Origin of the sequence: Bradyrhizobium niftali (assembly GCF_004571025.1) — a bacterium.
Taxonomy (GTDB): domain Bacteria; phylum Pseudomonadota; class Alphaproteobacteria; order Rhizobiales; family Xanthobacteraceae; genus Bradyrhizobium; species Bradyrhizobium niftali.
Map to the genome: position 1 here is coordinate 54,354 of NZ_SPQT01000024.1, position 54,867 is coordinate 109,220.

The 54,867-nt window shown below is 65.4% G+C and carries 59 protein-coding genes and 1 tRNA gene (2 of these 60 running past the window's edge); 37 read left to right on the forward strand and 23 right to left on the reverse strand.

Annotation, left to right across the window (positions count from 1 at the left end; translation table 11 throughout):
• Both E4K65_RS32815 and E4K65_RS32820 read left to right on the forward strand, forming a co-directional pair.
• On the forward strand, positions 1-408 hold the 3' portion of the coding sequence (locus E4K65_RS32815; RefSeq protein WP_135177648.1) for a hypothetical protein. Its footprint begins 102 nt before the window's first position; 408 of the gene's 510 nt are visible here — the last part of the coding sequence; its start codon lies beyond the left edge, outside the window; its stop codon occupies positions 406-408.
• Between the two features lie 147 nt (positions 409-555).
• A complete protein-coding gene (locus E4K65_RS32820; RefSeq protein WP_135177649.1) occupies positions 556-1,380 on the forward strand; it encodes an alpha/beta fold hydrolase in 825 nt (274 codons plus the stop codon).
• A 39-nt stretch (positions 1,381-1,419) separates the two neighbouring features.
• On the opposite strand, the gene E4K65_RS32825 is transcribed toward E4K65_RS32820, so the two are convergent.
• On the reverse strand, positions 1,420-2,061 hold the full coding sequence (locus E4K65_RS32825) for a TetR/AcrR family transcriptional regulator (protein WP_135177650.1): 642 nt from the start codon (positions 2,059-2,061) through the stop codon (positions 1,420-1,422).
• Positions 2,062-2,150: 89 nt separating this feature from the next.
• Here E4K65_RS32825 and E4K65_RS32830 point away from each other — a divergent pair, with 89 nt between their 5' ends.
• From E4K65_RS32830 to E4K65_RS32895, 14 genes are all read left to right on the forward strand, one after another.
• Positions 2,151-3,089 carry an SDR family oxidoreductase gene (locus E4K65_RS32830; protein ID WP_135177651.1) on the forward strand — a complete coding sequence of 313 codons (939 nt, stop codon included), beginning with the start codon at positions 2,151-2,153 and terminating at the stop codon, positions 3,087-3,089.
• A gap of 26 nt (positions 3,090-3,115) precedes the next feature.
• Positions 3,116-3,775 carry an NAD-dependent epimerase/dehydratase family protein gene (locus E4K65_RS32835; protein ID WP_167771337.1) on the forward strand — a complete coding sequence of 220 codons (660 nt, stop codon included), beginning with the start codon at positions 3,116-3,118 and terminating at the stop codon, positions 3,773-3,775.
• An 80-nt stretch (positions 3,776-3,855) separates the two neighbouring features.
• Positions 3,856-4,299: a DUF2948 family protein gene (locus E4K65_RS32840; protein ID WP_167771351.1), complete on the forward strand. Its 444-nt coding sequence runs from the start codon at positions 3,856-3,858 to the stop codon at positions 4,297-4,299.
• A gap of 128 nt (positions 4,300-4,427) precedes the next feature.
• Positions 4,428-5,723: a histidinol dehydrogenase gene (gene hisD, locus E4K65_RS32845; protein WP_135177654.1), complete on the forward strand. Its 1,296-nt coding sequence runs from the start codon at positions 4,428-4,430 to the stop codon at positions 5,721-5,723.
• Positions 5,720-6,217, forward strand: a complete 498-nt coding sequence (locus E4K65_RS32850; RefSeq protein ID WP_135177655.1) for a UPF0262 family protein — start codon at positions 5,720-5,722, stop codon at positions 6,215-6,217. Before hisD ends, E4K65_RS32850 begins: the two co-directional genes overlap by 4 nt.
• 71 nt (positions 6,218-6,288) lie before the next feature.
• Positions 6,289-6,756 (forward strand): arsenate-mycothiol transferase ArsC, encoded by a 468-nt coding sequence (locus E4K65_RS32855; RefSeq protein ID WP_135177656.1) that lies wholly within the window; start codon positions 6,289-6,291, stop codon positions 6,754-6,756.
• Between the two features lie 155 nt (positions 6,757-6,911).
• On the forward strand, positions 6,912-7,541 hold the full coding sequence (locus tag E4K65_RS32860) for a Maf-like protein (protein ID WP_011084077.1): 630 nt from the start codon (positions 6,912-6,914) through the stop codon (positions 7,539-7,541).
• Positions 7,542-7,707: 166 nt separating this feature from the next.
• Positions 7,708-7,890 carry a DNA gyrase inhibitor YacG gene (gene yacG / locus E4K65_RS32865; protein WP_027542473.1) on the forward strand — a complete coding sequence of 61 codons (183 nt, stop codon included), beginning with the start codon at positions 7,708-7,710 and terminating at the stop codon, positions 7,888-7,890.
• A gap of 186 nt (positions 7,891-8,076) precedes the next feature.
• A tRNA-Phe gene (locus E4K65_RS32870) sits at positions 8,077-8,152 on the forward strand.
• A 363-nt stretch (positions 8,153-8,515) separates the two neighbouring features.
• On the forward strand, positions 8,516-8,791 hold the full coding sequence (locus E4K65_RS32875) for a hypothetical protein (RefSeq protein ID WP_167771329.1): 276 nt from the start codon (positions 8,516-8,518) through the stop codon (positions 8,789-8,791).
• Between the two features lie 132 nt (positions 8,792-8,923).
• Positions 8,924-10,243, forward strand: a complete 1,320-nt coding sequence (locus E4K65_RS32880) for an aminotransferase class V-fold PLP-dependent enzyme (protein ID WP_167771338.1) — start codon at positions 8,924-8,926, stop codon at positions 10,241-10,243.
• A 125-nt stretch (positions 10,244-10,368) separates the two neighbouring features.
• Positions 10,369-11,037 carry an FABP family protein gene (locus tag E4K65_RS32885; RefSeq protein WP_135177658.1) on the forward strand — a complete coding sequence of 223 codons (669 nt, stop codon included), beginning with the start codon at positions 10,369-10,371 and terminating at the stop codon, positions 11,035-11,037.
• A gap of 19 nt (positions 11,038-11,056) precedes the next feature.
• Entirely contained in the window at positions 11,057-11,767 is a 711-nt protein-coding gene (locus E4K65_RS32890) for a RibD family protein (protein WP_135177659.1), read from the forward strand.
• 9 nt (positions 11,768-11,776) lie between these two features.
• A complete protein-coding gene (locus E4K65_RS32895) occupies positions 11,777-13,048 on the forward strand; it encodes a flavin monoamine oxidase family protein (protein ID WP_135177660.1) in 1,272 nt (423 codons plus the stop codon).
• Positions 13,049-13,262: 214 nt separating this feature from the next.
• Here E4K65_RS32895 and E4K65_RS32900 read toward each other — a convergent pair whose 3' ends face one another.
• The 9 genes from E4K65_RS32900 to E4K65_RS32940 form a co-directional block, all read right to left on the reverse strand.
• Positions 13,263-13,583, reverse strand: a complete 321-nt coding sequence (locus E4K65_RS32900; protein WP_167771339.1) for a hypothetical protein — start codon at positions 13,581-13,583, stop codon at positions 13,263-13,265.
• A gap of 164 nt (positions 13,584-13,747) precedes the next feature.
• Positions 13,748-14,317, reverse strand: coding sequence for a cysteine hydrolase family protein (locus tag E4K65_RS32905; protein ID WP_135177662.1), 570 nt, complete (start codon positions 14,315-14,317; stop codon positions 13,748-13,750).
• A 193-nt stretch (positions 14,318-14,510) separates the two neighbouring features.
• Entirely contained in the window at positions 14,511-14,858 is a 348-nt protein-coding gene (locus tag E4K65_RS32910) for a DUF3088 domain-containing protein (protein ID WP_135177663.1), read from the reverse strand.
• A gap of 56 nt (positions 14,859-14,914) precedes the next feature.
• Complete coding sequence (locus E4K65_RS32915) at positions 14,915-15,493, reverse strand: hypothetical protein (protein WP_135177664.1); 579 nt, start codon at positions 15,491-15,493, stop codon at positions 14,915-14,917.
• 202 nt (positions 15,494-15,695) lie between these two features.
• Positions 15,696-16,439 carry a CoA transferase gene (locus E4K65_RS32920; RefSeq protein ID WP_135177665.1) on the reverse strand — a complete coding sequence of 248 codons (744 nt, stop codon included), beginning with the start codon at positions 16,437-16,439 and terminating at the stop codon, positions 15,696-15,698.
• On the reverse strand, positions 16,439-17,257 hold the full coding sequence (locus tag E4K65_RS32925; RefSeq protein WP_135177666.1) for a CoA transferase subunit A: 819 nt from the start codon (positions 17,255-17,257) through the stop codon (positions 16,439-16,441). Before E4K65_RS32925 ends, E4K65_RS32920 begins: the two co-directional genes overlap by 1 nt.
• Before the next feature lie 33 nt (positions 17,258-17,290).
• Positions 17,291-18,604, reverse strand: a complete 1,314-nt coding sequence (locus E4K65_RS32930) for a tetratricopeptide repeat protein (protein ID WP_135177667.1) — start codon at positions 18,602-18,604, stop codon at positions 17,291-17,293.
• A 15-nt stretch (positions 18,605-18,619) separates the two neighbouring features.
• Positions 18,620-19,630 (reverse strand): aldo/keto reductase, encoded by a 1,011-nt coding sequence (locus E4K65_RS32935; protein ID WP_135177668.1) that lies wholly within the window; start codon positions 19,628-19,630, stop codon positions 18,620-18,622.
• Between the two features lie 254 nt (positions 19,631-19,884).
• Positions 19,885-20,310 (reverse strand): PaaI family thioesterase, encoded by a 426-nt coding sequence (locus E4K65_RS32940; protein WP_135177669.1) that lies wholly within the window; start codon positions 20,308-20,310, stop codon positions 19,885-19,887.
• A 68-nt stretch (positions 20,311-20,378) separates the two neighbouring features.
• On the opposite strand from E4K65_RS32940, the gene E4K65_RS32945 reads away from it, so the two are divergent.
• Complete coding sequence (locus E4K65_RS32945; protein ID WP_135177670.1) at positions 20,379-21,008, forward strand: NUDIX hydrolase; 630 nt, start codon at positions 20,379-20,381, stop codon at positions 21,006-21,008.
• Positions 21,009-21,063: 55 nt separating this feature from the next.
• The gene (locus E4K65_RS32950) at positions 21,064-22,278 is read left to right on the forward strand and encodes a hypothetical protein (protein WP_135177671.1); all 1,215 of its coding nucleotides are present in this window, start codon (positions 21,064-21,066) and stop codon (positions 22,276-22,278) included.
• Between the two features lie 173 nt (positions 22,279-22,451).
• Here the strand turns inward: E4K65_RS32950 and E4K65_RS32955 are convergent, their stop codons facing one another.
• The gene (locus tag E4K65_RS32955) at positions 22,452-22,754 is read right to left on the reverse strand and encodes a hypothetical protein (RefSeq protein WP_135177672.1); all 303 of its coding nucleotides are present in this window, start codon (positions 22,752-22,754) and stop codon (positions 22,452-22,454) included.
• Between the two features lie 196 nt (positions 22,755-22,950).
• On the opposite strand from E4K65_RS32955, the gene E4K65_RS32960 reads away from it, so the two are divergent.
• The 5 genes from E4K65_RS32960 to E4K65_RS32980 all read left to right on the forward strand — a co-directional run bounded on the left by E4K65_RS32960 (position 22,951) and on the right by E4K65_RS32980 (position 28,287).
• On the forward strand, positions 22,951-23,430 hold the full coding sequence (locus tag E4K65_RS32960; RefSeq protein ID WP_135177673.1) for a hypothetical protein: 480 nt from the start codon (positions 22,951-22,953) through the stop codon (positions 23,428-23,430).
• 370 nt (positions 23,431-23,800) lie between these two features.
• Entirely contained in the window at positions 23,801-24,748 is a 948-nt protein-coding gene (locus E4K65_RS32965; RefSeq protein ID WP_135177674.1) for a TAXI family TRAP transporter solute-binding subunit, read from the forward strand.
• A 157-nt stretch (positions 24,749-24,905) separates the two neighbouring features.
• Positions 24,906-27,014, forward strand: coding sequence for a TRAP transporter permease (locus tag E4K65_RS32970; RefSeq protein ID WP_135177675.1), 2,109 nt, complete (start codon positions 24,906-24,908; stop codon positions 27,012-27,014).
• Positions 26,975-27,397 carry a DUF1850 domain-containing protein gene (locus E4K65_RS32975; protein ID WP_135177676.1) on the forward strand — a complete coding sequence of 141 codons (423 nt, stop codon included), beginning with the start codon at positions 26,975-26,977 and terminating at the stop codon, positions 27,395-27,397. The genes E4K65_RS32970 and E4K65_RS32975 overlap by 40 nt, the downstream gene beginning before the upstream one ends.
• Positions 27,398-27,480: 83 nt before the next feature.
• Complete coding sequence (locus E4K65_RS32980) at positions 27,481-28,287, forward strand: SDR family NAD(P)-dependent oxidoreductase (protein WP_135177677.1); 807 nt, start codon at positions 27,481-27,483, stop codon at positions 28,285-28,287.
• Between the two features lie 219 nt (positions 28,288-28,506).
• Here E4K65_RS32980 and E4K65_RS32985 read toward each other — a convergent pair whose 3' ends face one another.
• Both E4K65_RS32985 and E4K65_RS32990 read right to left on the reverse strand, forming a co-directional pair.
• The gene (locus E4K65_RS32985; RefSeq protein WP_135177678.1) at positions 28,507-29,277 is read right to left on the reverse strand and encodes a hypothetical protein; all 771 of its coding nucleotides are present in this window, start codon (positions 29,275-29,277) and stop codon (positions 28,507-28,509) included.
• Positions 29,278-29,483: 206 nt separating this feature from the next.
• Positions 29,484-31,061 (reverse strand): cation:proton antiporter, encoded by a 1,578-nt coding sequence (locus E4K65_RS32990; RefSeq protein WP_135177679.1) that lies wholly within the window; start codon positions 31,059-31,061, stop codon positions 29,484-29,486.
• Positions 31,062-31,131: 70 nt separating this feature from the next.
• Here E4K65_RS32990 and E4K65_RS32995 point away from each other — a divergent pair, with 70 nt between their 5' ends.
• Complete coding sequence (locus tag E4K65_RS32995) at positions 31,132-31,893, forward strand: tetratricopeptide repeat protein (RefSeq protein ID WP_167771341.1); 762 nt, start codon at positions 31,132-31,134, stop codon at positions 31,891-31,893.
• A 121-nt stretch (positions 31,894-32,014) separates the two neighbouring features.
• On the opposite strand, the gene E4K65_RS33000 is transcribed toward E4K65_RS32995, so the two are convergent.
• Together E4K65_RS33000 and E4K65_RS33005 are read right to left on the reverse strand one after the other, a co-directional pair.
• The gene (locus tag E4K65_RS33000) at positions 32,015-32,893 is read right to left on the reverse strand and encodes a right-handed parallel beta-helix repeat-containing protein (RefSeq protein ID WP_235885812.1); all 879 of its coding nucleotides are present in this window, start codon (positions 32,891-32,893) and stop codon (positions 32,015-32,017) included.
• A 185-nt stretch (positions 32,894-33,078) separates the two neighbouring features.
• Positions 33,079-33,549 carry a hypothetical protein gene (locus tag E4K65_RS33005; RefSeq protein ID WP_135177682.1) on the reverse strand — a complete coding sequence of 157 codons (471 nt, stop codon included), beginning with the start codon at positions 33,547-33,549 and terminating at the stop codon, positions 33,079-33,081.
• A gap of 315 nt (positions 33,550-33,864) precedes the next feature.
• On the opposite strand from E4K65_RS33005, the gene E4K65_RS33010 reads away from it, so the two are divergent.
• The 4 genes from E4K65_RS33010 (at position 33,865) to E4K65_RS33025 (ending at position 38,926) form a co-directional block, all read left to right on the forward strand.
• On the forward strand, positions 33,865-35,250 hold the full coding sequence (locus E4K65_RS33010) for a tetratricopeptide repeat protein (RefSeq protein ID WP_135177683.1): 1,386 nt from the start codon (positions 33,865-33,867) through the stop codon (positions 35,248-35,250).
• A 334-nt stretch (positions 35,251-35,584) separates the two neighbouring features.
• Entirely contained in the window at positions 35,585-37,495 is a 1,911-nt protein-coding gene (locus tag E4K65_RS33015; RefSeq protein ID WP_135177684.1) for a propionyl-CoA synthetase, read from the forward strand.
• Positions 37,496-37,726: 231 nt separating this feature from the next.
• Positions 37,727-37,996, forward strand: a complete 270-nt coding sequence (locus tag E4K65_RS33020; RefSeq protein WP_135177685.1) for a hypothetical protein — start codon at positions 37,727-37,729, stop codon at positions 37,994-37,996.
• 183 nt (positions 37,997-38,179) lie between these two features.
• The gene (locus E4K65_RS33025; RefSeq protein ID WP_167771342.1) at positions 38,180-38,926 is read left to right on the forward strand and encodes an OmpW/AlkL family protein; all 747 of its coding nucleotides are present in this window, start codon (positions 38,180-38,182) and stop codon (positions 38,924-38,926) included.
• Positions 38,927-38,995: 69 nt separating this feature from the next.
• On the opposite strand, the gene E4K65_RS33030 is transcribed toward E4K65_RS33025, so the two are convergent.
• A complete protein-coding gene (locus E4K65_RS33030) occupies positions 38,996-39,181 on the reverse strand; it encodes a hypothetical protein (protein ID WP_027546983.1) in 186 nt (61 codons plus the stop codon).
• Positions 39,182-39,399: 218 nt separating this feature from the next.
• A complete protein-coding gene (locus tag E4K65_RS33035) occupies positions 39,400-40,095 on the reverse strand; it encodes a DUF1013 domain-containing protein (RefSeq protein ID WP_167771343.1) in 696 nt (231 codons plus the stop codon).
• A gap of 255 nt (positions 40,096-40,350) precedes the next feature.
• On the opposite strand from E4K65_RS33035, the gene ispH reads away from it, so the two are divergent.
• Genes ispH through rnhA form a run of 3 tightly spaced genes read left to right on the forward strand, consistent with a single transcriptional unit; the run spans position 40,351 to position 42,770 of the window.
• Positions 40,351-41,319, forward strand: coding sequence for a 4-hydroxy-3-methylbut-2-enyl diphosphate reductase (gene ispH / locus E4K65_RS33040; RefSeq protein ID WP_027546981.1), 969 nt, complete (start codon positions 40,351-40,353; stop codon positions 41,317-41,319).
• Between the two features lie 6 nt (positions 41,320-41,325).
• Positions 41,326-42,309 (forward strand): homoserine kinase, encoded by a 984-nt coding sequence (locus E4K65_RS33045; RefSeq protein WP_135177688.1) that lies wholly within the window; start codon positions 41,326-41,328, stop codon positions 42,307-42,309.
• The gene (rnhA, locus tag E4K65_RS33050; protein WP_011084134.1) at positions 42,306-42,770 is read left to right on the forward strand and encodes a ribonuclease HI; all 465 of its coding nucleotides are present in this window, start codon (positions 42,306-42,308) and stop codon (positions 42,768-42,770) included. Before E4K65_RS33045 ends, rnhA begins: the two co-directional genes overlap by 4 nt.
• Positions 42,771-43,003: 233 nt before the next feature.
• Here the strand turns inward: rnhA and E4K65_RS33055 are convergent, their stop codons facing one another.
• The 6 genes from E4K65_RS33055 to E4K65_RS33080 form a co-directional block, all read right to left on the reverse strand.
• On the reverse strand, positions 43,004-43,489 hold the full coding sequence (locus E4K65_RS33055) for a peroxiredoxin (protein WP_008543132.1): 486 nt from the start codon (positions 43,487-43,489) through the stop codon (positions 43,004-43,006).
• 108 nt (positions 43,490-43,597) lie between these two features.
• Positions 43,598-44,152, reverse strand: coding sequence for a DUF924 family protein (locus tag E4K65_RS33060; RefSeq protein ID WP_135177689.1), 555 nt, complete (start codon positions 44,150-44,152; stop codon positions 43,598-43,600).
• A gap of 15 nt (positions 44,153-44,167) precedes the next feature.
• Complete coding sequence (locus E4K65_RS33065; protein WP_135177690.1) at positions 44,168-45,853, reverse strand: long-chain fatty acid--CoA ligase; 1,686 nt, start codon at positions 45,851-45,853, stop codon at positions 44,168-44,170.
• Positions 45,854-46,045: 192 nt separating this feature from the next.
• Positions 46,046-47,506 carry a D-alanyl-D-alanine carboxypeptidase family protein gene (locus E4K65_RS33070; RefSeq protein ID WP_135177691.1) on the reverse strand — a complete coding sequence of 487 codons (1,461 nt, stop codon included), beginning with the start codon at positions 47,504-47,506 and terminating at the stop codon, positions 46,046-46,048.
• 190 nt (positions 47,507-47,696) lie between these two features.
• The gene (locus E4K65_RS33075) at positions 47,697-49,505 is read right to left on the reverse strand and encodes a glucan ABC transporter ATP-binding protein/ permease (protein ID WP_135177692.1); all 1,809 of its coding nucleotides are present in this window, start codon (positions 49,503-49,505) and stop codon (positions 47,697-47,699) included.
• A gap of 85 nt (positions 49,506-49,590) precedes the next feature.
• On the reverse strand, positions 49,591-50,640 hold the full coding sequence (locus tag E4K65_RS33080; protein WP_167771344.1) for an ABC transporter substrate-binding protein: 1,050 nt from the start codon (positions 50,638-50,640) through the stop codon (positions 49,591-49,593).
• 227 nt (positions 50,641-50,867) lie between these two features.
• On the opposite strand from E4K65_RS33080, the gene E4K65_RS33085 reads away from it, so the two are divergent.
• The 6 genes from E4K65_RS33085 to E4K65_RS33110 all read left to right on the forward strand — a co-directional run.
• The gene (locus E4K65_RS33085) at positions 50,868-51,230 is read left to right on the forward strand and encodes a hypothetical protein (RefSeq protein ID WP_025575741.1); all 363 of its coding nucleotides are present in this window, start codon (positions 50,868-50,870) and stop codon (positions 51,228-51,230) included.
• Between the two features lie 125 nt (positions 51,231-51,355).
• Positions 51,356-51,760, forward strand: coding sequence for a phosphoribosyl-ATP diphosphatase (gene hisE / locus E4K65_RS33090; protein WP_025575743.1), 405 nt, complete (start codon positions 51,356-51,358; stop codon positions 51,758-51,760).
• Between the two features lie 45 nt (positions 51,761-51,805).
• Positions 51,806-52,408, forward strand: a complete 603-nt coding sequence (locus tag E4K65_RS33095) for a YqaA family protein (RefSeq protein WP_198033822.1) — start codon at positions 51,806-51,808, stop codon at positions 52,406-52,408.
• Positions 52,409-52,455: 47 nt separating this feature from the next.
• Entirely contained in the window at positions 52,456-52,986 is a 531-nt protein-coding gene (locus E4K65_RS33100; RefSeq protein WP_025575745.1) for a hypothetical protein, read from the forward strand.
• A gap of 36 nt (positions 52,987-53,022) precedes the next feature.
• Positions 53,023-54,423 (forward strand): aspartate ammonia-lyase, encoded by a 1,401-nt coding sequence (locus E4K65_RS33105; RefSeq protein WP_135177694.1) that lies wholly within the window; start codon positions 53,023-53,025, stop codon positions 54,421-54,423.
• Between the two features lie 252 nt (positions 54,424-54,675).
• On the forward strand, positions 54,676-54,867 hold the beginning of the coding sequence (locus E4K65_RS33110) for an NAD(P)H-dependent flavin oxidoreductase (RefSeq protein WP_025575747.1). Its footprint extends 777 nt past the window's final position; only the first 192 of its 969 coding nucleotides appear in the window; its start codon is at positions 54,676-54,678; its stop codon lies off the right edge, out of view.

Here is a 54,867-nt window from a genome sequence, read left to right on the forward strand (position 1 = left end):
TCGAAGCCGATGCCGGGCCTCACCGCGATCTTCCTGCTGTTCACGATCCTCACCAGCGCGACCGGCTTCCTGTTTCCGTTCAAGGAGCTGCTGCCCTCGCACATCATCGGCATCATCTCGCTGGTGCTGCTCGCGATCGCCTGCATCGCGCTCTACGGCATGAAGCTCGCGGGCGTCTGGCGTCCGGTCTACATCGTGACCGCGATGATCTCACTGTACTTCAACGTCTTCGTGCTGGTGATCCAGTCGTTCCTGAAGGTGCCGGCGCTCGCCGCGCTCGCGCCCGCCGTGCCGCCGGCGCCGCCGTCCGGCCCGGTGTTCGCCGTGGTGCAGGGCATCGTGCTGGTGTTCTTCGTGGTGCTGACCATCGGCGCCTGGCGCCGCTTCAAGCCGATGGCGTTTGCCTGATCGCCGATCCCTCGTCATTCCGGGGCATCGCGCAGCGATGAGCCATGGTGCGCAATTGCGCACCGAGAATCTCGCGCGACAATTTCCAGATTCCGGGTTCGCGCTGATGCGCGCCCCGGAATGACGTCCCACTCAAAGGAGCCCACCATGCCCACCATCACCACCAAAGACGGCGTCGAGATCTTTTTCAAGGACTGGGGCTCGGGCCAGCCGATCGTGTTCAGCCATGGCTGGCCGCTGTCGTCGGACGACTGGGACGCGCAGATGATGTATTTTGTCACGCGCGGCTACCGCGTCATCGCCCATGACCGCCGTGGCCACGGCCGCTCGGCGCAGGTCGCCGACGGCCACGACATGGATCACTATGCCGACGATCTTGCGGCGGTCACCGCGCATCTCGACCTGAAGAATGCCATCCACGTCGGCCATTCCACCGGCGGCGGCGAGGTCGTGCACTACATCGCGCGCCACGGCGAGAGCCGGGTGGCGAAGGCCGCGATCCTCTCCGCGGTGCCGCCGTTGATGGTGCAGACGGCGGCCAATCCCGGCGGCCTGCCGAAGAGCGTGTTCGACGATTTCCAGGTCCAGCTCGCCGCCGGCCGCTCGGCCTTCTACCGCGACATCGCCGCCGGGCCCTTCTACGGCTACAACCGTCCCGGCGCCAAACCGTCGGAAGCGGTGATCCAGAACTGGTGGCGCCAGGGCATGATGGGCGGCGCCAAGGCGCATTACGACGGCATCGTCGCGTTCTCGCAGACCGACTTCACCGAGGATCTGAAGAAGATCAACGTGCCCGTGCTGGTGATGCACGGCGACGACGACCAGATCGTGCCTTACGCCGATTCCGCGCCGTTGTCCGCCAAGCTGCTCAAGAAGGGCATCCTGAAGACCTACAAGGGCTTCCCCCACGGCATGCCGACCACGCACGCCGAGACCATCAACGCCGACCTGCTGGCGTTTTTCAGGGATTGAGGTCGCGCTTACCCTCCCCTCCAGGGGAGGGAAGCATACTCACTTCAATATCGCCCTGATCGCATCGAACGTGCGCTTCACGAAAGCTTCCGGCTTCTCCCGCGCACCTTCGCCGATCCAGCTCTCGCCGCCGACGCGCATCGCGCCAGTGGCGATCATGGCGACGAGCCGCGCGTTCAGCCGGTCCGATTTGCGGCCGGCGCGCTGCGCAAGCCCGTCCGCGAGGGCGCGCTCGAGCTTTTCGTATTTGAGCTGGTCGCGCGCGTGGAGCGCGGGATTGTCGCGCTTGAGCCGCGACATCGCAGCCGCTTCAGTCGGATCGATCCGTTTGACCGCCGCCGCGATCGCATTCTCCGCCGCCGTCAGCATGGATTCGTCCGCGGGCCGTGCGAGAATCCCGGCGACCAGCGCGGCCGCGGCGTCCTCCTGCCAGGCGGCGACCACGTCTTCCTTCGAGGCGAAATAATGGAAGAAGCTGCGGCGCGAGACATCGGCAGCGGCCGCGATGTCGTCGATGGTCGCGGCTTCAAAGCCGCGCTCCAGGAACAGCGCCATCGCCGCGCGCTTCAGCCGCTCGCGGGTCTGCTGCTGCTTGCGCTCGCGCAGGCCGGGCCCCGCCGGCGTTTTTTCTCCGGAGGACAAGGGCTTGGCGCGTTTCCTGGCGTGCTTCGAAGCCTTCAAATTATTTCACCTCTTGCAAATTTGCACTTAGTGCACATTTGGACCGGTCGCGGGGCTTTTTCCACCCCCCGATAGCCTGGAGCTACGGCATGACTGACTGGACCACGGCGGACATCCCCTCCCTCAGCGGCAGGACCGCCGTCGTGACCGGCGCGACGGGCGGGCTCGGCTACGAGACGGCGATGGCGCTGGCGGGCGCCGGTGCCATTGTCATACTCACCGGACGCAACGACGCAAAGGGCCTGCGGGCGATCGAGGGCATTTGCGAGCGGTTTCCCAATGCGCTGATCGCCTACGAGTATCTCGACCTCGCCAGCCTGTCCTCCGTCGCCGATTTCGCCAGGCGCTTTGCCGCCAGCAATGAGCAGCTCGACCTCCTCGTCAACAATGCCGGTGTGATGGCGCTGCCGAAACGGCAGCAGACCGAGGATGGCTTCGAGATGCAGCTCGGCACCAATTATCTCGGACATTACGCGCTGACGGCGCGCCTGTTGCCGCAGCTTCGCCGGGCGAAGGCGTCTCGTGTCGTCAATCTCTCGAGCCTTGCGCACCGCTCCGGTGCGATCAATTTCGATGATCTGCAAGGCAAGCGTTCCTATCGCCCGTGGCGGGCCTATTGCCAGTCCAAGCTGGCGATGCTGATGTTTGCTTTGGAGTTGCAGCGTCGCAGCCTCGCGGCCGGCTGGGGCGTGACGAGCCTTGCCGCCCATCCCGGCTACGCGCGGACCGATCTCATTTCGAACGGGCCGGGCGCCAACACCCTCTCGTGGCGGGTGGGACGGTGGCTCCAACCCTTGATCAGCCAGTCCGCTGCCGAGGGCGCGCTGCCGACGTTGTTCGCGGCGACATCTCCAGCGGCCGAGCCCGGCGGCTATTGCGGTCCGAACGGGTTCTACGAATTGAAGGGGCCGCCAGCGCCGGCGAAGATCATGCCGCAGGCCAAGGATTTCGCTGCGGCGGCCATGCTGTGGGATGTCTCGGCAACGCTGACCGGTGTATCCTTCGACGAGATCGTGGTCGCCGCATGAGCCGCGACACTGTTGGGGACGTCCCGATGCAAATGATCATCTTTGGCGCGACCGGCATGGTCGGGCAGGGCGTCTTGCGCGAGTGCCTGGTCGATGCCGGCATCGACCGCGTGCTCGTGGTCGGCCGCAGCCCGACCGGCGTGCGCAACGCCAAGCTCACCGAGATCATCCACGACGATTTCCTGGATTATTCGGCGATCGAGTCTCAGCTCACCGGCTTCGACGCCTGTTTCTTCTGCCTCGGCGTCTCCTCGATCGGCATGAACGAGGAGCGCTACCGTCATCTCACCTACGACCTCACGCTCGCCGCTGCGACGACGCTGGCGAGACTCAATCCGCAGATGATCTTCACCTATGTCACCGGCGCCGGCACCGACTCCACCGAGCAGGGCCCGCGGATGTGGGCGCGGATCAAGGGCAAGACCGAGAACGATCTGCTCAAGCTGCCGTTCAAGGGCGCCTACATGTTCCGGCCCGGCGCGATCCAGCCCCTGCATGGTGCCCGCTCCAAGACCGCCTGGGTGCAGGCCGTGTATACCGCAACCTGGCCACTCTGGTCGGTGCTGCGCCGGATTTCGCCGCGGCTCGTCACCTCCACCGAGCAAATGGGCCGCGCCATGATCCACGTCGCCCGGCAGGGGTATCCGCGCAAGGTGCTGGAGATGGAGGATATCAATAGTCTCTAGTCCGCCGGGTTGTTAGTTCTAGGGAAATTTCCGCGGCCGCGCGCGTTGGGCCGTATCCGCCCCGAGGAGAAATGCCGGCGATGTCGCCCCAGCTCAAACTGATCGCGCTCGATGCCGATGATCTCGCCGTGATCTCCACCCATGTGCAGGATGCCCGGGTGCAGGCCGCCGACATTATCTGGCGGCAGAGCGAGAAGCGGCTGGTGGTCGGCATGAGCCGGCTGGACTGGGAGCAGACGCTGGACGGCGAGGCCGAGCCGCGCCGACTGGTCGCCGCGCTCCGCTTCGACCGTGTGCTTGCCTGCAAATCGCGCAACATCGACATCGGAGCTCCGGACAAGGTTCTGGACCTCGTCGGGATCGAGTTTCACTCCCAGGACGGCCGCGACGAGGAGCCCGGCGGCAGCGCCCTGCTCTTGTTCGCCCAGGGCGGCGCCATCCGCCTCGATGTCGAATGCCTGGAATGCGAGCTGACCGATCTCGGGGCGGACGAACTGGGGGCGGCGATCGAAGGGGAGGGGTGAGGCGGTATACCAGCGCCAGGCCGGGACGACACCTGCCAAGGGTTGACGGCGGGAGGCCGCCGCGCCATTGAGCAGGGGACCTGGTGCGCCAATCCGCCCCGAGAAACCAGCCAGAAGCCAAGCCAGACATGCCCGTTCGCCTCGACCGCAGCAGCGCCGATTTTGACCAGCGATTCGCGGCCTTCCTCGCCGCCAAGCGCGAGGTCTCGGCCGACGTGGAGGCCGCCGCGCGCGCGATCGTCGACGACGTGGCGAAGCGCGGCGACGCGGCCCTGCTCGAGGCCACGGCAAAGTTCGACCGGCTGACGCTGGACGCATCCGGCCTTCGCATCTCGGCCGCCGAGATCGAAGCCGCGGTGAAGGCCTGCGATGCCGCGACGCTGGATGCGCTCAAGCTCGCGCGCGACCGCATCGAGACCTACCATCGCCGCCAGCTGCCGAAGGACGAGCGCTTCACCGACCCGCTCGGTGTCGAGCTCGGCTGGCGCTACACCGCGATCGAATCCGCCGGTCTCTACGTACCCGGGGGAACTGCGGCCTATCCGTCCTCGGTGCTGATGAACGCGGTGCCCGCGAAAGTCGCCGGCGTCTCGCGCCTCGTGATGGTGGTGCCCGCGCCCGACGGCAAGCTCAATCCGCTGGTGCTGGCGGCGGCAAAGCTGGGCGGCGTCACCGAGATCTATCGCGTCGGCGGCGCGCAGGCCGTGGCCGCGCTCGCGCACGGCACCGCCACCATCGCGCCGGTCGCAAAGATCGTCGGCCCCGGCAACGCCTATGTCGCCGCCGCCAAGCGGCTGGTGTTCGGCAAGGTCGGCATCGACATGATCGCCGGTCCCTCCGAGGTGCTGGTCATTGCCGACGACACCGGCAATGCCGACTGGATCGCCGCTGACCTGCTGGCCCAGGCCGAGCACGATACGAGCGCGCAATCGATCCTGATCACCGATTCCGCACGCCTTGCCGCCGACGTCGAGAAGGCGGTCGAGGCGCAGCTGAAGACGCTGCCGCGCGCCGCGATCGCGAGCGCCTCCTGGGCCGACTTCGGCGCCATCATCATGGTGAGGAATCTCAACGACGCCATCCCGCTTGCGGATGCGATTGCCGCCGAGCATCTCGAGATCATGACCGCAGACCCTGACGCGCTCGCAGCAAAGGTTCGCAATGCGGGTGCGGTGTTCCTCGGCGCGCATACGCCGGAGGCGATCGGCGATTATGTCGGCGGCTCCAACCACGTGCTGCCGACGGCGCGCTCGGCGCGGTTCTCCTCGGGCCTCTCGGTGCACGACTTCATCAAGCGCACCTCGATCCTGAAATGCGGTCCGGATCAGCTGCGTGCGCTGGGACCTGCCGCGATGACGCTTGGCAAGGCGGAAGGGCTGGACGCCCATTCGCGCTCGATTGGATTGCGCCTCAATCTGTCATGACAAAGCCGCCCGAACAGGACGACTCCAACAATCGCATCGTCGCGGTCACCCTCGACGAGGAATCGATCGGCCGTTCGGGGCCCGATATCGAGCATGAGCGCGCGATCGCGATCTACGACCTGATCGAGCAGAACCTGTTCGCGCCGGAGGCCGCCGACGGGAACGGGCCGTTCACGCTGCATATCGGCATCACCGGCAACCGCCTGATGTTCGACATCCGCCGCGAGGACGGCACGCCCGTGGTCGTGCATCTGTTGTCGTTGGGGCCGTTCCGCGGGATCGTGAAGGATTACTTCATGATCTGCGACAGCTATTACCAGGCGATCCGCACCGCGACCCCGGACAAGATCGAGGCCATCGACATGGGCCGCCGCGGCATCCATGACGAGGGATCGCGCACGCTCCAGGAGCGGCTGAAGGGCAAGGTGCGGGTCGACTTCGAGACCTCGCGCCGGCTGTTCACGCTCATTACCGTTCTGCACTGGAAGGGTTAGGGCATGGTCCGGAAAAGTGTGCAACGGTTTTCCGACAAGGCCATGCCCTCTTTCAAAAGAGGCTAGGTGCGATGGCGGGTCCGCCACGCGCACGCGATCCGCAATCGGTGCTGTTCGCCTGTGCGATGAACAGCGTGCGCTCGCCGATGGCCGAGAGCCTGCTGCGGCACATGTTTCCGCAGGGCCTCTACGTCAAGTCGGCCGGCGCGAGGCGCGGCGAGCTCGATCCTTTCGCCGTTGCCGTGATGGCCGAGCTCGGCCAGGACATCTCCGTCCACAAGCCGCAGACCTTCGAGGAGCTGGAGGACTGGGAGGGGCTGAATTTCGACCTCATCATCACGCTGTCGCCGGAGGCGCACCACAAGGCGCTGGAGCTGACCCGCACGCTCGCCGCCGACGTCGAATACTGGCCGACCCAGGACCCCACCACCATGGAAGGCAGCCGCGACCAGAAGCTCGCCGCCTACCGCGACGTCTGCGACCAGCTCCTGATGCGCATCCGCCGGCGGTTTGCGAAGGTGGGCGCGGCGAGCGGATAGCGACGCGCGCCGTAACACCCGCGTCACAGACCGCGGGCACACGCATCGGAAGCCCGTCGAATCAGCAAAGTCCGGGTTCCCGGGTTGTGAAATCAGCCCCCTTCCGATAGGTTCCGCGCGCAATTCACCCCCTGCTTCATCCCCCAAATCACCTGATGCTCGGTCGCCCCAAATTCGTTCTTGCCTCCGGTTCGCCGCGACGCCTGTCGCTGCTCAACCAGGCCGGCATCGAGCCGGACGCGCTCCGGCCGGCCGACGTCGACGAGACGCCGAAGCGGGGCGAGCTGCCGCGCGCCTGCGCCAATCGACTCGCGCGGGCCAAGGCGGATGCGGCGCTGAAATCGGTGCAGCTCGACGACGAATTGCGCGGCGCCTTCATCCTCTCCGCCGACACGGTGGTGGCGGTCGGCCGCCGCATCCTGCCCAAGGCCAACCTCGTGGACGAGGCGGCGCAGTGCCTGCGGTTGCTCTCGGGCCGCAATCACCGCGTCTACACCGCGATCTGCCTCGTCACGCCGCGCGAGGCCTTCCGCCAGCGCCTGGTCGAGACCCGCGTCCGCTTCAAGCGCCTGTCGGAGGACGACATCCAGGCCTATATCGGCTCGGGCGAATGGCGCGGCAAAGCCGGCGGCTACGCCGTGCAGGGCATCGCCGGCTCCTTCGTGGTGAAGATGGTGGGGTCCTACAGCAACGTCGTCGGCCTGCCGCTGTACGAGACCACGACGCTGCTCGGCGGCGAAGGCTTTCCGATCCGCTTCGGCTGGCTCAACGCCACCGCCGTGTGAACCGGAATGCCGGCTCGGGCGGGCCTGAACAAAAATCTCGAAAACAACCCCATGCACGGTAGAATTGGCCCGCGGGACCCGGGCCGCGACGCCTGCGCGTCCGCCCGCAGAACCCCTTGACCGACAGGCTCCTAGACTCTCTCACCCCGGGTAAGCTGCCGACATCATGGACGACCACGTCAAAAAGCCCGCTGGGCCGCTCAAAACCTGCCCGATCTGCGGCAAGCCTGCCGTGCAGGCCACCCACCCGTTCTGCTCCTCGCGCTGCCGCGACGTCGACCTGAACCGCTGGCTGAAAGGCTCCTACGTCATCCCCGGCCGCGACGACGAAGCGGACGGCGAAGAATAATAAAGTAATATCAATAATTTATAGGGGCGGCCGATGCGCCTCGCGCCAGCAGCAGCAAGGCCGCCCCACCTTGTACACAGCCAGGCCACGCCCGTCGCAGCCACTTGGCAAAGCCGGGTGGACAGGCCGCCTTCAGCCCACTATAAACCGCCCGCTCGATGGGCCTTGCGCCCTCTCGTCGGGTACGCCCAGGTAGCTCAGTTGGTAGAGCATGCGACTGAAAATCGCAGTGTCGGTGGTTCGATTCCGCCCCTGGGCACCATTCCAGCCGCCAGACGGCCCTTTCCGGAAGATCGCGCGAAAGCATCGCGCAAATCCTCGCATCCGTCGCAAAATGAGCGGCTAGCCGTTTTGAGCTGTCGGTCCTGAACGCGAGAACCGACCCATCGCCGACCGCGCGTTCGACGATGGGTCGTTCCGGGTGGATGTCGCGAAACTTGTATCGCGCCACAGACCAGTATCCCAATCCCTCAGTTGGATTGATGTTCCTCCGTGCCGGACCCTCCCAGGATACCCGAGGTCAATACGGTACGGAGAAGACCCATGGCCAGGTGGCGCAGCTAGCGCGTCGCCGAGGAACTCGGGGCGGCGGCCCGTGTTGCCGTGCGCAACCCACCAAGGTGTCATGAACCAGAAGAAATCGATCGACGAGGACCTTTCGGATATCCGAGCGAGCAATGCGTCTGATCCCGCGCTGCCTTCCCAAGGCAAGAGCTTTGAGCACCTGAGCGATCAGAGCGTGCTCCGACTGTATGAAGGCATCCGACATCAGGTCGAAGCGGATCGAGCGATGGGCAGCAGGTATCGGCTGGTCGGCAACGCGGCCAAAGAACGGGCGCAGCGATTGCAGGCGGAGCTGGCCCAAAGAGAATTGAAGTTCATGCCGATCATCTGGTCGTGACTCGAGACGCGCGCGGCCAACCAGATCGTAGTCCCTGCCAGGACAACGCCCGACATCATCAGACCGTCATCGCCCTGTCATCGGAGTTCCATCGATCGCTGCTCCTTTCGCCGCGCATCGCAGAGGACGGACATGCACCTGATCAAGACAATTTCTTCCGATCGCCGGTCGATCCTGAAGGGCCTCGCGGCCGCAGCCGTCGCGCCGCTGGCGGCGCCGGCTTTTGCGGCCGAGGGCCTGCCGGCGCAGCTGACCGGATCGGCGGCGGCAATCGCCACCGACAAGGCCTATTGGACGGCCGTGAAGGGGCTCTATGCCGTGACGCCTGATGTCGTCAATCTGGAGAACGGCTTCTGGGGCATCATGGCCGAGCCTGTCAGGCGCGAGTTCATCCGCCAGTCCGACATGGTCAACTATCAGAACACCTACTACGCGCGGCAGCGCGCAGGTGCGGATTTCGAGGCGGTGCGGGCCAAGGTGGCGGAGGCGGTCGGCGCGGCGCCCGGCGAAATCGCGCTCACCCGCGGCGCGACCGAAGCGCTGCAGCTGCTCATCAGCGGCTACAACAAGCTGAAGCCCGGCGACAGCGTGCTCTACGCCGACCTCGACTACGATTCGATGCAGTATGCGATGAACGCGCTCAGGGCGCGCCGCGGTGTCGACGTGGTCAAGTTCGATGTGCCCGAGCCGGCCAGCCGCCAGGCCGTGCTCGACGCCTATGCCCGTGCCTTCGAGGCGAATCCGAAGACCAGGCTTCTCCTCCTCACCCATGTCAGCCATCGCACCGGCCTCGTCATGCCGGTCGCCGAGATCGCCCGCATGGCCAAAGCCAAGGGCATCGACACCATCCTCGACGCCGCCCATTCCTGGGGGCAGATGGACTTCAGGCTGAGTGAGCTCGAGGTCGATTTCGTCGGCTTCAATCTGCACAAATGGATCGGCGCGCCGGTCGGCGTCGGCTTCCTCTACATCAAGAAGGATCGCCTCGCCGACATCGATCGCGACCTCGGTGACGAGGATTTTCCGGAAAGCGACATCCGCTCGCGGGTCCACACCGGCACCGTCAATTTCGCGACGGTGCTGACGGTGCCTGCGGCCGTCGAACTCCATCAGCAGATCGGCGCTGCGGCGAAACAGGCCCGCCTGCGCTACCTGCGCGACTACTGGGTCAGTCGTAGCAGGGGCTTCAAGGACATCGAGATCCTGACGCCCGATGAGGCCGGCCTGTATGGTGCGATCACGTCCTTCCGCCTCGCCGGCAAGACGAGCAAGGCCGACAACGACGCCGTCGTGGCGAAGCTCAGGGACAGCTACAAGGTCCTGACGGTTCGCCGGGCGGGCGTCGCCAAGGGCCAATGCATCCGCGTGACGCCGGCGCTCTACACCGAGGAGGCCGATCTCGACCGGCTCGTCGAGGCGCTTGCCGCCATCACGGGGACGAAAGCGGGCTGAACCCGCGCGAGGCGGCGTGTCCGCGCATCGGCGCCTGTGCCATTCGCAATTGTGAGGCTTGAGCACGAGCCACGTTCCCGCCTCCGTGCTATTGCTGCTCCCCGCAACTTCCCGCGAGGACACCCATGCTCCCTATTCCCGCCGACATTTTCACCGAGCCCGAGGACGTTTCGCCCGACGGCCTCGCCAATCTCGGCCCGCTGCGTCGTCTCGCCGGCAGCTGGCAGGCGGACAAGGGGATCGACGTCAACCCGAAGGCGGAGGGGCCGGAGCGGCGGACCTTCATCGAGCGCATTCGGATGGACCCGATCGATCCGCAGGCCAACGGGCCGCAGCTGCTCTATGGCCTGCGCTATCACATCCACATCAACACGCCCGAGGAGGACATCACCTTCCACGATCAGGTCGGCTACTGGCTGTGGGAGCCCGCGACCGGGCTGATCATGCAGACGCTGGCGATCCCGCGCGGGCAGGTGCTGCTCGCCTCGGGCAAGGCCGGACCTGATGACAGGACCATCTCCGTCACGGCGAAGCGCGGCGACACGGCTTACGGGATCTGCTCGACCGACTTCCTGGAACAGGCCTTCCGCACCGATGCTTACCGCTGCGACATCACCTTCAACGACGACGGAAGCTGGACCTATCTGATCCAGACCGAGTTGTTCGTCCGCGGCGCGCCGTTCAATCATCACGACACCAACACGCTGAAACTCGTCGCGCCGCCAAAGCTCAATCCGCTCGCGGTGATCGTCAACGATCGCGCCGGGAGCGGCGGCAGCGGAACGGCGGCCTGAGCGCAGTCCGGAGATTTGCATGAAGCCGTATGTCATCTGTTTGATGCACTCCAGCCTGGATGGCCGCACACACCCCAGCCGCTGGCGTCCGAAGGGCGCGGGCACGGACTGGTTCGAGAAGATCCATGACGAGCTCGGCGGCGATGCCTGGGTGATCGGCCGCGTCACCGGCTCGGAGTTCGCCAAGGGCAAGCCCTATCCCACCGGGACGGCCGAGACGTTTCCGCGGGAGCCGTGGTTTGCGCGGCGTGATGCAAAGACCTATGGCGTCGTGCTTGATGCGCAGGGCAAGATCGGCTGGGGCCGCGCGGATATTGGCGGCGATCCGATCGTGGTCGTGCTGACCGAGACCGTGCCGGATGCACACCTTGCAGGCCTGCGCGGCGAGGGCGTGTCCTACATCTTTGCCGGCAGGTCGGAGATCGACCTCGCGCTGGCGCTCGAGATTCTCAACCGCGAGCTCGGCGTGAAGCGCCTGCTGGTCGAGGGCGGCGGCGTCGCCAATGGCGCGTTCCTGCGCGCCGGTCTCATCGACGAATTCAATCTGATCCTGAGCCCCGCGATCGATGGCGCCAAGGGCGCACCCTTCGTCTTCGACTCGACGGACTCAGACAGCGACAAGCGCGCGCCCCTCACCGCGATGACGCTGGAGAGCACGCGCCAGCTTGGCGGCGGTGTGCTGCTGCTGCAGTACCTGATCAAGAACGATCCGCAAGGCCTCGTCAGGTAAAGCGCCGGCATGTCGGACACATCCGAGCACATCGTCATCGTCGGCGCCGGCGCGGCTGGCCTGATGGCGGGGCGCGAGCTTGCGCGCGCCGGCAAGAGGGTGACGATCCTGGAGGCACGCGAACGCTGCGGCGGGCGCATCCATCCGCTGCCGGCGGCAGAGTTCGGCTACCCCGCCGATGGCGGCGCCGAATTCGTCCATGGCGAGGCACCGGTGACGCACGCCCTGCTGGGCGAGGCGGGGCTGTCCCTTCAGGAGATCGAAGGCACGCTATGGAGATTTGACGGCGCAGATTTTTCGCGCGAGGACCCTTACGATCCGCACGAGGCGGAGCTGCATGCCGTGCTCGGGGATTTGAAGGACGACCTCACCGTCGCCGATTTCCTGCGCCGTCATTTTGCCGGACCCGAGTATGATCACCTGCGCTATTCGATCGAGCGGATGGTCGAGGGCTACGATGCCGCCGATCCCGAGCGCGCCTCCACGCTGGCGCTGCGCGAGGAATGGATGGACGGCGGGCTCCACAGGCAGGCGCGCATCAATGGCGGCTATGGCGCGCTGATCGATTTTCTCGCAGCCGAGTGCCGCCGGCATGGCGTGACGATCCGCCTTGGCTGCGTGGTGTCGGCGATCGAGGAGGAGGGCGGTGCGGTGGTCGTTCGCGGTGCCGGCGGCGACGTGCATCGCTGCGATCGCGTGATCCTCACCGTGCCGCTGCCACTGCTGCGCGAGATCGCGCTTCCGGCGAGCGTGCGCGCGAAGGCGGCGGCTGCCGACGACATCGGCTTCGGCAACGTCGTCAAGATCCTGCTGCGGTTTGCGCGGCCATGGTGGCGCGAGCGCGGGCCGGATCTTGCGGATATGACCTTCCTGCTGTCGGACCAGACCATCCCGGTGTGGTGGACGCGCTATCCGGAGCAGCATCCCGTGCTCACGGGCTGGTTCGGCGGCCCGCGGACGGCGGAGCTGCAAGGCCTCGATCCGCAAGCGTTGATCGAGGCCGGCCTCGGTTCGCTCGCCGCCATCTTCGGCCTGTCGCGCGACAAGGTCGCGCGCGACCTCGTCGCGGCTGCGGCGATTAATTGGGGGCACGATCGCTTCGCCCGCGGCGCCTATTCCTGGGCCACGCCGCGGACGCGCGCGGCGCAAACGATGCTCGCGCGCGCCGACGGAGCAGTGCTGTTCTCCGGCGAAGCGCTCTATCGCGGCCGCGACATGGGCACGGTCGAGGCGGCGCTGGCGAGCGGTCTGGAGACGGCGGGGACGATCTTGCGGGGGTAGGCGCGCGGCCTTCGCAAAGAATCTCGGCGGCCAGCGTCCCTGCGGCCATCCTTCGAGACGCCCGCTGTGGGCGGGCTCTTCAGGATGAGGTCTTGCTTCGCGGTGAAATCCTGAACCCTCATGGTGAGGAGCGCCGCCTTACGGCGCGTCTCGAACCATGGTGGCCGAGCTATCTCTGCAACAAAAAGGCCCGCATCTCTGCGGGCCTTTTGCTTTACCAGCGGCTGCCGCCGAAGCCGAAGGTCACGCCCGGACCGCCGCCGCCGTAATATCCGTACGGTCCGCCGCCGTAATAACCGTGGTGCCGCGGGTAATAGCCGTAGCTGCGATAGTGCGGGCGATAATAGCCGTGGTGGTGATGGCGCCAGTGATGATGGCGATAGCCATGATGGTGGTGCCTGTGCTGCGCGCTGATGTCGGTCGGCGGGCCTCCCCGCGCGCTCTGCGTCGCGCTTGTGGTGTTGGCCGCGTTCGCCGCCGATCCGCCGGCAAGCGCCGCAGCACCGACCGCCATCGCGACAATGAGATACTTCATGTCATCACTCCAGTTGAATGTCGTGTGACAACACATGGGCGCTGGCTGCGTTCCGGCCAGTGCGGGCGTCGAAACGACGCAGCGCGAGGCGTCCGATTCAGCGCGGATGATTGCGTGTCGTGAGATTTATTGTCGCATCACCGGCGTTCGTCGAACTGCTGCCATTACTTCGCCGCGAATGATGCGACCACCTCATTCGTGGTGACGATGCGTGCGAACTCGCCGTTGAGATTCGACAGCGTCATCGCATGGATCTCCTCGGCGGAATGCGCATCGCCATCGGGGCCGATCCGGTCGAAGGTCCAGGTCGCATCGCGCACCAGCCGCGTGTCGAAACCGAGATTGCCGGCCATCCGCGTCGTCGTCTCCACGCAATGGTTGGTGGTGGCGCCGCAGATGACGAGGGTGGTGATGCCGCTTGCGCGCAGGCGCGTCTCGAGGTCCGTGCCGATGAAGGCGCTGTTGACGCGCTTGACGATCACGGGCTCGCCGTCCTGTTCGCGTGCCTCGTCCTTGACGGCGTAGCCGGAACGCGATGGCAGAAACGACGAATTCGGTTTCATGCCCTCGTGGCGGATATGAAAGACCGGAGCACCGCTCGTCCTGAACGCCTTCAGGAGAGCGGCAATTTGCGCCACCGCATCCGGATTGTTGCGGCGCTTGCCCGCCGCCTCCCATTCGTCGAACGCGCGCTGGACGTCGACGACGATGAGCGCGGGGAGGGGGTGCAGCATGATCGGACCTTTCGGACGGCTTGTCGGGCCGAATATGCGAGCGATCAGGGAAGCGCAATGCCAATCTTCCCTCGTTTCGCGACGTCATTGCAGGTCCGTAGCCCGGATGGAGCGGAGCGTAATCCGGGGACGTGATATCCTGATTGAGACTTTCCCGCATATCGCTTCGCTCATGCGGGCTGCGAACCTCGTCCTACGGATGCGGATCGGGAAAGCCGTGGCGTTCGGACAGCGCGGCGAGGATTGCGTCCTTGTCGGCGATGAAGGCGCGGCCGCGATGGCTGCCGGTCTGGTGCCGCGATGTCGCGCCGTCTGCCAGCACGAGCAGCGGCAGCGACTGGTTCTCCGCGCCGACCAGCGCGATCACGGCCTGCCGCGGCTGCGGCCACGCGATGCGCTCGACGTCGAGCTTGTCGGCAAGCTGTGGAAACGAGGCGAGCACGCCCTCCATCAGCGCGCAATGCCAGCAATAGAAGCGCCGGCCCGGATAGGCCGGGTCCTCGAAACCCGGGCGCAGCAGAAACAGCAGGTCACGCGTCATGGATCGCTCCGAAGCATGGTTGCGATCATACACGCTGACGACGGCGGAGGATGCCGTTACTTGAACGGATCCTGAATCGACGGCGCCGACTGCCTGATGCGACGCACGCTCACCGGCGTGCCGTCGGAGACGAACAGGAGTTCGTACTTCCGGCCCTCGCTGTCGGTTGCGGAGCAGGTGACATCAGTCACCTTCCGGGCGGCGAAATTGCCGGTCTGGCGGCAGATTCCGGTGGAGGTCTGCTCCGCCGGCACCGGCAGGCCGTCGACCTTGGGCCGGTCCTTGGAATTGAGCAGCATGCGGTCGATCGGCAGCTCATAGGAATTGTCGTCGGCCCGCTTGCCGTTCTCGCCGGAGAACGACACGACGTGGTTCGCATCAGTGGGGTCGTCGACGGCGACGGCGAAATTGACCCGGCCCGTGTCGCCATGGGCGTAGGCCACCGTCTTGCAGGCAAGGGTACGTCCCGCGACCTTGAGCGTCTTGCAGTGGCCGGACATCAGCGCCAGCAGATCGATGAAGGCGCTCTGCTGCAGCGGCGGATTGTTGACGGGAATCGGCCTGGAAGAGTCGGCAAAACAAGGGCTTGCGAGGGCAACGAAGGCTGCTGCGAGGGCCGGTCGGCAGAGGCGCATCGTAGGGCTCATATGCCAGGGGACCGCGGAAAAGTTCCGTTCAATAACCATCGAACCGCAAATTGGTTGCGATCCCGTTTGTGTCGCCAAACCCGACTGGAATACCACCGCGCCACCCATCGGCGATTCGTCCAATCGCCCAACCCGTCCCGGCAGGCACTTGCCGCCAGGCCGGTGTTTTTTTCGTGGCAGAGCCGAGGGGTCACGCCGCCTGCTTCATCGTCCTTGCAAAGGCCGGGTAAGTCTCGGCGAGTTCGTCGAAAATCCGGCCGCGCAGCAATGCCAGGGTTGCGGTGTCGGGCCGCGCGGTTTCCCGCACGACCTCCGGCTCTTCGTAGGTGAAGCCGGTATTTTCCCTGATGTCGGCCGGCGTGAAGGGCGGGTGCACCGAGCGTAGGGCAAAGCCGCCTGCCTCGCGGTCGAAGTCGAACAGCGCCATGTTGGTCAGGAGCGCGTATGGCCCGCCGCGGCGAGCGACCCCCGGTGTGATCGCCCGGGCGCTGACGAAATCGACCTTCGGCACGAACACGCGCGGGGTGTGCTCCTCGCGAAACAGGATCACGCGCGGAATGAGATGATAGAGATAGGCCGAGCCGAACGAACCGGGCCAGCGCACGCTGTTGGTGGGATAATCGCCGGTGCCGACCAGATTGATGTTGCCCGCGCCGTCGATCTGGCCACCGCCGAGGAAGAAGGCGTCGACCCTTCCTTGCGCGGCGCAGTCGAACAACTCGATGCCGCCATTGGTGAAGAAATTATGCGCCTGCGATCCCAGGATCGAGATGCGCACCTGCGGCTTGCCACAGAGTTCGTTGCGTGCGCGCAGCAGCATCGCACCGGCCGCGGGGATCGGCGACGATGCGCCGACCGCGACGTGACGGATGCCGTCGAGCAGGTCGGCGATGGTGGCGATCAGGATTTCGCGCCGTTCGCGTTCCGATGACATCAGGCCACCTGCTTGCGATGCGTCAGGAAGCCGGAGAGATAGGCGCGAAAGCCGTCTTCGCTGCGCGCCATCGCCGCGTAGCGCGCGATCTCGGCTTCGTCCGCCGGATATTCGTCCCACAGGGCCAGCGGCCAGGCGCCGCGCGTGGCGACCGCGATGGTGTCGACATAGAGCGAGGGCAGCACGCCGGCGGCGGAGTCTTCCGTCTCCAGCAGATTGCGATCGACGATGCGCTCGACGGTGACCAGCGTGCGTTTTGCGGCATAGGCGAGGCCGGCGAGCTCGCGGTGGCGGCCGATCCGGACATTGCCGGCGCGGTCGGCCTCGGGCGCGTGAAACAGCGCGACATCGGGTGAGATCGCAGGCACCACGACCACCTTGCGCGCTTCGCCGACGGGACTGTCGATCACCTGCCAGTCCGGCCGCACCTCGAGCAGGTCGCTGCCGATGATGCCGGCGATCGGCATGAACGGCACGCCCTTTTGCGCCGCGAGGAGGCCGGCGTAGATCGCGGGGCAGGTGGAGTCGCGTAACGCAAACGCGCCGCTCTTGACGCCTGCGGTGAAGCGCGGCGCGGCGCCGGCTTCACCGAGCGACACCGCGCTGGTCTCGAGCGAGGCGACGGCGCCGGCCCCGATCAGGAGATCGGCCTGGAGGCCCGAGATCGGCACGCAGATCAGCTTGAGATCGCGGACGCCGGATTCGAGCAGCGCCGCGGTCGCGGCCATCGCGACGCCGGCGCCGTCGACGGGAACTGCCAGCGATTGCCCCGACGTGACGCGGGCGACTAGCGCCTCCAGCGCAACGATCTCGGTCATGGGCGCCCTCCGCTTTGTTTTTCTTATCCTGCCTCAAGCCAACGCCGCCTGCCAGCGCGTATCGCGCAGGGAGGGGCGGCGATGCAGGCGGGCGTCGAGCATGCTGCGGGCGCGCGGCAGCTCGCCGCCGCGCATGAGGGCGACGATGAACGTGTCCTCGATCAGCTCGCGCTGCGCGTGGCTGCCGCCGATGCGGACGACGTCGGCGAGCACGGGCGCGAGCGTCCGCACGCAGGCCGCATAGTCCTCGTCCGCAAATGCCGCCAGCGCGCGGCAGATCGCCGGCACCACGGGGCCGGCCGGCAGCTTGTCCTCGGCGACGCGCTGCTCGATCACGGCAAGGCGCGTGGCGAGCGCGTCGCGGTTTTGCGTTGCAGCGGCGAACAGCGCCATGTGGACGTCGGCGAACGGCAGGCTCGATTTCGGAAACAGCTTTTGCGCGGCGGCGTCGCCATCAAGCCAGAGTGCCTTCGGCACGGCGTGACCGTAAGAGGACAGGCGCCAGAGCAGCGAGGCGCCGTCGGTGATGACGTTGAGCGGCGGCGCCTGCGTGGCGGAGGGCTGGAGCACGTCGGCATAGATCGCGAGTGCGCGCGGCGCATCGCCATGCTCCAGCGCGCCGAGCGCCTGATGCCAGCGGATGTGGCCGTGCAGGAGTCCGGCGCGGTCGTAGGTCGGAATCCATTCGTCGACGAGACGGTCGGCCGCCTCGATCGAGCCGTCCTCGAACATCGCATGCAGCACGGCATGCGCGGCATGGGCATTCTGCCGGCGCAGGGCGAAGCCGCGCTCGGTGATGCCGCGGCCGCGGGCGACGTCGCCGTTCTCGGTCATCGCCCAGCCGGACATGGTGAGGAACCACCAGTCCTCGCCATAATGGCGCGCGACGCGTTCGCACAGCTCATGCCGCGCGCGGTCGTGATCGGCCATGCCGGAGAAGGCGAACAGGCCGAACGCGCCGAGCGGCAGCGACAGCACCACGGCATCGCGCGGCCATGCCTCGACATGTTTCAGCGTCGCCGCAATCGCCTCGGGCAGGCGTCCCTCGATCGCGAGCGCCAGGGTCTCGACATGCGAGCGCTCACGCTCCGTGCCGCGCTTTGCAACGAGCTCACGCGCGCGTGCCGCCTTCTGCCGCGCGAGGTCGCCCTGCTGGTAGAAGGCATGCACGCGGGCGCGGGCGATATGGGGAAGCGCAAAGTCCGGATCGGCGGCGATGGCGCGCTCCAGCGTCTCCGCCGTGCCGGTCCAGCCCGCCAGCATGAGGTCGACGCCTTCGCGATAGGCGGATGCCGCGGCATCGGATGCAGTGGAAAGCGGAAGGCCGTAGCGGTCCTCATGCGCCATCGTCGTCTCCGGAGTTCAAGCCGTTCGCGCGCGGCGGCCTTCGATCGGATAGGCCGGGTCGTTGTAGCCCGGCGTCGAGGGATGGCCCGGCGTCACCAGGCGGTCGATCAGGGCTTCGTCCTCGCTGGTGAAGTGATAGTCGAGTGCGCTGATGTAGCCGTCCCACTGCTCCTCGGTGCGCGGGCCCGCGACAATCGAGGAGACGAAAGCGGAGTTCAGCACCCAGGCGACCGCGAACTGGCCGGCGGTGATGCCTTTCTTTTCGGCGTGGCTCTTGATCTCCTGCGCGAGCTGGAGCGACTCCGGCCGCCATTCCGTCTGCATCATGCGGGTGTCGTTGCGGCCCGCACGCGTCTCCTTGTCCGGGGCAGCATCGGGCCTGTACTTGCCGGTCAGCACGCCGCGCGCCAAGGGGCTGTAGGGCACGATGCCGAGGCCGTAATAGGAGCAGGCCGGAAAGTGTTCGACCTCGGGCATGCGGTTCATCGCGTTGTAATAGGGCTGGCTCACTGCGGGCCGGTCGATGCCGAGCCGGTCGCAGATGTTGCAGATCTCGGCGACGCGCCAGGCGCGGTAGTTCGAGACGCCGAAATAGCGCACCTTGCCTGATCGGATCAGATCGCCCATCGCGCGCACTGTCTCCTCCAGCGGTGTCGCGTGATCCTCCTTGTGCAGATAGTAGATGTCGATGTGGTCGGTGCCGAGCCGTGCCAGGCTTTCGTCCGCGGCCTGCAGCACCCAGCGCCGCGACAGCCCGCCGCGATTGGGATCGCTGCCCATGGGGTTGGCGAGCTTGGTCGCCAGCACCCAGGCATGGCGGTTGTTGCCGATCGCGCGGCCCACCACCTCTTCGGATCCGCCCTTCGAATAGGCGTCCGCGGTGTCGATGAAATTGATCCCGGCCTCGTGGGCTTTCGCGATGATCCGCTTTGATGCGGCCTCATCGGTCGGTCCGCCGAACATCATGGTGCCCAGACAGATCGGCGAGACTTTCAGGCCAGTGCGGCCGAGCTGGCGGTATTGCATGGGCTGCTTCCTCAACGCTGTCGAAGCCGGCAGCATAGCCATCCCGCGCCGTCATTGCGAGCGCAGCGAAGCAATCCAGAAATGCGTCCGCGGAACGCGTCGGGATTGCTTCCGCCTTCGCTAAAGCTTCGGCGGACAAGTCGCTGCGCTCGCAATGACGAGGTTTCTTGAGCCGCCACTGCCTCCACATCGTCGTCCCGGCGAAGGCCGGGACGCCACGGGAGTTTTGTGGCGGCCGCAGTGGCAACCTAACGCTACGCCGGCCCCTTCAAGATCTTGAACACGCCGTTCGCCATTACGATGCAGCGGCCCTCGACGGTGACTTCGGTGCTCATGAAGATGAGGCTGCGCGTCGAGCGCACCACGCGCGGCCGGGAGATCAGGATGTCGCCGATCTGGCCGGCCTCGACGAAATGGGTGTCGAGCTGCACCGTCGCCATGAACTCCCTGCTGGAGACATAGCGGGCGGTCATGCCGCAGGTGCGGTCGGCAAACGTCATCATCACGCCGCCCTGGACCATGCCGCGGCGGTTGTGGTGCTTGTCCTCGGTGGCGAGTGCGAATTCGTAGTGGCCGTCGACCTTGCGCTCCCACAAGGGGCCGATCAGATGCATGAAGCCCGTGGTCTCGAGGATGGTCCAGCCCTCCGATTTCAGCCTCGCGGCGGCCTTGTTGGTCATCTCGTCGTCCGTTCCTCTGCGGGCCTTGCGATCTCATTTCATCGGGGGCGGACGTGGTGTAGTCAAGCATGATGAGATCGTTCGACGATGCCACACGGCGGAATATCGCGGCCGCCTGCGCGGCCTTCACGCGGCTGCCGGAAGACGGCGCGGCGCCGGCGCTGAAGCGCGCCGCGGTGGCGGTCGCGCTGACCGCTGCGGGCGAGGGGGATGACACCGCGTTCCTGCTCACGCTGCGCGCATCGCACCTGCGCGCCCATCGCGGCCAATGGGCCCTGCCGGGTGGACGCTGCGATGCCGGCGAGACGCCGGTCGAGGCGGCGCTGCGCGAGCTCGACGAAGAGCTCGGCCTTCGCCTCACCAGCGCGGAGGTGCTCGGCACGCTCGACGACTATCCGACCCGCTCCGGCTATCTGATCACGCCAGTCGTGGTCTGGGCCACGGACGACGCCGCGATCCGTCCGAACCCGGACGAGGTCGCCTCCGTGCATCGCATCGCGCTCGCCACGATCGAGCGCGACGACGCCTTCGACTTCGTCGCGATCCCCGAGAGCGCGCGCCGCGTCATCCGCTTCCATCATCAGGCGAGCCTGATCCACGCGCCGACGGCGGCGCTGATCTACCAGTTCCGCGAGGTGCTGGCGCGGCGGCAGACCCGCGTGACCGAGCTGGAACAGCCGGTGTTCGCCTGGAAGTGACGATGGTAAACGGCGCGTTAACGTGACGGTTACCGGATGCCTGTTAAGAGGCGGCATGCATCATTCGATTCGAAACAGCCTTGCGCTGGTTCCATTCGCGCTCGTCCTGCTCGCGCCTGCCGCGCGTGGCGGCGCGTCCGACGCGCTGCCGCCCGCCGTCCGCGATGCCAAAGCCCAGCTCCTGTCGCAGTTTTTTGCGCAAGGCGGGGCATCGCCCGCCGTACTCGAATATCGCCGCAAGCTGCAGGAGTATCAGGCCGCGCGCGCGGCCTTCGACGAGGAAGCCGGCGCCTATTGGAGCCAGATCTCCGAGAAGCGGAAGACACGTAATGCCAAGCGGCGCAGCGGGCAGCAGATCACACTCGACGATTACGTGCTGGAGCACCCGCCGCTCTATAACGGGCCGAAGCGGCCGGTGAATCCGGAGCCGGAGGAAACGCCGGAGCGCCCGACCAAAAAGCCGATACCGGTCGTCGCCGATTTGCTGCGCGCGGCGCAGGAGCTCTACCAGTTCACGCCGCAGCGTCCGTCCAGCGAGGTCGAGTTCAAGCGCGCCTATGCGCGCTATGCGCTCGCCTCGGGCCTGACGCGCGAGCAGGCCGTCCGGGTCTATTCGTTCGAGACCGGCGGCACTGGCAGTTATGACGTGCAGGCCGGCATCGAGCATGGCGGCAAGCGCGCGATCTCGACCGCGATGGGCTACAACCAGCTCCTCACCACCAACAGCGTCGAGCTGCTGGCCGAGCAGGGCCATGAATTCATTCGCGTGCTCTCCGACAAGGTGGCGCGGACCTCGGGGCCGGCGCGCCAGTCGCTCGAGCACAAGCTCGTCGTGCTGAAGAAAATGGTGGCGCATGCCAAGGCGGTGCCGGACACCTGGTCGGAGCACGAGAAGATCGGCAACACCGCGCAGGGCTGGGCGATGCATGCCATGGTGCTCGACATCGACGTCGGGCCGATGCTCCAGACCCACAAGCTGCTGACCTCGGTACTGTTCGCGCGCGCCAAGGGCTACGCCCGTCCGCTCAGCGCGGCCGAGCTCGAGATGATGAACCTCACCGGCGACGGCACCGGGCTCGACATGGTGACGATGCCGCAGACGATGCGCGAGCAGGTGCCGACCTCGAATTTCTTCCAGCGCGGCGGCTACGAGCGCAACCCGGTCGCGATCCGCCACAACACGGTGGCGAAGCTGCTCGCGGTGACGGATACGCGGATGGACAGCAACAGCAACAATGCCGGCGCGCGGGAATTGGCGGGGGCGTTTTAGATATTCGGTGTCGTCCCGGACAAGCGCGCCGAAAGCGCGCGCAGATCCGGGACCCATAACCACAGCGCCAGATTTGGCGAAGACTCGTGGTTACCGGCTGCGCGCCGCAACTGCTCCCTGGGGTTATGGGTCCCGGGTTCGCGCTTCACGCGCCCCGGGACGACAAAAAGGGATTATTGATCCGGCCCGAACTTGAACTTGCCGTCGCCTTCCAGATACGGGCCGCTGCGCATGTAGAGCTGGCCGTTGTGGCCGATGAAGAACAGCGTGCCCTTCGGCACCTTCTTGGCGCCCTTCAGCAGCTCGCCGGCATTGCTGGTGCCCATCTTGTAGGAATAGGTCTTGCCGTCCTTGTCATAGGCGTAGCCCATGTCGGGATTGAGCTCCCAGGGCGTCGCCGGGGCTTGCGCCAATGCGGGTGCTGCGAATGCCGCGAGCGCGGCTGCGATTGCAAATGCCTTCGTTGAAAATGCCATGATCCCATCCTCCCCATCGTCGGGGCACCCGGCTTGAACAAATCACGAACGGTATTTTCGGGTCAATTCGCAAAACGCCGCAGCGCATCACGTCTTGTCCAGCAGTTTGTGATTTTCCCTTCGTCCCCTCGCGACTATGTTCCGCTTTCCGTCTAGAACGCAATCCGACAAAAATATTGGTAGGGGGATGATTCGGATGAACCATGTCATGAAAGCCTGCTCGGCGGCTGCGCTGTTGGTGACCGCGCTGGCGCCGGCCGCCCGGGCCGATGATTACCAGCTCAGCCACAACCAGCGGATTTCTTGCAGCCGCGGCCTTGCCCCGGGCAAGCTGAACACGGCGACCTGCAAATCCTACACCTATCTCTTCAACACCAGGACCTCGGAATATTTCCGCTGCCAGGTCTCGCTGGCGCTGACCCGGGACAACAAGGAAGTCATCAACGTCCAGACCGACGGCGGTTGCACCAAGAAGCCGCGCATCTTCGAGACCGACGGCCATTACGACTTCGACGCCACCGAGACCGAGCCGCCGAACACCAATTCGTTCTTCGGTCCCGGCGGCTACTCGATCTGGGCGGCCGACGTCACCGCGCAGAAGGTGCGCGGCTGCATCACCATCTCCTCCGGCCTCGGCTCCGACATCTCCAAGTGCCTGGACATGACGTTCCAGTGACGGCTGGCCAGTGACGGTGCGCTCCCTCTTCCGCTTGCGGGGGAGCTATCGCAATGAGCTTGGCGGAGCCTGAGCGAGCGCCTCGTCCTTCGAGACGACCGCTCCGCGGTCTCCTCAGGATGAGGCTGAGCGGCAGCTTTGCCTGCCGAAATTGTCGCCACGCACCCCGTCCTCATCCTGAGGGCTCGCCGCAGGCGGGCGTCTCGAAGGATGTGCTGCGGGCGGCTGCGCCACCTCGCCGCACCCGCCGGGTTCCCCAAAAGCTGAGCCGGAACGGCCATTTGCCGCAGTCCTGTTTTGCCTATTGGATGGGTTGACCCGCTCCCCTCATCCGGCCAATTTCCCCGCCGGTTTGGGGAGTACAGAAATCATGAAACGGACGATTTTCGGCGTGGCCGCGGCTCTTGCTCTGGCGGCGTCGGCGCCTTGCGCGCATGCGCAATCCTTCATCAACGTGCTGACCGGAGGCACCTCCGGCGTCTACTATCCACTCGGGGTCGCGATCGGGAAGATCTACGGCGACAAGATTCCGAACGTGAAGACGCAGGTACAGGCCACCAAGGCGTCGGTCGAGAATCTGATCCTGCTCCAGCAGGGCCGCGGCGAGCTGGCGTTCACGCTGGGCGACTCGCTCAAGGCCGCCTGGGACGGCGACGAGGAAGCAGGCTTCAAGTCCAAGCTCGACAAGCTCAGGACCATCGGCGCGATCTATCCGAACTACATCCAGATCGTCGCGACCACCGAGAGCGGCATCAAGACGCTGGCCGACCTCAAGGGCAAGAGCCTGTCGGTCGGCGCGCCCAAGTCAGGCACCGAGCTGAACTCGCGCGCGATCCTCAGCGCCGCCGGCATGAGCTACAAGGACCTCGGCAAGGTGGAGTATCTGCCGTTCGCCGAATCCGTCGATCTCATGAAGAACCGCCAGCTGGGTGCGACGCTGCAATCGGCCGGGCTCGGTGTTGCCTCGCTGAAGGATCTCTCGACCTCGAGCCCGATCACGGTGGTGTCGGTGCCGAAGGAGACCGTCGACAAGATCGGCCCGCCCTTCATCGCGGCGACCATCCCGGCCAACACCTATACCGGCCAGGACAAGGACGTGCCGACCGCGGCCGTGGTCAACTATCTCGTGACGAGCTCGGCAGTGTCGGACGATCTCGCCTACCAGATGACCAAGCTTGTCTACGAGTCGCTGCCGGAATTGCAGAATGCCCACGCGGCCGGCAAGGAGATCAAGCTCGAGACGGCCGCCACCGGCAGCCCGGTTCCGCTGCACCCCGGCGCGATCCGCTATTACAAGGAAAAGGGGCTGATCAAGTAATCAGCTTTCGTTATCGGACGTCATGGCCGGGCTTGTCCCGGCCATCCACGTTCTAAGGCTAGGCGAGAAAGTCCGTGGATGCCCGGGACAAGCCCGGGCATGACGGTCTGGAGACGCTGTGCAATGTTATAAGCGTTGGACGGTTGGGGACATATCGATGTTGCAGGCAGAGGGCTCCGAGGCGCCCATCAAGGTCGAGTTCGACAATTTCGAGCATGGTTTCCCGGAGGGCTTCGGCCCGGGCTGGTGGGGCCGTCTCGCCTACTGGATCGGCATCGCCTTTGCGACTTTCCAGCTCTATGTCGCCGCCTTCAACTATCTGCCGAGCCAGGTGGTGCGTGGCGTCCATGTCGGCTTCCTCGTTCTCCTCACCTTCGGCCTGATCGCGAACTTCACCGCGAAGAGCGACTTCGGCCGCGCGCTCGGCTGGGTGATCGGCGGCGCCGGCTTCTTCTGCGGGCTCTATCAATGGATCTTCTATGCCGATCTGATCGCGCGCGATGGCGATCCGACCAGGCTCGATCTCGCGGTCGGTACGCTGCTCGCAGTGCTGATCTTCGAGGGCACGCGGCGGCTGATGGGCGCGGCGCTGCCGCTGATGTGCGGCGCGTGCCTGCTCTACTGGTTCTTCGGCCAATATCTGCCGTCGCCGCTCAATCATCGCGGCTATGATTTCGACCAGATCGTCACGCATCTGTCGTTCGGCACCGAAGGCTTTTATGGCGTGCCGATCTACGTCTCGGCGACCTACATTTTCCTGTTCATCCTGTTCGGCTCGTTCCTGGAGCGCGCCGGCATGATCCAGCTCTTCACCGACGTTTCTCTTGGGTTATTCGGCAGGACCCGCGGCGGACCTGCCAAGGTCGCGGTGTTCGCCTCGGGCATGATGGGCACGATCTCGGGCTCGGGCGTTGCCAACGTCGTCACCGTCGGCCAGTTCACGATTCCCTTGATGATCAAGTTCGGCTATCGCCGCGCCTTTGCGGCCGGTGTCGAGGCCACGGCGTCGATGGGCGGCCAGATCATGCCGCCGGTGATGGGCGCGGTCGCCTTCATCATGGCGGAGACGCTCGGCGTCCAGTACTCGGAAATCGTGAAGGCGGCGGCGATCCCCGCCATCCTCTACTTCGCATCCGCCTTCTGGATGGTGCATCTGGAAGCCGGCAAGCACGGCCTTGTCGGCATGAAGCGCTCGGAGATCCCGAGTGCCTGGAGGGCGCTGGTGACGCGCTGGTACCTCGTGCTGCCGCTCGCCGCCCTGGTCTACATGCTGTTCGAAGGCTTTACGCCGCTCTATGCCGGCAGCATGGGCCTCGCGCTGACGGTGACGTTGATCCTGGGCGCCAGTATCACGGCCGGTGCGTCCTCGATGGTGATCCGCACCATCTTCTGGGTCGGGCTCGCGCTCGTCGTTGCCGCATTGTCGCGTGACGGCCTTCAGATCGTGCCGGTCGCGAGCGTCGTCGCCGGGCTGATTGTGATCACCGCTTTCATCCGTGGCGGCTTCAAGGCCTTGCGCGAATGCCGCGACGCGCTGGCCGAGAGCGCCAAGTCCGCCATCACCGTCGGCATGGCGTGCGCCATCGTCGGCGTCATCATCGGCATGATGTCGCAGACCGGTGTTGGCACCATCTTCGGCGGCTGGGTGATCGGGCTCGGCGAGAAGAGCCTGTTCCTGGCGCTGATCATGACCATGCTGCTGTCGATCCTGCTCGGCACCGGCATTCCGACCATCCCGACCTACATCATCACCGCCGCGCTCGCAGCGCCCGCGCTGGCGAAACTCGGCGTGCCCCTGATCGCGAGCCACATGTTCGCGTTCTACTACGGCATCATGGCCGACCTCTCGCCGCCGGTGGCGCTCGCAGCGCTCGCGGCCGCGCCGATCGCGAAGGAGAATCCGGACAAGATCGGCTGGGAGGCGATGCGCATCGCGCTCGCCGGCTATGTCATCCCCTTCATCTTCGTCTATTCGCCGGCCTTGATGCTGCAAGCCGGCGATCCCATGGCGGCCAAGCTCGGCTTCTACGGTGCGGTGGCGCTGGCGACCTTCAAGGCACTGGTGGCGATCGGCCTGTTCGGCATGGTGGCGATCGGCTTCCTGTTCGCGCGGCTGACGCTGCTCGAGCGCGTGGTCGCGCTCGGCGCTGCGCTCTGCCTGCTCGGCGACTTCCCGTTCAGCGACACCACGGGCTTCGTGCTCTCTGCCGCGCTGGTGCTGTGGCAGTGGCGGCAGCGCCCGCCGGCCGCGGTCGAGGCAGTGTGAGCCTCTGCTTCGCAACAGCGTCGGGCGTGAAGGCGCTGGCGCTGTCCGCCTTCACGCTGGTGTGGACGCATTCGATCGAAAAGGTCGACTGGCAGGAAGACTGGCGCGTCACGCCTGGTGGTCTCGAACTGGTGCAGGCGAGGGTCAAGGGCACCGGCGCCGGCATGGAGCCGCCGCCCGAGGCGCGGCTCGTCGATGGCTGGTTTCAATGGCAGCCGAAGCGTGCGCCGATGCGGGAGGTCGTGCTCGGCAATTCCGGCGCGGCCGGGGAATGGCGACTCTGCCATGAGGGCGTGTGCCGGACGTTGTCGGAGATTGTCGGGCATCCCATAGGTGCTAACGTTACAAAAATGAGCGTCTGCAACGATCCGTACCCCGGATGAGCGCAGCGATATCCGGGAACGCCGGTCCCGGATTGCGCTTCGCTCCATCCGGGTTACAAGAACAACAACACGGGAGACACGCGATGGATCGGCTCAAGGGCAAGGTTGCGATGGTGGTGGGGGCCGGCTCGATCGGGCCCGGCTGGGGCAACGGCAAGGCCACCGCGGTGACCTTTGCGCGCGAGGGTGCACAGGTGTTCTGCGTCGACCGCAACGGCACTGCTGCCGAGGAGACCGCGAAGATCATCAAGGACGAAGGCGGCCAGGCGACCGCGTTCACCGCCGATGTCTCGCGGTCAGCCGAGATCGAGGCGATGGTCGCGGCGTGCCTCAAGGCCTATGGCCGCATCGACGTGCTCGACAACAATGTCGGCATCGCCGAGATGGGCAGCGTGGTCGAGGTGACCGAGGAGAGCTGGGACCGCGTCTTCAGCGTCAACCTCAAGAGCGCCTATTTCGCCATGAAGCACGTCATCCCCGTGATGGTGAAACAGGGCGGCGGCTCGATCATCAACATCTCCTCGATCGCCTCGATCCGCCACATGGGCATCTCCTACGTCACCTACGGCACCTCGAAGGCGGCGATGAACCAGATGACGCGCACCACCGCGATCGAGTTCGCGCGGCATCATGTGCGTGTGAATGCGATCCTGCCCGGCCTGATGAAGACGCCGATGGTCGAACATTCCGCCGGCCTTGCCGCCAGCTACGCCAAGGGCGACGTCGAGGCGATGTGGCGCGCGCGCGATGCGCAAGTGCCGATGGGTCACATGGGCGATGCCTGGGACGTGGCGAATGCCGCGCTGTTCCTGGCGTCGGACGAGTCGAAATATGTGACGGGGATCGAGCTGGTCGTGGACGGCGGGATCACGTGCAAGGCGGGGGCGTAGCTCCAATCTCCGCCGTCGTCCGGACAAGCGCGCCTCAAGCGCGCGCAGATCCGGGACCCATAACCACAGGATGGAGTTGTTTTGCTAATCCGTAATTCCGAGTCGTCGTAACCACATCTGCCTGTGGTTATGGGTCCCGGATCGGCGCACCGCTCCAGTCAACGCTGCGCGTTGTCTGGAGCTTCGCTTGTCCGGGACGACAGCGGAGTATTGGGTTGCTCACTGCGCCAGCGCCAGAATCCCGCCGGCGAAAGAATGCCATGCCGCAGTCTCGCTGATCGGCCAGTTCAGCACCTTCACCGCCAGCATCGCGAGCGTGCCGGTGATGTAGACCGGATGCACGCGGCCCTCGGTGCGCCAGTCGCGTACCATGGCGACGACGAGCAACAGCGCGGCCACCACCGCCGGCGCGATGGTCACCGGCACCGGCGGCGGGCCGGGCGGTCCTGGAGGAGCGAGGAAGGTCAGAAACCAGCGCGCGATCGCGGCGTCGAGGATCGAGACCGCGGCGAGCAGCATCAGGCGCTTGTGAACTTCCGGCCTGCGCGTGTTCACGATGCCGAGCACGAACACCACCGCAAAGAACGCGATGCCGCTCATCGGCACGATCGAGAAGGCGATGCCGGCCTCTTTCTGCCCGAGCGCGGCGGCGTGCTGCATCACGTGCACGGAGGCGAGGAAGCCGAAGATCGTCATCGCGGTCGCGAGCGAAACGCCGACGATGCCGATCGCGCGGTGATTGACCACGCGGCCTGAGGCCGCGAGCCAGGTCTGGATCACGAAATAGAGAGACCAGGTGAAGAACAGGAGGCCGTGAAAATGAATCACCGGGCTTGCGGAAAACGCACCGCGGGCGAGCGGCGCCCAATAGGTCGGCGCGAAGCCGAGAAAAGCGGTCGCCGCGCAGGCCAGGGCCATGTGGAGATAAAAATATCGTGCGGGCGACGCATCACGCGCGCGGACACGACGGTCGTCGGTCAGGGTCGTCATCTGGAATGAGTCTGGGGAGGCGGTGTTTGGTTCAAAGCCAGCCGTTCACCCTCCAGTGTCGTCCCGGCGGAGGCCGGGACCCATAGCCACCAAACCGTGTTTGGCGAAGACTCGAGGTTACCAACCTCGCGCCACAACTGCTCCCTGGGGTTATGGGTCCCGGCCTTCGCCGGGACGACACCGAGTTTGTGGATGCATCGAGAATATCATCCTCCCGCGCTCAATTCTGCGCGATCGAGCTCCTCCTCGAGGCGGTGAAAGGCGTCGTCGCCGATCACTTCGGTGGCGCGCAGCTCGAAGATGGATTTGCGCGCGGCTTCGATGGCGCGGCGGCGCAGCGGATCGGCGGGCAATTCGCCATTGGCGATGCCGCCGTTCGGATCGTGATCCGCCTGCATCAGAATGGCGCGATATTCGAGCCTCAGGATCTCCGCCTCCTCCGACGGGTCGCTTTCGATCGCATCGAGAGCCGCGCGATAGGCCACGGTGCGGCCGCGCGCGACCTCGGTGCCGACGGGATCGTCGTCCGTGAGGCCGAAGGCCAGGATCAGCGGCCGCAGCGTCAGGCCCTGGATCACCAGCGAACCGAGCACGACGGCAAAGGCGATGAAGACGATGAAGTCGCGATAGGGAAAGTTTTCCGGCAGGGCGAAGGCGGTCGCGAGCGTGACGAGGCCGCGCATGCCGCACCAGGAGATGATGAGGCCGCCCTTCGGCGAGGCCACCTGCTTCGGATCCTTGGGATGATAGAGTCCGTGGGCAATCAGCGCGCGCAATGTCGTGCGGTAGAACGTCACCCAGAGCAGCCGCACCAGGACCACCGTGAGCAGGATCCAGGCTGCCGCCACGCAATATTCCCAGCGCACGTCCGCGTCGAGCCGCGTCCAGATCGGCCGCATCTGCATGCCGATCAGCATGAAGGCGAGCACGTTGAGCACGAACACCATCGTCTCCCACACCGCATAGGACGGCACCCGCAGCCGTGCCGGCATGTGCGCCCCCGCCGTGCGCGCCATGGTGATGGCGTAGACGACGATGGTGAGGATGCCGGAGAGGCCGAGATGCTCGGCGGCGATCCAGACCATGAAGGTGGTGGCGAACTGCAGAATGATCGCGCTGGGCGCTTCCTTCACGCGTTGGAGGAACAGCGGTATGATGCGCCCCGCCAACAGACCGGCGAGGACGCTGCCGACCAGCGCCAGCGCGATCGTCGGCGCGACCTCGCTCCATTTCAGATGCTGCATGACGACCGCGCCGACGGCGATGCGATAGATCAGCAGCGAGGTCGCGTCGTTGAGCAGGCTCTCACCCTCCAGCACCTTCACCATGCGGTGCGGCAGCTTGACCTGGCTCAGGATCGCGACCGCCGCCGCGGCATCCGGCGGTGCCACGATGGCGCCGAGCGCGATCGCGGCGGCCCAGGGCATGTCAGGCATCAGCCGGTGCGCGACGTAGGCAACGCCTACCGTAGTCAGGCCGACCGCGGCCACCACCAGGGTCGAGACTGGAACCCAGTTGTTGCGCAGGTCCCGCAGCGAGGTGTCGAAGGCCGCATCCAGCAGCACCGGTGCGACAAAAAGCGCCAATGCCAGGTCCGGCTCCAGCGTCCAGGTCGGGCTCGACGGCACGAAGGCGATCAGCGCGCCGCCGATGGCGAGAAAGGTCGGGTAGGGGACCTTGATCCGCCGCGCCAGCGCCGATAAGCCAACAGCGCCGAGCAGCAGCGCGATGATCCATTCGAATGTCGACACGACGATCCCCGAAACCGATTTGAGCGGCGCCACAAGCTAGCACCAATCCGGCCGTATGCTGGATAGGTGGGCCTCAAGGCAAGCCTTTCCGACTGCAAGGACCATGCGTTCTCTTCTCATTCAATTGTCCGGTGCCGTATTGCTCTGCGCGCTCCCGCTCGGCGTGGCTCTGGCGGCGACCGGCGGCGAGCCGGCTGCCGTCACGCAGGTCGACATCGCGCGATGCCTCACGGCTGCCGCCGGCGACGACCTGGACAAGGCCAATTCCGCCTGCGCTGAGGTGATCGACAATGAGAAGACGGCGAAGGGGGACCTGATCAAGGCGCTCGTGGCGCGCGGCGCGCTTTACGCGCGGCATGATCAGGTCGACCGCGCGATTGCCGACGACAGCCGTGCTCTCTTGCTCGATCCCACGCTCGCGGATGTCTTCAACGCGCGGGGCGAGCTGTGGCTGAAGAAAGGCGACAAACCCAAGGCAGTGCAGGATTTCGGCGCCGCGCTGAAGATCGATCCGAACCACGAGAAGGCCAAGGCCAATCACAAGGCGATGGCGCGCGAGCTCGAGCGGATCGGCGCGCAGATGGCGGTCGCGGGCAAGCCCAGCTTCAATTGCGCCCGCGCGGCCCGCGCCGTGGAGAAGGCGATCTGCGGCAATCGCGAGCTCGCCGATCTCGACCGGGAGATTTTTGGGTCGCATGCCCGCGTGATCCGGGAGGCGCGCAATCCTGCGGATGCCAAGGCGCTTCAGCGCGAGCAGGACGAGTTCATTGCCCGCCGCAATGCTGGGTATGGCCGGCCCGGCTATGATCTGAAAAAGGCGATGCAGGAGCGGTTGCGGCGGCTGAACGGGGTGGACGGCTACTAGAGCGTTTTCGAGCGAAGTGGATGCCGGTTCGCATGAGGAAAACGCGTCAAACAGGGATCAAGAGCATGATCGGACGGATCATGCTCTTGCCGTTCCGCAAAACCATCCGTCCTGTCGGCGTCTACTGCAGACCGGTGGGGTTGGAGGTCGAGCCGATCGGCGTCGGAGCCGGACCAAGCGCACTGTTACCTTGAATCCGGTTGTTGACATGCGACTGGGTGACGCCGCTGAACGCGGTGGCGTTGAAGCAAATATCGTTGTTCGAGAGGCGGACGGTGACCGTTCCGTTGAGGTTGCCCACGCCGAGACCGTTGTTGCTGACTACGCTGTTGCTGAGGTTTATTTCAGACGCCGCCGCGCTGCCCGATGCGCCGACACCGATCTGGGCGTTGCCCGTAACCACCGCCCGGTTGATCATGGCACGGCCGTTGTTGCCGATGAGAATGCCGATATTGGCCGAATTCTGAACGCGCACATTGTCGAGCGCGATGTCGAGGCGCTGCCCGGCGGCTCCGGGATTGTAGGCGATGCCGAAGGTGCCGGTATTTCGGACGGTGGTATTGGAAACATACAATTCGCCGCCGCCGGTGCGATCATCCAGGATGCCGGACGCCGAACCGGCGAAAACGCCGTCGATGAGGGTGTCTTCGATGATGACCACGCCGCCGGTGATGGTGGAGCCGCCGCTGATCCGGATCCCGACGAGGCCGGTGTCGATGCCGTTCAGATTGAGGTTGCGCAGCCGGACGGTCTTTCTCGTATCTGTCGCTGCGAAGCTGTTGAACGGAATGTTGATGCCGTTGGTGCCGCTGAAGAGGACCGAGCCGAAAATCTCATGGCAGTCGATGGTGATCGACTTGACAATGGTCACCGAGCCGAAGCCGCCGGGATCGAGGCAGTTGATCTCGCCGTTGAGGGCGGTCTTGGAAATCGCGCCGGCGAAGGTCTTGCATGGCGCGGTGCGGCTGCAGGGATTGACATCGTCGCCGACCCCCGACACCCAGGTCCGCGAGGCCTGGGCGTGAGCGGACGTGGCCGGCAGCGCGAGCAGCAGAAATGTTGCGGCAATGGTGTGCGACAGTGCAATCCTGTTCATGGTGCTCTCCGAAATGATGTGGCGATTGGCAATGGCTCTGCCACGCGGGAATGCGGAATGGTTGCAGGCTCGCCCTTGCGAGGGGCCGGCTATTTGAATGAAATCTGCGCGCTCTGGTAGCGGCTTCCCGCCGAGGCGACATCCGGCGCCAGTTCGAACGAGTACTCCGCGCCGACCAGATCGGTCGGAAACACGAGCGACAAGTTGCCGACGCCCTCGTCATCGGTCTTGATGTCGCCGATCTGGCGAACGCATTTGAGCGAGACGTGATAGACCGTGTTGGGCTTGGCGGTCATTGCCACCTTCACGCTGGTGTTGCCGTCGAACAGCCGCGTTGCCCAGATCGTGCCCCTGACCGACGGTGAATCGGTATTGGGGACATCGCGGCCGGAACAATCGGACGTGTCCTGATGAACGAGAACCACCTGCCGCTGGTTCGGATCGGTCGGGCGATTGGGAACGTATTGCGCCGTTGTGGCAAGGGTCGTTCCCGCGAGCATGGCGGCGCCGAGCCAGATGGAATTGTAACGCGGTCGGAAGATTGGCATCGCATATCGCATCGTTTCCTCCGCATGCAATTGGGGAAATCAACTATTTTAAGTAGTATTTCGGAATATGCCGATACTGGTTTCAGCACGACGTCTCGAGGCTGGTCGGAAATGGTCGCTGCACAATACACCTCATTCATGATACAGGTCTGTGAATTCGCTCACAGGTAGAGACCGGAGATTTCGCTGCGCTCCGATACGCTGCGATGGATCCCGTGACTCGGCCTGCGCCGACCGGCCTTGGAACCGCGGGCGACCTCATCGCTTGAACCGGTTGCTGCATGGCCGCGACAACGGTGAGAACCCGACGTCACGGAGCCCTATGCCATGTGCGGCATGCATTCTTCCGCGCAGATGCCCTCGTTTGCCAAAATCTCGCCTCGCGCCTTCCTCCTCGGCGCGGCCATTAGCCTTGCCCTCATCGCTCCAGCCTCGGCCGGCACCGATTGCGTGATGGGCAGCAAGACCGCTCCCGCCGAACTGATCGCGGCGTGCAGCGCCATCATCGACCAGACCTCGAATTCATCGTCCGACCGCGCCGCCGCGCTGCTGGTGCGCGCCGACGCCAACGCGCGGACCTCGGGCGGCCTCACGCAGGCGCTGCGGGACATCGACCGCGCCATCGCGCTGGACGGCAAGAATGCAAAGGCATGGCGCCTGCGCGGCGACCTGCTGCGCGAGGCCGGCGGCGACCTCAATCGCGCCGCGGCCGATCTGACCAGGGCGATCGAGCTCGATCCGCAGGATGCGGAGTCTTACGAGCGGCGCGGCGTCGTCTACACCAATCAGCGCCGGCTCGACCGCGCGCTCGCCGATTACGACCAGGCGATCAAGCTGAAGCCGGATGACGCGCAGGCCTGGTCCGACCGCGGCGTGACCTATTATCTCGGCGGCGACAACGAGAAGGCGATCCGCGATCTCAGCGAGGCGCTGCGGCTCGATCCGAACCGGCCGCGCACCTACACCAATCGCGGCGCGGCCTACAAGAAGCTCGGCCAGCTCGACAAGTCGGTCGCCGACAACGGCGAGGCGATCAGGCTCGACCCGAAGGTACCGGAATATTACGACAATCGCGGCCTGTCGCTGGCCGCGATGGGCGAATACGACAAGGCAATCGCCGACTACGACCAGGCGCTGCGGCTGGCGCCGAAGCCGAACTTCTTCACCAACCGAGGCGATTCCTATCAGTTCAAGGGCGAGCTCGGAGCGGCGCTGAGCGACTACGAGGCTGCGCTGAAGCTCGAGCCGAATTTCGCGCAGACCTACAACAACCGCGCCGTGCTCTACAAGAAGATGGGCGAGCGCAGGAAGGCGCTGGCCGATTACGAGACCGCGCTGAAGCTCGACCCCGGCAACGACAACGCGGCCAGCGGCCGCCGCACCATGATCGCGGAGATCGCGAAGTTCGGCGATGAGCCGCGGCGTCCGCTCGCGGCGAATTCCGGCAACGGTCCCTCGTTCGATTGCGCGACCGCAAAGCGCGAGGTCGAGAAGGTGATCTGCGCCGATCCGCAGCTCGGCGTGCTCGACCGCCAGATCGCCGAGACCTATGAGCGCGTGCTGAAATCCGCGAGCAAGCGTTCGGCCGGCGATCTGCGCCGTACCCAGCGCGATTTCCTCGCCACCCGTAACGCCAGCTTTGGCCGGCCCGGCTATGATCTGAGGAAGATCATGCAGGAACGGTTGCAGCGGCTGAATGCGATGGAGAGCTGAGAAGCCTCTGCGCGCACACCGCGTTCCCTCCCCCCCTGCGGGGGAGGGTTAGGGAGAGGGGGGCTACAAACTCTAGACTGAGTTCGTGGCCACCCCTCTCTCCCGCTCTCCCCCGCAAGGGGGGGAGAGGGCTCACCTTTGTTGTGGCTCCAGCTTGCCTCGATGGCCTTTCTTCCCTCCGTCCCGAAAGGCCCATCCTTTTCAGCTTGAACCGCGGCCCGTTCCCGGGAAAATACCTCTCAAACAAGGCCGGCGATTGATCCTGGTCATGGCGGGACGGCTGTCCTGTCGTCAGGTCAGGGCCAGGCGAATAAAGGGAACGGGAGCGCGGCAAATGAACATCCAGGGCAAGAGCAGCTATCACGAAGTCCATGCACGCTCGCTGGCTGATCCCCAGGGCTTCTGGGCCGAGGCGGCCAAGGAGATCGACTGGATCGAGCCGCCGAAGACGATCTTCGATGCTTCGCAAGGAACCTACGGCCGCTGGTTCACAGGCGGCGTGGTCAACACCTGCTACAACGCGCTCGACCGCCATGTCGAACGCGGCCGCGCCGACCAGGTCGCGCTGATCCATGATTCGCCGCTGACGGGCTCGATCACCAGGCTCACCTATGCCGAGCTGCTGGGTGAGGTGCAGGCGCTCGGCGCCATCATGCAGGATTTCGGCGTCGCCCAGGGTGACCGCGTCATCCTTTACATGCCGATGGTGCCGGAGGCGGTGGTCGCGATGCTCGCCTGCGCGCGCATCGGCGCGGTGCACTCGGTGGTGTTCGGCGGCTTTGCCGCGAAGGAGCTCGCCACCCGCATCGACGATGCGCAGCCGAAGCTGATCCTGTCGGCGAGCTGCGGCGTCGAGCCCGGCCGCATCGTGCAGTACAAGCCGCTGCTCGACGAGGCGATCAGGCTCGCTGGCAGCAAGCCGAAGGCCTGCATCGTGCTGCAACGTCCGCAGCTCACCTGTGACCTGGCGCCGGGCCGCGACTACGATTGGGCGAGCCTGCGCCGCAAGGCGATCAACGACGGCAGGAAGGCGCCTTGCGTGCCGGTCGCCGCGACCGATCCGCTCTACATTCTCTACACCTCGGGCACCACGGGCATTCCCAAGGGCGTGGTGCGCGACAATGGCGGCCATCTGGTCGCGGTGAAATGGTCGATGTTCAACCTCTATGGCGTCAAGCCGGGCGAGGTCTGGTGGTGCGGCTCCGACATCGGCTGGGTGGTCGGCCACAGCTACATTGTCTACGGCCCGCTGCTGCATGGCGCGACCTCGATCATGTATGAGGGCAAGCCGGTCGGCACGCCCGATGCCGGCGCATTCTGGCGCGTCATCTCCGAGCACAAGGCGGTGGCGCTGTTCACCGCGCCGACCGCGTTCCGCGCCATCCGCAAGGAGGATCCGGACGGCAAGTTCATCCGGCAATACGACCTCTCGACATTCCGCACCCTGTTCCTCGCCGGCGAGCGCGCCGATCCGCCCACGGTTGAATGGGCGGAGCAGCAGCTGAAGGTGCCGGTCATCGACCATTGGTGGCAGACAGAGACCGGCTGGTGCATCGCCGGCAATCCGGTCGGCCTCGGCATGCTGCCGGTGAAGCACGGCTCGCCGACGGTGCCGATGCCGGGCTACCAGGTCGACGTGGTCGATGAAGCGGCCAAGCCCATCGGTCCCAATAAGATGGGCTCGATCGTCATCAAGCTGCCGATGCCGCCGGGCTGCCTGCCGACGCTGTGGAATCAGGATTCGCGCTTCAAGGAAGCTTACCTCAGCGAGTTCCCCGGCTATTACAAAACCTCCGACGCCGGCTACAAGGACGAGGACGGCTATGTCTGGGTGATGGGGCGCACCGACGACATCATCAATGTCGCCGGCCATCGTCTGTCCACCGGCGGCATGGAGGAGATCCTGGCTTCGCATCCCGACGTGGCCGAATGCGCCGTGCTCGGCGTCAAGGACGCGATCAAGGGCGAGGTGCCCTGCGGCTTCCTGGTGCTCAAGGCCGGCGTGAAGCGCGCACCTAGCGAGATCGAGAAGGAGATCATCGCGCTGGTGCGTGACAAGCTCGGCCCCGTCGCCGCCTTCAAGCTCGCCATCACAGTCGGACGCCTGCCCAAGACGCGCTCCGGCAAGATTTTGCGCGGCACCATCAAGAAGATTGCCGACGGCGAGTCCTGGACCATGCCCGCGACGATCGAGGACCCCAAGGTGCTGGACGAGATCGGGGAGGCGCTGAAGGGGAGGGTGTGAGGGCTAACGCCCTCCGCCCGCGAGGCGTGACGCCGCCTCACCAATTCCTACCGTCATCGCCCGCGAAGGCGGGCGGTCCAGTATTCCAGAGACGGTGAGGCTAGAGCCGAGAGGCCGCGGCGTACTGGATTCCCCGCTTTCGCGGGGAATGACAGCGGGCGGGAACGGAGGCCAGGGACTTACATTCTCCTCATTCCGCGCTAAACAGGGCCGGCCAACAGAGGATCCTTGATGTCCCTCGCCACCGCGCCGCGCCTGCTTGCAGCCTTAGCTCTCGCCATCGCTCTCTCCGCCTGCTCGGCGCGCTACCAGACGCCGGTGGCGATGGGGGGCGACGATGACGACGCAGTGTGCCAGAGCCGCGGTTATGCGGCGGGCTCGCCGGAATATGTGGCCTGCCGCAAGGACCGTGACGTCCAGCGCAGCGCTGCTACCGCCCGCGCCGACCGCCGCCAGCGTGATCTCGGCGAGTACATGCTGAACCATCCCGAGCGGCCGTGAGATCGGGCGTGGCACTATCCTGCGTCGTTCACTCGCATTGCTCGTGACACATCTGCAACGCCGCGACACAATTCGTGCCGCGTTTCGCCTGATTTGATCGGCGTCAAATCCTTCACCATCCCCTTTCTGCTCTGACGCTGACGTCGCGCAACGATGCGCGAGAGACGGCTGAAGGGGATTGAAATGCAGAGAACGACAAGAAACTTGGCGCGGATCGCGACGGTCGGCGCGATGCTCGCGGGGACTTTTGCATCGGTGCAGGCCGCGGACCTGCCGGTCTACAAGAAGGCGCCGCCGCAGGTAGAAGGCTTCAATCCCTGGATGGTGCGTCTGCGCGTGCTCGGCGTGTTGCCCGATGCCGGCGGCTCGACCGTCAACGTCGCGGGCGTGCCGTCGCTGTCGTCGCCGAATTCCGGCCTCTCGATCAGCGACCAGGTCGTGCCCGAGCTCGACATCAGCTATTTCTTCACCAAGAACATCGCGGCCGAGCTGATCCTCGGTGTGACCAGGCATTCGATCAGCGGCACCGGCTCGCTGTCGAATTTGCCGATCGGCAAGACCACGCTGCTGCCGCCGACGCTGACGCTGCAATATCACTTCGACAATTTCGGTGCGTTCAAGCCGTATATCGGCGCCGGCGTGAACTACACTGTGTTCTTCAACAATTCCGCCGCCAATGCGCCGGCCGCCATCGTCGGCCCGCCCGCGATCGTCGCCACCACCACCGGCCTGCACGTCAGCAACGCCTTCGGCGGCGCCGTACAGTTCGGCTTCGACTACATGCTCGACCGGCACTGGGGTCTCAACGTCGACGTCAAGAAGCTCTGGCTGCGACCGGATTACAGCGCGACCGTCAGCGGCCTGCCCGTCACCGGCACCGCGCATATCGACCCGTGGCTGGTCGGCGCCGGCGTCACCTACAAGTTCTGATGCCGCCGTCGCGGCGCCGGGCGGGGGCCCCGGCGCCGCGTTGATCCGCTCGACCAATCCTGCATTCCGTCAGTCCGAATGCACGGTGCGGGGATGCCGATCGTGCAGGAGCTTCGCGAGCGGGTCGCGATCCTCGGGGTGTCCTTGTACGGCGATCTCGAACAGCGATTCCTGAATGTCCCGGGGCATCTCCCCCCAGACCGACAGCGCCGCGTGACCAAGCATCAAGGCAAAGCGTTCTTCGTTGACTTGCATCTTTGATCCTCCGCGCGGGAACAATGCGACATCAGACGCATCGTTCCCGGCGGCAGCCACGCCTCGCCGGCCGGCTGTTGAGATCATGCAGCCTCCGCCTCGGCCTCCGCGAATCTGCCAGGCAGGCCTCGACACGCGCCGGCACGCCCAAACAAAAACGCGGCGGGGTGGCCCGCCGCGTTCAAATCCGGTTCGATGGTTAATCGGAGGACGGAGAATTACTCCTCCTCGTTGTCCTGCTTCTTGCCGCCGAGGGTCTTCAGCTTGGCGAAGACGGCGTCGACGTTGAGGTCGTCGCTCGATCGCTCGGCCGGCTCGAACTCGTCCTTCTTGGTGGTCTCCGAGGCCGGCAGCAGGGTCGCGCCGCCATAGGCCGCGTCGATCGGCTTTTCCTTGGCCGCGCGGGCCACCTCGAAATCGAGCTCGATCTGCGAGCAGAGGCCGAGGGTGACCGGATCGATCGGGGTCAGCGAGGAGGTGTTCCAGTGGGTGCGGTCGCGCACGCTCGCGATCGTGCTCTTGGTGGTGCCGACCAGGCGCATGATCTGGGCGTCCTTGAGCTCCGCGTGGTTGCGCAGCAGCCAGAGGATGGCGCTCGGGCGCTCGTGGCGGCGCGAGACCGGGGTGTAGCGCGGGCCCTTGCGCTTGGGCTGCGGCGGCAGCACGACCTTGCTCTCCTGGAGGCGGAGGCGGTAATCCGGGTTCTTCTCGCCCTTCTCGATCTCCTCGCGGGTGAGCTGGCCGTTGGAGAGGGGATCCATGCCCTTGATGCCCTGGGCCGCGTCGCCGTCGGCGATCGCGCGCACCTCGAGGGGATGCATCTTGGTGAAATCGGCGACCTGGTCGAAGGTCAGCGCGGTGTTGTCGAGCAGCCAGACGGCGGTCGCCTTGGGCATCAGAGGTGCGTTGCTCATGGCAAATCTCCTTTGTGCTTCGCCCACCCCTTTGGAGGCGAAGCCGGTGGTCATCAGCGATGACTGGGAATTCGCGCTATATAAGCCCGGAGGGGGTAGCCACGCAATGGTTCTGCTATAGATAGTGCCTTGACAGCGCCCGAAAGGGGGCCCAATTCCCTCTGAAGTCGCCGTAAGCCCGTACCCAAGCCCTATTCATCCATCGACCGCTTCCCGCCCCCATTTGGCGAGGTGATTCGGTCCCGAGATCGCTCAATGTCAGCAAAACCAGACCTCAAGATCGTGCTTTGTTCTCCCCGCGGCTTCTGCGCCGGGGTGGTCCGGGCGATCGACACCGTGGAACGGGCGCTCGATAAATACGGTGCCCCCGTCTATGTTCGCCATGAGATTGTGCACAATAAATACGTCGTCGACGGGTTGAAGAAGAAGGGCGCCATCTTCGTCGAGGAGCTGGCCGAAATCCCGGAAAACACCTCCGCGCCGGTGGTGTTCTCGGCCCATGGCGTGCCGAAATCGGTTCCCGCCGACGCCCAGTCCCGCAATTTGTTCTCGCTGGACGCGACCTGCCCGCTGGTGACCAAGGTCCACCGCGAGGCCGCGATCCACTTCAAGCGCGGCCGCGAGATCTTCCTGATCGGCCATTCCCATCACCCCGAGGTGGTCGGCACGCTCGGTCAGCTCCCCGTCGGCGCCGTCACCCTGATCGAGACCGCCGAGGACGCCAAGACCATCACCCCGAAGGACCCCAACAACCTCGCCTTCGTGACCCAGACCACACTGTCGATCGACGACACCGCGGAGATCGTCGCGCTGCTCAAGGAGCGTTTCCCGAACATCAACGGGCCGCACAAGGAAGACATCTGCTACGCCACCACCAACCGCCAGCTTGCGGTGAAGAAGGTGGCGCCGGTGGTGGACGCCCTGATCGTGGTCGGCGCGCCGAACTCGTCGAACTCGCAGCGCCTGCGCGAGGTCGCCGAGCGCGAGGGCTGCCCGATCGCGGTGCTGGCGCAGCGCGCCGCCGACCTCGACTGGAAGCGGTTCGAAAACATCACCAGCCTCGGCATCACCGCGGGCGCCTCGGCGCCGGAAGTGATCGTCGAGGAGATCATGGACGCGTTCGCCGAGCGCTTCACGCTGCATGTGGAGACGGTCTCGGCCGCGGAAGAGAACGAGTTCTTCCCGTTGCCGCGCCAGGTGCGCCCCGAAGCCGCCGCCGAGTAGACCTCTATGGCGGTCTACACCGACGTCGCCGCCGACGAGCTTGCGGATTTCCTGAGCCAATACGATCTCGGCGAATTGCTCTCCTACAAGGGCATCGCCGAGGGCGTCGAGAATTCCAACTTTCTGCTGCACACCACCGAGGGATCGTTCATCCTCACGCTCTACGAGAAGCGTGTGGCGAAGAACGATCTGCCGTTCTTCCTCGCGCTGATGACGCATCTCGCCGAGCACGGCGTCAATTGTCCGCTGCCGGTGAAGGGACGAGACGGCGAAGCGCTGCGCGAGCTGTCGGGCCGTCCCGCCGCGATCATCACCTTTCTCGAAGGCGTCTGGCCGCGCAAACCGAACGCGGCCCATTGCGCCGGCGTCGGCGAGGGACTGGCCAGGATGCATCTGGCCGGCGCCAATTTCGCGATCAAGCGCGCGAACGCGCTCTCGGTCGCGGGCTGGCGGCCGTTGTTCGACGCGGCCGCAAGCCGCGCCGACGAGGTGCAGCCGGACTTGCGCGCGTTTCTCGCGACCGAGCTCGACTATCTCGCGAGCGGGGTCTGGCCGACCAATCTGCCCGAGGGCGTGATCCACGCCGACCTCTTCAACGACAACGTCTTCTTCCTCGGCGACAAGCTCTCGGGGATCATCGACTTCACCTTCGCCTGCAACGACATGCTGGCCTATGACGTCGCGATCTGCCTCAACGCCTGGTGCTTCGAGCCGGATCACTCCTTCAACGTCACCAAGGCGCGCGCCTTCCTCAATGCCTATGGCCGCGTGCGCAAGCTCTCGGAGGCGGAAGAGGCCGCGCTGCCGCTGCTGGCGCGCGGCGCCGCGATCCGTTTCCTGCTGACGCGGCTGGTCGACTGGCTCAACGTGCCGCCCGGTGCGCTGGTGAGGCCGAAGGATCCGCTGGAATATCTCCGCAAGCTGCGCTTCCACCAGAGCGTCGCCAGCGTGCGCGACTACGGGCTGATGCCGTCAGGACTGGTCGCGTGAGCGAGCTTCCCGTCGTCACGATCTATACCGACGGCGCCTGCTCGGGAAATCCCGGGCCCGGCGGCTGGGGCGCGATCCTGAAGTTCGGCGACAAGGAGAAGGAGCTGAACGGCGGCGAGCGTCACACCACCAACAACCAGATGGAGCTGATGGCGGCGATCTCCGCGCTCGAAGCGCTGAAGAAGCCGTGCACCGTCGATCTCTACACCGACAGCCAGTATGTCCGGCAGGGCATCACCGGCTGGATCCACGGCTGGAAGCGCAACGGCTGGCGCACCGCCGACAAGAAGCCGGTCAAGAATGTCGAGCTATGGCAGCGTCTCGATGCCGCGCTCAAGGCGCATCAGGTCCGCTGGCACTGGGTCAAGGGCCACGCCGGTCATCCCGAGAACGAACGCGCGGATCAGCTGGCGCGCGACGGGATCGTGAAGGCGCGGTTGCAGCAGAGGGTGGCGGAGTAGCGCGGGCTCGCTCTTTCCACGCGTCATGGCCGGGCTCGACCCGGCCATCCACGCCTTCATCATAAGCGCCGCCACACTCTCAACTGTCATCGCCCGGCTTGACCGGGCGATCCAGTATTCCAGAGACGCTTGCGGTTCAGCCGAGAGGCCGCGGCGTACTGGATCGCCCGCCTTCGCGGGCGATGACAGTTGTGGGTGAGGCTGAAAGCGGCGACCGCTCTACACTGACTGCCTTACAGCTGCCCGAGCAGCGTATCGCCGCCGGACACCTCGACCTTGCCGGGCATCGCTTCGAGGTTCAGCTTCTTGACCACGCCGTCCTCGACCAGCATCGAATAGCGCTTGGAGCGGATGCCGAGGCCGTTGGCGGAGGCGTCCAGCTCCATGCCGATCGCCTTGGCGAACTCGGCATTGCCGTCGGCGAGGAAGATCGCCTCGTCGCGCTGGTCGGTGTCGCGCTTCCAGGCGTTCATCACGAAGGCGTCGTTGACGGAGACGATGGCGATGGTGTCGACGCCCTTGTCCTTCATGGCATATGCGTTGAGGAAGATGCTCGGCAGATGCATCTTGTGGCAGGTGCCGGTGTAGGCGCCGGGCACCGCGAACAGCGCCACCTTCTTGCCCTTGAAGATATCGTCGGTGGTCTTCACCTGCGGGCCTTCCGCCGTCATCACGCGGAATTTCGCCTCGGGCAGCTTGTCGCCAGTCTGGATCGCCATCGTCAGTCTCCCTGAAAATCGATCCCGCTTTCTAGACCGTGCGGCGGGCCCGCACAATATTGCCGGCAGGGAAAGCGGCGAAGGTTGCCGCCCTTCACCTTGATGTCATCAGCCGGAAAAGCCGCCATTGTCGAGGAAGGCCTGCTCTTCCTCGGTGGTCGGGCGTCCGAGGACGCAGTTGCGGTGGGGGAAGCGGCCGAACCGGCGGATGATGTCGGCGTGCTCCCGCGCGTATTTCAGGTTCTCGGCATTGTCGGCGTCCTGAAACAGAGCAATGCAGTGCAGCTGGTCGGGCAGGTGCTCGGAATGCATGAAGGGCATGTAGAGGAATTCGAGCAGGGCAGGATCGATCCTGCGATCCGCGCCCCGATCGATGGCGCGGCGGGCAATTTCGCGCGCCAGCGCATCGCTGGAGAACGTCCTGGGATCGCCGCGAAACATGTTGCGGGGGAACTGATCGAGCACGATGACGAGCGCGAGTGCACTGTCGTCGCTTGCCTCCCATGACGCCAGTTCGCCGGCGGCCGCCTTCTGCCAGAGGGCGAGAAAGCGGCGCCTGACCTCCGCGTCGAAAGCCTCGCTGTGCTTGTACCAGCGCTCACGGCCGGCCTCGCGCCAGAAGGCGAGAATGCCGGCCGGCTCGATGTCGCCGACGTCAGTCATGGCTCAACGGCAGCCCTACGCCGCCTCCGCCTTCTTCTCGTCGCGGAGCTGCCGGCGCAGGATCTTGCCGACATTGGTCTTCGGCAGGTCGGTGCGGAATTCGATGTGCTTGGGCACCTTGTAGCCGGTGAGCTGCTCCTGACAGAACTTGATCACGGCCTCGGCGGTGAGGTTCTGGTCCTTCTTCACCACGAAGGCCTTCACCGCTTCGCCCGACTTGGAATCGGGGATGCCGATCACGGCGCATTCGAGCACGCCCGGATGGCTGGCGATCACTTCCTCGACCTCGTTCGGATAGACGTTGAAGCCGGAGACCAGGATCATGTCCTTCTTGCGGTCGACGATCTTGGTGTAGCCCTTCTCGTCCATCACGCCGATGTCGCCGGTGCGGAAATAGCCGTCCGCGGTCATCACCTTGGCGGTCTCCTCAGGCCTGTTCCAGTAACCCGACATCACCTGCGGGCCCTTGGCGCAGATCTCGCCCGGCTGGCCGAGCGGCACCTCGTTGCCGTCGTCGTCGCGGATCGAAATATAGGTCGAGGGCACAGGGATGCCGATCGAGCCGGAGAAATCGTTCGTGGTCGCCGGATTGCAGGTCAGCGTCGGCGAGGTCTCCGACAGGCCATAGCCTTCGGCGATAAAGCAGCCGGTCACCGCCTTCCACTGCTCAGCCACGGGCCGCTGCACGGCCATGCCGCCGCCGTTGGAGATCTTCAGCTTGGAGAAGTCGAGCTTCTTGAAGTCGGGATGGTGCATCAGGCCGTTGTAGAGGGTGTTGACGGCCGGGAAGCTGTTGACCTGGTACTTCGCCAGCTCCTTGACGAAGCCCGCGATGTCGCGCGGGTTGGGGATCAGGAGATTGCAGCCGCCGGCGCGCACCGCGAGCAGGTAGCAGGCCGTCAGCGCGAAGATGTGATAGAGCGGCAGCGCGCAGACGATCAGGAGCTGGTCGATCTGCGGCGGCTGCGCCAGCGCCGGCTGGAGCCAGGCATCGTTCTGCAGCACATTGGCGACGATGTTGCGGTGGAGCAGCGTCGCGCCCTTGGAGACGCCGGTGGTGCCGCCGGTATATTGCAGGAAGGCGACGTCGCCGGGCGACAGCTTCGGCTTGTTGAACGTCAGGCCGCGGCCGGCCGAGAGCGCGTCATTGAAGGACACGGCGCCCGGCAGCGACCAGGCCGGGACCATTTTCTTGACGCGGCGGACGACGAGGTTGACGATCACGCCCTTGAAGCCGAGCAGGTCGCCCATGCTGGCGGCGATGACGTGCTTCACCGACGTCTTCGCGATCACCTGCTCGACCGTGTGGGCAAAATTCTCCAGCACGATGATGGCTTCGGCGCCGGAATCCTTGAGCTGATGCTCGAGCTCGCGCGGCGTGTAGAGCGGATTGACGTTGACGACCGCAAAGCCGGCGCGCAGCACCGCGGCGGTGGCGACCGGATATTGCAGCACGTTCGGCATCATGATGGCGACGCGGGCGCCGCGCTGGAGCCCGCGGCCTTGCAGATAGGCCGCCAGCGCAACCGACATCTGGTCGAGGTCGCGGTAGCTGATCGACTTGTCCATGCAGATGAACGCCTTGCGGTCGGCGAACTTGGTGAAGCTCTCCTCCAGAAGGTCGACCAGCGATGCGTATTGTGTCGGCTCGATATCGGCGGGCACGCCGGGCGGGTATTGCTTAAGCCAGATGCGCTCCATGGAAATTCCCCTCTCCTACATCAGAGCCCGTTGTATCTCGGGCTTGCCTCATTGCCGCCAGTATCGAGCCTGCCGGACCGGGTGGCAAGCCGTCGAGGCTTAGGGCAAAGGTCGGAAAGTGGCTACCGGAATCGTCGCAAGCCGCGTTGCCGCAAGTGCGAAGCGCGGGCCGCGGTTCAATTCCGAGGGGCGTTAACTGTTGTTGGCCGGCTTGGCCGGAGGCTTGGTCGCGGCCTTGGGCTTGGCGGGCTTCGCCGCCTGATCGCCGCTTGCTGCGGGCTTCTCGGCGGGCTTCGCCGCGGCATGCTTGGCGCCGGCGGGCTTGGCTGCGGTCTTGGTGTCAGCCTTCGCGTCACCCTTCCCATCACCCTTGGCGCCCGGCTTCGCTGTCGCCGTCTTGGTGTCCTTCGGCTTGTCGGCCGGCTTGTCGGCTGCATCGGGTTTCTTGGCGACACGCGACTTCTTGCCACGCGCCTTCGGCGTGGCCTGCTGGTCGGCATCGGCTGCGACCGCGGCGATCAGGGCGGTGCCGGTGCGGGTCGGGCCGGTATAGACCAGCACGGGCTCGGCCGCCGCCGGCGCCGAGGCCATCAGCTCGGAAGCCTTCATCAGGGGCGGCTGAAGCCCGGCGGTGAAGAACGTCACCTGGGCCTCGCCGCCGGTGGCGGAGCCCGATCCGGTCGCGCCGCCATTGGCCGCGATCAGCGCGTCGTCGTCGTCGCTCGCCGGCCGCTTGCGATGGCCGCCGCACATGTCGTCGCGCAGGTTCGGCGGCGAGGCGTCGACCGGCACGAGGTTTTCGACGGTGCCGAGCGAGGGACGCAGCCACGACAGATTGTCCTGGCTGAAGCCGCGCTCCAGCAGCTGCGCCGCCTTCACCGCGCGCGCCGTTCCGGAATTGGCGCCGAGCACGACGGCGATCAGCCGGCGGCCGTTGCGCGTGGCCGAGGCGACGAGGTTGTAGCCCGAAGCGCAGATGAAGCCGGTCTTGAAACCGTCGGCGCCGGGATAGCGGCCGATCAGCTTGTTGAAATTCCCCGTAACGCGCTTGCCGAAGCGGATCGCCGGGATGTGCACGAAGTATTCGTATTCCGGCAGGTCGCGCAGGAACGAGCGTGCGAGAATGCCGAGATCCCGCGCAGAGGTGATCTGACCATCGGCGGGCAGGCCGTTCGGATTGACGTAGCTCGTCTGCGTCATGCCGAGCTTCCTGGCGGTGTCGTTCATCATTGCGGAGAAGCCGTCGACCGAACCACCGACGCCTTCGGCGAGCACCACGGCCATGTCGTTCGCCGACTTGACCATCATCATCTTCAACGCGTTGTCGACGGTGAGCTGCGTTCCCGGACGGAACCCCATTTTCGACGGCGACTGCGAGGCCGCCGTCGGCGACACCGTGAGCAGCGTGTCGAGCGTGAGCCTGCCGTCCTTCACCGCCTTCAACGTGACATAGGCGGTCATGATCTTGGTGACGGAGGCCGGATACCAGGGGGTGGTCGCGTTATCCGCCTGCAACACCTTGCCGCTGTCGGCTTCGATCAGCAGCAGCGCTTCGGCGCTTGCCGCGCGTGGCGCGAGCAGCGCGGCACATGCGAGGGCCGCGGCGAACAGGTTGAACAGGGATTTGCGAAGCAGCGGGCGAAAGGCGTGCACTATCCGATTCCGGTCCTTGGAGATCCGCCGGTTCCGGACGGTTCTCGTGATCTGAGTTTCGGGTTTTGAATTCCGGCGCCGCCGCTTGCGGCGTCGCAAACCTATACCGGCTCTTGCGTCGAGAATAGGGGTTACGGCGCGGTATTCCGCAATGAAATAGGCCGAATTTCGGCGGTCCTGCGGGGACTTGCTATGGGGACTTGGCCGCAGTCGCAATAGTCTCGGCCGCCGTCACGCTGGCCCGTGTATTCGTCTGTGACTGTTCCTGCACCATGAACTGGGCCCGGGCGAGCTCGGCAAAATGGCCGCCTTTGGCCACGAGTTCATCGAAAGTTCCGCTTTCGATCACGCGCCCGTTCTCGAACACCAGGATCCGCGTGGCGTTGCGGATGGTGGAGAGGCGGTGGGCGATCACGAAGGTGGTGCGGCCCCTCATCACTTCGTCGAGAGCGGCGTTCACCTTGGCCTCGGTGACGGCGTCGAGCGCACTGGTCGCCTCGTCCAGAATCAGGATCGGCGGGTCCTTCAGCAGCGCACGCGCGATCGACAGCCGCTGTCGCTCGCCGCCGGAGAGCATGCGGCCGCGCTCGCCGGCATTGGTCTCGAACCCGCCGCTGCGCTCGATGAATTCGAGCGCCTGCGCGCGCTCGGCCGCCTTGCGCATCTCGGCTTCGGTCGCGTCCGGCTTGCCGACGCGCAAATTCTCCGCGATCGAGCGGTTGAACAGGAGCGCCTCCTGGAACACGACGCCGATGTTCCGCCGCAGCGAGGTCAGCGTGACGCCGCGCACGTCCATGCCGTCGATCCTGATGAAGCCGGATTGCGGATCGAAGGCGCGATGCAAGAGCGCAATCGCGGTGGACTTGCCGGCGCCGGTCGGGCCGACCAGCGCGATGGTCTGGCCGGGCAGCGCGGTGAAGGAGAGATCCTCGACCGCCGGCCGCTTGCCGTCATAGGAGAAGGTGACGTCGTTGAACTCGACGAGGCCGGACAGGCGTCCCGCATCGATCGCGTCGGGACGGTCGTGGACCGCCGGCACGGCATCGAGCACGCCAAAGAACTCGCGCAGGCGCGGCGCTTCCATGAACACGTTGTTGATGAAGCTCACGACCTGCTCGAGCTTCTGGATCAAGAGCGTGGCAAAGCTCACGAACATCACGATCTCGCCGACCGAGGTCAGCCCCTGGTCGTGCAGGGCGATGCCGAGCGAGAAGATCGCGAGCACCGTGATGGTGGTGGAAGCGCGCGTGATGACGGTGACGAGCGCCCACCAGGACAGCACCGGCATCTGTGCGGCCAGCAGCTCGTCGGCGACGGAGCGCAGTCCCTTCACCTCGGATTCGACGCGGACGAAACTCTGCACCAGTGCGACGTTGCCGAGCGCATCGGAAGCGCGCGCCGAGAGCTCGCTGTAGTGCTCCTCGACCTCCATCTGCATGCCGAAGGTCTTGCGCACCACGAAAGTCGTCAGCGCCGTGAAGACGACGCAGAGCACGAACAGGAGGATCGCGAGCCGCCAGTTCAGATAGAGCGACAGCGGCAGCAGCACCACGACCGAGAGGATCGCGGCAAAGTGCTCGCGGAAGAAGCCGAGCCACAGCCGCCACAGCGCATCGGTGCCGTTGAGCATCACCTTCATCAGCCGGCCCGAATGGGTGCCGGAGTGGAAGGTCAGCGGCAGTTGCAGGATGTGCTCGAAATAGTCGGTCAGCACCGCCTGGCGCTGGCGGTGGGATAGCCGGTCGGCTTGCAGCGCAACGAGCGCGCTGCATGCGATGGTGAACAGCCCGAACGCGACCCAGGCCAGCAGGAACGGCCATGCCGAGTTCGAACCGGCGACCGACTTGCCGGAGAGCACGTCGACGATGCGGCCGAACAGTACGGGCTCGGCGAATTGCGAGGCGGCAAGCAGGAGATTGGCAAACGCCAGCAGCCAGCCCAGCCGCGCCTCCTTGCCGAGCAGCTCGAGAACGCGGGTGTAAAGGCTGAAAATGGACATGCGGACCAGCAACTCGGGCGGATAGCGGGGCCCGTATTCTAAGCAGGGATCGCCCGCGAGATACAGCGGAAGCTATCGGTTTTGCTCAATTGATGAGCCGCCCCGCGACCGGCGGCAGGAACCGGTCGTCGAAGATGTCGCCCACGGCCGGCCGCTTGCGGAATTTGAAGTTCTGGGCGATCTGGTCGATCGAGCGGTCCAGCCGCGCCGGGTCGATGCCGCCGAGGCCGTTGCGCCTGACCTCGTCGGTCAGGATGTTGTCGACGAGCACGGTGCGCAGGCGCTCCAGTTCGAGGTCGTGGTCGCCGTCGTCGATGCGGCTCGTGGCCTCGGCCGCCGCACGGGCGGGCTCTTTGACTGTCGCGTTGATACCGGCGATCAGCGCGCGAACAAATCCCTTCAGCGCGTCCGGCTTCGCCGCGGCGAAAGCGGGGTTGGCCACCACGGCAAAGCCATAGGCTTCGCAGCCATAGTCGGCGTAACGCAGCACGACGAGATCGTCGCCGGGCACGCCGCGGTCGCGCAAGTTCACCGCCGAGAGATAGCTGAAGCCGGCGACGGCATCGACTTGCCCCGCGGACAGGATCGGCTCCCGCACCGCGGCACTTATCTTGTGGAATTTCACGCGCGACGTGTTGATGCCGTTCTGCTGCGCCAGCGCCGGCCACAGCCGCATCGACAGATCGCTGTCGGCAACGCCGACGGTCTTGCCGTCGAGATCGGGCAACAGATGGATGCCGCGGCTCCTGCGCGCGACGATCGCGTAGGGCGCACGGTTGAACATCACGAACACCGCCTTGATCGGCGCCGCATCGTCCTTGTCGCGAAATCGGATCAGCTCGTTGATGTCGACCAGTGCGAGCTCGCTGTCGCCCTTGGCGACGCGCGCGAGAGTCTCCGGCGATCCGGGCGATGTGTTGAAGGAGACGTTGAGATGCTCGGCGCCGAATTTGCCGTCCTTCGCGGCGAGGAAGAACGGCGCCATGCTCGCATCGATCGGGCGGTCGAAGGTGAAGTGGATCGCGACGGAGGGCGCGGCGGTCTCGGCCGCCGTGACGTCGCGTGCGGTCAGTGCCGCAAGCGAGATCGAGAGCGCCAGCAGCCAACGAAAAGTGGTCGTCTTGAATCCTGACATCGGTTGCGCCGGTCCCGCATTGTTGTGGTTTCGTGACGCTCGCAGCGCCGGCCCGCACTGAGCGTGCGCGCGCCAACATGAACGGTGGATGAGCGGGGGTTGCGTCATGATCACGCAACCCCGTTCAGCTTGTGTTGGGGTTGGGGAACCCAACATGGGACGTGGGTGTTTGAAAGACATGAGCCTGTCTGCAGGCGCCATTCGAGGTCCCAAGGAGGGTCCAGGAGATGTTTGACAGCTTTTCGAAATTCGCCGGCCGCAAGGCCGTTCTTGCCACTGCGGCCGTGGTGGCTCTGACTGCCGTTGCACCCACCGCCTCTTACGCGGGCGGTCGTCACTGGCATCATGGTGGCGGTGGCGCCGCTGCTGCTGCTGCGATGTTCGGCCTGGCCGCGACCGGCCTCGCGATCGCAGCCAGCCGCGATGCCTACGCCTATGATCAGGGCCCGGGTTACTACTACGAGAGCGGCCCGGTCTACTACAGCGGCCCCGGCTATGGTCCCTATTACTACGGCTCGGGCTACCAGGAGCGCTATGGCGGCTACACCAAGGTCTGCGCCCACGGCTATTCCGGCTACGGCTGCTATTAACCGACCGGTAACCGGTCATGCGTCATCGACGAACAGGCCGTCGCACTTGCCGCGCCGGCCTGTTTTTTGCTTTTATTGCCGGGCGTTAACTCGCTCGCCATTGGTTTAGAGTAGTTTTGAGTACCATGAGTGATTCGCTTGAGCGGCTATATCTGGCTGTGCTCGCGGCCAGGGACCTTGATCCGGCAACATCGCGCACCGCCCGGCTGTTTCAGCGTGGCCCCTCCAAAATGGCGAAGAAACTGGCCGAAGAGGCCATTGAAGTGGTCATCGATGCCGTCAATGGCGACACCGATGCGGTGGTCCGGGAAAGCGCCGACCTGCTCTACAATCTCACCGTGCTCTGGGCTTCGGCCGGCGTGCGCCCCGAGGACGTCTGGCGCGAGATGACGCGGCGGGAAGACATGCTCGGCATCGCCGAGAAGCTGCCGAAGTCGACGATGAAGCTGCCCAAAGTTGCGTCACCGCGCGTCGCCGCGCGGCGGCCAATTGTCGCGCTCGAGGGCCGTTCGGCACGCAAGCGCCACTAGAACCGTCACAATTCGCCTCAATCTCAGCATGGACAAATCCGTCCCATGGTGCTTCATCGCGGCGCCATGCTGAAACGTATCTACGACTGGTGCATCGACGCCGCCCACAAGCCCTATGCGCTCTGGATCATGGGAGCCGTGGCTTTTGCAGAAAGTTCCTTCTTTCCGGTCCCTCCGGATGTGATGCTGATCCCGATGTCACTGGCGCGCCCGCAGCGCGCCTGGGTCTACGCGGCGATCTGCACCGCGACCTCGGTGCTCGGCGGCCTTCTCGGCTACGCCATCGGGGCACTGCTGTTCGACTCGGTCGGTCACTGGCTGATCCAGGTCTATGGCCTCGGCGACAAGGTCGAGGCCTTCCGCGCCTCCTATGCCGAATGGGGGGCGGTGATCATCCTGCTCAAGGGGCTGACGCCGATCCCCTACAAGCTCGTCACCATCACCTCGGGCTTTGCCGGCTATAATCTCGTCCTGTTCATCCTGTGCTCGATCGTGGCCCGCGGCGGCCGCTTCTTCATCGTCGCCATCCTGCTCAACCGCTATGGCGACTGGATCCGGGTCCGGATCGAGAAGCATCTCGGTCTGTGGGTGGCGATCGGCGCCGCGGTGCTGGTGCTGGGCTTCGTGGTGGCGGTCAAGCTGATCTAGAGCCGCAGTACTTTGCCGCTGCGCCGGCTTCGGCTACGGTTGCCATCATGATGGTTCGATCCGGCAATCCGGCCGTGCGGTTCGGGACGCTGACTTCAGCAGTGCTGCTGCTCCTGCTGGGTGCTGGCGGGACTGGATGGCCGCAATCCGCGCCGCCATCGCTCGGCCTCCAGGAGCAGGGGCCGCAGGCTGCGCCGCCGCCGTCAACGCCTGCCCCGCCGGCGCGCGAGGAAAATCCCGGGCTGATCAACGAAATGGGCAAGCTGTTCGACAAGCTGCCCTCGATCCTGCCGCCGATCAAAAGCCCTGGTGAGACCATGAACGACCTGTCGCGGCTGGCGAGACCCTCGACCATGGTCTCGGGGCGCGTGGCCTGTCCGGTCTCGTCGAACGGCGCGCCGGATTGCAAGCAGGCCGCCGACCAGCTCTGCCAGGGCAGGGGCTACAAGGAAGGCAAGAGCCTCAACGCCGACTCCGCCGAGAAATGCTCGGCCAAGGTGCTCATCCCGGGCAGGCAACGCAAACCGGACGACTGCCGCACCGATACTTTCGTGACCAGCGCGCTGTGCCAGAACTGACGTGACGACGACGCGCGCGAGCAACCAGGAGCGCCCATGAGCCGTACGGAGCAGGATTTCCTCGGACAGCGTGAGATAGCCGACGACATTTACTACGGCGTCCAGACCATCCGCGGGAAGGAGAACTTCCACATCACCGGCATTCCGATGAATCAGGAGCCTTACTTCGTGAAGGCGCTGGGTTACGTGAAGAAGGCCGCCGCGATGGCCAATCGCGATCTCGGCGCGATCGACGCCAAGGTGGCCGATGCGATCATTCTCGGCTGCGACCGCGTGATCGCCGGTGACATGATGAATCAGTTCGTCACCGACTTCATCCAGGGCGGCGCCGGCACCTCGACCAACATGAACGCCAACGAGGTGATCGCCAACCTCGCGCTGGAATCGCTGGGCTTCAAGAAGGGCGACTACCAGCACGTCAGCCCGAACGATCATGTGAATTACGGCCAGTCGACCAACGACACCTATCCGACCGCCTTTCGGCTGGCGCTGATCCTGCGGCTCGAGAGCTACATGACGGCGCTGCGCCAGCTCCAGGAGGCGTTCTTCGCCAAGGGCAGGGAGTTCGATCGCGTGCTGAAGATGGGCCGTACGCATCTTCAGGACGCAGTGCCGATGTCGCTCGGCGCTGAATTCCGCGGCTGGGGCACCACCATGGGCGAGGAGGTCGATCGTATCTCCGAGGCGCGGGCGCTGCTGCGCGAGATCAACCTCGGCGCAACCGCGATCGGCACCTCCGTCACCGCTGCGCAGGGTTATCCCAAGCTCGCCGTCCGGCATCTGAGCGCGCTGACCGGCGTCGACTTCATTCTCGCCGGCGACCTCGTCGAGGCGACCTCGGACACCGGCGCCTATGTGCAGCTCTCCGGCGTGCTCAAGCGCACCGCAAGCAAGCTCACCAAGATCTGCAACGACATCCGGTTGCTGGCTTCGGGCCCGCGCGCCGGCTTCAACGAGATCAACCTGCCGCAGCTCCAGCCGGGCTCCTCGATCATGCCGGGCAAGGTCAATCCCGTGATCCCCGAGGTCGTCAACCAGACCAGCTTCCTCGTCATCGGGCTCGACACCACGGTGACGCTCGCCGCTTCCGCCGGCCAGCTCCAGCTCAACGTGATGGAGCCGGTGATCTCGTTCGCGCTGTTCTTCTCGATCCGCACCATGGAGCGCGCGGTCAACAGCCTGCGCGAGAACTGTGTCGTCGGCATCACCGCCAACGAGGACCACACCCGCAACATGGTGCTGAACTCGCTCGGCATTGTGACCGTGCTGAAGCCGCTGCTCGGCTACAAGCAATGCGCCGAGATCGCGCGCGAAGGCTACAAGAGCGGCAAGTCGCTGCACCAGATCGTGGTGGTCGAGCGCAAGCTGCTGACGCAGGACAAGTGGGACGAGATGTTCTCGTTCGAGCGGCTGATCAATCCGGATTTGATTGGGTGATTTCTCGTCGTCATTCCGGGGCGCGCGAAGCGCGAACCCGGAATGCATTTCGCCACGCGTGCTGAGGTCCGACGGATTCCGGGCTCGCGCCATTCGGCCCGCCCCGGCATGACGGAAGAGGAATTCCGCGGTTTGGAATTGCGGTAACGGCATCCGCCACGGCGGCAAAACGCAATACTTGACAGTGGAAAGATTGCCTTGTTGGTATGGCTCCCAACTTCGATTTGACCGCCAATAGAGGATCGTTTCGCGATGTCCATGCCTGCCTTGTTCAAAGGGCGCCTGTCGATCCCCGTGATCGGCTCGCCGCTCTTCATCATCTCGGTGCCCGATCTCGTGATCGCGCAATGCAAGGCCGGTGTGGTCGGCTCGTTTCCGGCACTGAACGCGCGCCCGCCCGAGCTGCTCGACGAATGGCTGGCGCGGATCACCGAAGAGCTCGCG

Bases quoted from the DNA above. Each gene is read 5' to 3' on its own strand.
- E4K65_RS32945 (WP_135177670.1), top strand. From the start codon at position 20,379: ATGATGAGATCGTTCGACGATGCCACACGGCGGAATATCGCGGCCGCC.
- E4K65_RS32950 (WP_135177671.1), top strand. From the start codon at position 21,064: ATGCATCATTCGATTCGAAACAGCCTTGCGCTGGTTCCATTCGCGCTC.
- E4K65_RS33010 (WP_135177683.1), top strand. From the start codon at position 33,865: ATGTGCGGCATGCATTCTTCCGCGCAGATGCCCTCGTTTGCCAAAATC.
- E4K65_RS32930 (WP_135177667.1), bottom strand. From the start codon at position 18,604: ATGGCGCATGAGGACCGCTACGGCCTTCCGCTTTCCACTGCATCCGAT.
- hisD (WP_135177654.1), top strand. From the start codon at position 4,428: ATGCCCGTTCGCCTCGACCGCAGCAGCGCCGATTTTGACCAGCGATTC.
- E4K65_RS33075 (WP_135177692.1), bottom strand. From the start codon at position 49,505: ATGTCCATTTTCAGCCTTTACACCCGCGTTCTCGAGCTGCTCGGCAAG.
- E4K65_RS32900 (WP_167771339.1), bottom strand. From the start codon at position 13,583: ATGAAGTATCTCATTGTCGCGATGGCGGTCGGTGCTGCGGCGCTTGCC.
- E4K65_RS32910 (WP_135177663.1), bottom strand. From the start codon at position 14,858: ATGACGCGTGACCTGCTGTTTCTGCTGCGCCCGGGTTTCGAGGACCCG.
- E4K65_RS32840 (WP_167771351.1), top strand. From the start codon at position 3,856: ATGTCGCCCCAGCTCAAACTGATCGCGCTCGATGCCGATGATCTCGCC.
- E4K65_RS33085 (WP_025575741.1), top strand. From the start codon at position 50,868: ATGTTTGACAGCTTTTCGAAATTCGCCGGCCGCAAGGCCGTTCTTGCC.
- E4K65_RS33060 (WP_135177689.1), bottom strand. From the start codon at position 44,152: ATGACTGACGTCGGCGACATCGAGCCGGCCGGCATTCTCGCCTTCTGG.
- E4K65_RS32920 (WP_135177665.1), bottom strand. From the start codon at position 16,439: ATGTCATCGGAACGCGAACGGCGCGAAATCCTGATCGCCACCATCGCC.
- E4K65_RS33080 (WP_167771344.1), bottom strand. From the start codon at position 50,640: ATGTCAGGATTCAAGACGACCACTTTTCGTTGGCTGCTGGCGCTCTCG.
- E4K65_RS32980 (WP_135177677.1), top strand. From the start codon at position 27,481: ATGGATCGGCTCAAGGGCAAGGTTGCGATGGTGGTGGGGGCCGGCTCG.
- E4K65_RS32830 (WP_135177651.1), top strand. From the start codon at position 2,151: ATGACTGACTGGACCACGGCGGACATCCCCTCCCTCAGCGGCAGGACC.
- E4K65_RS32970 (WP_135177675.1), top strand. From the start codon at position 24,906: ATGTTGCAGGCAGAGGGCTCCGAGGCGCCCATCAAGGTCGAGTTCGAC.
- E4K65_RS32985 (WP_135177678.1), bottom strand. From the start codon at position 29,277: ATGACGACCCTGACCGACGACCGTCGTGTCCGCGCGCGTGATGCGTCG.
- E4K65_RS33030 (WP_027546983.1), bottom strand. From the start codon at position 39,181: ATGCAAGTCAACGAAGAACGCTTTGCCTTGATGCTTGGTCACGCGGCG.
- E4K65_RS33015 (WP_135177684.1), top strand. From the start codon at position 35,585: ATGAACATCCAGGGCAAGAGCAGCTATCACGAAGTCCATGCACGCTCG.
- E4K65_RS32855 (WP_135177656.1), top strand. From the start codon at position 6,289: ATGGCGGGTCCGCCACGCGCACGCGATCCGCAATCGGTGCTGTTCGCC.
- E4K65_RS32890 (WP_135177659.1), top strand. From the start codon at position 11,057: ATGAAGCCGTATGTCATCTGTTTGATGCACTCCAGCCTGGATGGCCGC.
- E4K65_RS33005 (WP_135177682.1), bottom strand. From the start codon at position 33,549: ATGCGATATGCGATGCCAATCTTCCGACCGCGTTACAATTCCATCTGG.
- E4K65_RS32835 (WP_167771337.1), top strand. From the start codon at position 3,116: ATGCAAATGATCATCTTTGGCGCGACCGGCATGGTCGGGCAGGGCGTC.
- E4K65_RS32925 (WP_135177666.1), bottom strand. From the start codon at position 17,257: ATGACCGAGATCGTTGCGCTGGAGGCGCTAGTCGCCCGCGTCACGTCG.
- E4K65_RS33105 (WP_135177694.1), top strand. From the start codon at position 53,023: ATGAGCCGTACGGAGCAGGATTTCCTCGGACAGCGTGAGATAGCCGAC.
- E4K65_RS32995 (WP_167771341.1), top strand. From the start codon at position 31,132: ATGCGTTCTCTTCTCATTCAATTGTCCGGTGCCGTATTGCTCTGCGCG.
- E4K65_RS33095 (WP_198033822.1), top strand. From the start codon at position 51,806: ATGGTGCTTCATCGCGGCGCCATGCTGAAACGTATCTACGACTGGTGC.
- E4K65_RS32965 (WP_135177674.1), top strand. From the start codon at position 23,801: ATGAAACGGACGATTTTCGGCGTGGCCGCGGCTCTTGCTCTGGCGGCG.
- E4K65_RS32895 (WP_135177660.1), top strand. From the start codon at position 11,777: ATGTCGGACACATCCGAGCACATCGTCATCGTCGGCGCCGGCGCGGCT.
- E4K65_RS32935 (WP_135177668.1), bottom strand. From the start codon at position 19,630: ATGCAATACCGCCAGCTCGGCCGCACTGGCCTGAAAGTCTCGCCGATC.
- E4K65_RS32940 (WP_135177669.1), bottom strand. From the start codon at position 20,310: ATGACCAACAAGGCCGCCGCGAGGCTGAAATCGGAGGGCTGGACCATC.
- E4K65_RS32820 (WP_135177649.1), top strand. From the start codon at position 556: ATGCCCACCATCACCACCAAAGACGGCGTCGAGATCTTTTTCAAGGAC.
- hisE (WP_025575743.1), top strand. From the start codon at position 51,356: ATGAGTGATTCGCTTGAGCGGCTATATCTGGCTGTGCTCGCGGCCAGG.
- E4K65_RS32860 (WP_011084077.1), top strand. From the start codon at position 6,912: ATGCTCGGTCGCCCCAAATTCGTTCTTGCCTCCGGTTCGCCGCGACGC.
- E4K65_RS33045 (WP_135177688.1), top strand. From the start codon at position 41,326: ATGGCGGTCTACACCGACGTCGCCGCCGACGAGCTTGCGGATTTCCTG.
- E4K65_RS33065 (WP_135177690.1), bottom strand. From the start codon at position 45,853: ATGGAGCGCATCTGGCTTAAGCAATACCCGCCCGGCGTGCCCGCCGAT.
- E4K65_RS32960 (WP_135177673.1), top strand. From the start codon at position 22,951: ATGAACCATGTCATGAAAGCCTGCTCGGCGGCTGCGCTGTTGGTGACC.
- E4K65_RS32880 (WP_167771338.1), top strand. From the start codon at position 8,924: ATGCACCTGATCAAGACAATTTCTTCCGATCGCCGGTCGATCCTGAAG.
- E4K65_RS32915 (WP_135177664.1), bottom strand. From the start codon at position 15,493: ATGCGCCTCTGCCGACCGGCCCTCGCAGCAGCCTTCGTTGCCCTCGCA.
- E4K65_RS32885 (WP_135177658.1), top strand. From the start codon at position 10,369: ATGCTCCCTATTCCCGCCGACATTTTCACCGAGCCCGAGGACGTTTCG.
- E4K65_RS33055 (WP_008543132.1), bottom strand. From the start codon at position 43,489: ATGGCGATCCAGACTGGCGACAAGCTGCCCGAGGCGAAATTCCGCGTG.
- E4K65_RS32905 (WP_135177662.1), bottom strand. From the start codon at position 14,317: ATGCTGCACCCCCTCCCCGCGCTCATCGTCGTCGACGTCCAGCGCGCG.
- E4K65_RS33035 (WP_167771343.1), bottom strand. From the start codon at position 40,095: ATGAGCAACGCACCTCTGATGCCCAAGGCGACCGCCGTCTGGCTGCTC.
- E4K65_RS32850 (WP_135177655.1), top strand. From the start codon at position 5,720: ATGACAAAGCCGCCCGAACAGGACGACTCCAACAATCGCATCGTCGCG.
- E4K65_RS32875 (WP_167771329.1), top strand. From the start codon at position 8,516: ATGAACCAGAAGAAATCGATCGACGAGGACCTTTCGGATATCCGAGCG.
- E4K65_RS32955 (WP_135177672.1), bottom strand. From the start codon at position 22,754: ATGGCATTTTCAACGAAGGCATTTGCAATCGCAGCCGCGCTCGCGGCA.
- E4K65_RS33020 (WP_135177685.1), top strand. From the start codon at position 37,727: ATGTCCCTCGCCACCGCGCCGCGCCTGCTTGCAGCCTTAGCTCTCGCC.
- yacG (WP_027542473.1), top strand. From the start codon at position 7,708: ATGGACGACCACGTCAAAAAGCCCGCTGGGCCGCTCAAAACCTGCCCG.
- E4K65_RS33100 (WP_025575745.1), top strand. From the start codon at position 52,456: ATGATGGTTCGATCCGGCAATCCGGCCGTGCGGTTCGGGACGCTGACT.
- E4K65_RS33025 (WP_167771342.1), top strand. From the start codon at position 38,180: ATGCAGAGAACGACAAGAAACTTGGCGCGGATCGCGACGGTCGGCGCG.
- ispH (WP_027546981.1), top strand. From the start codon at position 40,351: ATGTCAGCAAAACCAGACCTCAAGATCGTGCTTTGTTCTCCCCGCGGC.